The 57,205-nt window shown below is 64.3% G+C and carries 55 protein-coding genes and 1 tRNA gene (2 of these 56 cut by a window edge); 24 read left to right on the top strand and 32 right to left on the bottom strand.

The window, feature by feature from the left end; translation table 11 throughout:
- From IPI56_01750 to IPI56_01735, 4 genes are all read left to right on the top strand, one after another.
- A protein-coding gene (locus tag IPI56_01750) for a HEAT repeat domain-containing protein (protein ID MBK7544466.1) crosses the window boundary here: on the top strand, positions 1–815 show its 3' portion. 244 nt of this gene lie to the left of the window's left edge; only the last 815 of its 1,059 coding nucleotides appear in the window; its start codon lies beyond the left edge, outside the window; it ends in the stop codon at positions 813–815.
- Complete coding sequence (locus IPI56_01745; protein MBK7544465.1) at positions 812–3,019, top strand: glycosyltransferase; 2,208 nt, start codon at positions 812–814, stop codon at positions 3,017–3,019. The genes IPI56_01750 and IPI56_01745 overlap by 4 nt, the downstream gene beginning before the upstream one ends.
- Positions 3,020–3,132: 113 nt before the next feature.
- Positions 3,133–5,607 carry a VCBS repeat-containing protein gene (locus IPI56_01740; GenBank protein MBK7544464.1) on the top strand — a complete coding sequence of 825 codons (2,475 nt, stop codon included), beginning with the start codon at positions 3,133–3,135 and terminating at the stop codon, positions 5,605–5,607.
- 91 nt (positions 5,608–5,698) lie between these two features.
- The gene (locus tag IPI56_01735; GenBank protein MBK7544463.1) at positions 5,699–10,120 is read left to right on the top strand and encodes a VCBS repeat-containing protein; all 4,422 of its coding nucleotides are present in this window, start codon (positions 5,699–5,701) and stop codon (positions 10,118–10,120) included.
- Between the two features lie 181 nt (positions 10,121–10,301).
- Here IPI56_01735 and IPI56_01730 read toward each other — a convergent pair whose 3' ends face one another.
- Positions 10,302–10,652: a cytochrome c gene (locus tag IPI56_01730; GenBank protein ID MBK7544462.1), complete on the bottom strand. Its 351-nt coding sequence runs from the start codon at positions 10,650–10,652 to the stop codon at positions 10,302–10,304.
- A gap of 215 nt (positions 10,653–10,867) precedes the next feature.
- Here IPI56_01730 and IPI56_01725 point away from each other — a divergent pair, with 215 nt between their 5' ends.
- The 4 genes from IPI56_01725 to IPI56_01710 all read left to right on the top strand — a co-directional run bounded on the left by IPI56_01725 (position 10,868) and on the right by IPI56_01710 (position 15,256).
- Positions 10,868–12,394 (top strand): hypothetical protein, encoded by a 1,527-nt coding sequence (locus IPI56_01725; protein ID MBK7544461.1) that lies wholly within the window; start codon positions 10,868–10,870, stop codon positions 12,392–12,394.
- 56 nt (positions 12,395–12,450) lie between these two features.
- Positions 12,451–13,773, top strand: coding sequence for a nodulation protein NfeD (locus IPI56_01720; GenBank protein ID MBK7544460.1), 1,323 nt, complete (start codon positions 12,451–12,453; stop codon positions 13,771–13,773).
- 10 nt (positions 13,774–13,783) lie between these two features.
- The gene (locus IPI56_01715; GenBank protein MBK7544459.1) at positions 13,784–14,578 is read left to right on the top strand and encodes a slipin family protein; all 795 of its coding nucleotides are present in this window, start codon (positions 13,784–13,786) and stop codon (positions 14,576–14,578) included.
- 117 nt (positions 14,579–14,695) lie between these two features.
- Complete coding sequence (locus IPI56_01710) at positions 14,696–15,256, top strand: response regulator (protein MBK7544458.1); 561 nt, start codon at positions 14,696–14,698, stop codon at positions 15,254–15,256.
- A gap of 22 nt (positions 15,257–15,278) precedes the next feature.
- Here IPI56_01710 and thiI read toward each other — a convergent pair whose 3' ends face one another.
- From thiI to IPI56_01670, 8 genes are read right to left on the bottom strand one after another with little or no spacing between them, the layout of a single operon-like run.
- Positions 15,279–16,499, bottom strand: a complete 1,221-nt coding sequence (gene thiI, locus IPI56_01705; GenBank protein MBK7544457.1) for a tRNA 4-thiouridine(8) synthase ThiI — start codon at positions 16,497–16,499, stop codon at positions 15,279–15,281.
- Positions 16,496–17,344: a hypothetical protein gene (locus IPI56_01700; protein ID MBK7544456.1), complete on the bottom strand. Its 849-nt coding sequence runs from the start codon at positions 17,342–17,344 to the stop codon at positions 16,496–16,498. The genes thiI and IPI56_01700 overlap by 4 nt, the downstream gene beginning before the upstream one ends.
- A complete protein-coding gene (locus IPI56_01695) occupies positions 17,344–18,129 on the bottom strand; it encodes a hypothetical protein (GenBank protein MBK7544455.1) in 786 nt (261 codons plus the stop codon). Before IPI56_01695 ends, IPI56_01700 begins: the two co-directional genes overlap by 1 nt.
- Positions 18,126–19,226 carry a glycosyltransferase gene (locus IPI56_01690; protein MBK7544454.1) on the bottom strand — a complete coding sequence of 367 codons (1,101 nt, stop codon included), beginning with the start codon at positions 19,224–19,226 and terminating at the stop codon, positions 18,126–18,128. The genes IPI56_01695 and IPI56_01690 overlap by 4 nt, the downstream gene beginning before the upstream one ends.
- A gap of 1 nt (position 19,227) precedes the next feature.
- On the bottom strand, positions 19,228–20,358 hold the full coding sequence (locus IPI56_01685) for a hypothetical protein (protein MBK7544453.1): 1,131 nt from the start codon (positions 20,356–20,358) through the stop codon (positions 19,228–19,230).
- Positions 20,355–21,236, bottom strand: coding sequence for a ParB/RepB/Spo0J family partition protein (locus IPI56_01680; GenBank protein MBK7544452.1), 882 nt, complete (start codon positions 21,234–21,236; stop codon positions 20,355–20,357). Before IPI56_01680 ends, IPI56_01685 begins: the two co-directional genes overlap by 4 nt.
- A gap of 4 nt (positions 21,237–21,240) precedes the next feature.
- Positions 21,241–22,056 (bottom strand): ParA family protein, encoded by an 816-nt coding sequence (locus IPI56_01675; GenBank protein ID MBK7544451.1) that lies wholly within the window; start codon positions 22,054–22,056, stop codon positions 21,241–21,243.
- Between the two features lie 9 nt (positions 22,057–22,065).
- Complete coding sequence (locus IPI56_01670; protein MBK7544450.1) at positions 22,066–22,365, bottom strand: hypothetical protein; 300 nt, start codon at positions 22,363–22,365, stop codon at positions 22,066–22,068.
- Between IPI56_01670 and IPI56_01665 the strand changes: the two genes are divergently transcribed.
- Positions 22,364–23,875: a hypothetical protein gene (locus tag IPI56_01665; protein MBK7544449.1), complete on the top strand. Its 1,512-nt coding sequence runs from the start codon at positions 22,364–22,366 to the stop codon at positions 23,873–23,875. The two genes, IPI56_01670 and IPI56_01665, sit on opposite strands and share 2 nt — an antisense overlap.
- A 6-nt stretch (positions 23,876–23,881) precedes the next feature.
- Here the strand turns inward: IPI56_01665 and IPI56_01660 are convergent, their stop codons facing one another.
- From IPI56_01660 to IPI56_01640, 5 genes are all read right to left on the bottom strand, one after another.
- Positions 23,882–24,616: an energy transducer TonB gene (locus IPI56_01660; GenBank protein ID MBK7544448.1), complete on the bottom strand. Its 735-nt coding sequence runs from the start codon at positions 24,614–24,616 to the stop codon at positions 23,882–23,884.
- A gap of 15 nt (positions 24,617–24,631) precedes the next feature.
- A complete protein-coding gene (locus IPI56_01655; protein MBK7544447.1) occupies positions 24,632–25,048 on the bottom strand; it encodes a biopolymer transporter ExbD in 417 nt (138 codons plus the stop codon).
- The gene (locus IPI56_01650) at positions 25,048–25,665 is read right to left on the bottom strand and encodes a MotA/TolQ/ExbB proton channel family protein (protein ID MBK7544446.1); all 618 of its coding nucleotides are present in this window, start codon (positions 25,663–25,665) and stop codon (positions 25,048–25,050) included. The genes IPI56_01655 and IPI56_01650 overlap by 1 nt, the downstream gene beginning before the upstream one ends.
- Positions 25,665–27,281: a HEAT repeat domain-containing protein gene (locus tag IPI56_01645; protein MBK7544445.1), complete on the bottom strand. Its 1,617-nt coding sequence runs from the start codon at positions 27,279–27,281 to the stop codon at positions 25,665–25,667. Before IPI56_01645 ends, IPI56_01650 begins: the two co-directional genes overlap by 1 nt.
- A gap of 14 nt (positions 27,282–27,295) precedes the next feature.
- Positions 27,296–27,368 (bottom strand) — tRNA-Thr (locus tag IPI56_01640).
- Between IPI56_01640 and IPI56_01635 the strand changes: the two genes are divergently transcribed.
- The 3 genes from IPI56_01635 to IPI56_01625 are packed head-to-tail and all read left to right on the top strand — an operon-like array spanning position 27,342 to position 29,413.
- Positions 27,342–27,779: a hypothetical protein gene (locus IPI56_01635; GenBank protein MBK7544444.1), complete on the top strand. Its 438-nt coding sequence runs from the start codon at positions 27,342–27,344 to the stop codon at positions 27,777–27,779. The two genes, IPI56_01640 and IPI56_01635, sit on opposite strands and share 27 nt — an antisense overlap.
- A 9-nt stretch (positions 27,780–27,788) precedes the next feature.
- Positions 27,789–28,277 carry a 5-(carboxyamino)imidazole ribonucleotide mutase gene (gene purE / locus IPI56_01630; protein MBK7544443.1) on the top strand — a complete coding sequence of 163 codons (489 nt, stop codon included), beginning with the start codon at positions 27,789–27,791 and terminating at the stop codon, positions 28,275–28,277.
- Positions 28,274–29,413 (top strand): 5-(carboxyamino)imidazole ribonucleotide synthase, encoded by a 1,140-nt coding sequence (locus IPI56_01625; protein MBK7544442.1) that lies wholly within the window; start codon positions 28,274–28,276, stop codon positions 29,411–29,413. Before purE ends, IPI56_01625 begins: the two co-directional genes overlap by 4 nt.
- 3 nt (positions 29,414–29,416) lie before the next feature.
- On the opposite strand, the gene IPI56_01620 is transcribed toward IPI56_01625, so the two are convergent.
- The gene (locus IPI56_01620; protein MBK7544441.1) at positions 29,417–33,883 is read right to left on the bottom strand and encodes a hypothetical protein; all 4,467 of its coding nucleotides are present in this window, start codon (positions 33,881–33,883) and stop codon (positions 29,417–29,419) included.
- Positions 33,884–34,145: 262 nt separating this feature from the next.
- Here IPI56_01620 and IPI56_01615 point away from each other — a divergent pair, with 262 nt between their 5' ends.
- Entirely contained in the window at positions 34,146–34,343 is a 198-nt protein-coding gene (locus tag IPI56_01615; protein MBK7544440.1) for a cold-shock protein, read from the top strand.
- Positions 34,344–34,410: 67 nt separating this feature from the next.
- Here the strand turns inward: IPI56_01615 and IPI56_01610 are convergent, their stop codons facing one another.
- From IPI56_01610 to IPI56_01555, 12 genes are read right to left on the bottom strand one after another with little or no spacing between them, the layout of a single operon-like run.
- On the bottom strand, positions 34,411–35,643 hold the full coding sequence (locus IPI56_01610) for a DUF1015 domain-containing protein (GenBank protein ID MBK7544439.1): 1,233 nt from the start codon (positions 35,641–35,643) through the stop codon (positions 34,411–34,413).
- Between the two features lie 19 nt (positions 35,644–35,662).
- A complete protein-coding gene (gene ala / locus IPI56_01605; GenBank protein MBK7544438.1) occupies positions 35,663–36,658 on the bottom strand; it encodes an alanine dehydrogenase in 996 nt (331 codons plus the stop codon).
- The gene (hemL, locus tag IPI56_01600) at positions 36,658–37,935 is read right to left on the bottom strand and encodes a glutamate-1-semialdehyde 2,1-aminomutase (protein ID MBK7544437.1); all 1,278 of its coding nucleotides are present in this window, start codon (positions 37,933–37,935) and stop codon (positions 36,658–36,660) included. The genes ala and hemL overlap by 1 nt, the downstream gene beginning before the upstream one ends.
- Complete coding sequence (locus IPI56_01595) at positions 37,932–38,786, bottom strand: MBL fold metallo-hydrolase (protein MBK7544436.1); 855 nt, start codon at positions 38,784–38,786, stop codon at positions 37,932–37,934. Before IPI56_01595 ends, hemL begins: the two co-directional genes overlap by 4 nt.
- Entirely contained in the window at positions 38,783–39,766 is a 984-nt protein-coding gene (gene hemB, locus IPI56_01590; protein ID MBK7544435.1) for a porphobilinogen synthase, read from the bottom strand. The genes IPI56_01595 and hemB overlap by 4 nt, the downstream gene beginning before the upstream one ends.
- Before the next feature lie 4 nt (positions 39,767–39,770).
- Positions 39,771–40,553 carry an inositol monophosphatase gene (locus tag IPI56_01585; protein ID MBK7544434.1) on the bottom strand — a complete coding sequence of 261 codons (783 nt, stop codon included), beginning with the start codon at positions 40,551–40,553 and terminating at the stop codon, positions 39,771–39,773.
- Positions 40,554–40,564: 11 nt separating this feature from the next.
- The gene (gene cobA, locus IPI56_01580; protein ID MBK7544433.1) at positions 40,565–42,109 is read right to left on the bottom strand and encodes a uroporphyrinogen-III C-methyltransferase; all 1,545 of its coding nucleotides are present in this window, start codon (positions 42,107–42,109) and stop codon (positions 40,565–40,567) included.
- Entirely contained in the window at positions 42,106–43,041 is a 936-nt protein-coding gene (locus tag IPI56_01575; GenBank protein ID MBK7544432.1) for a magnesium transporter CorA family protein, read from the bottom strand. The genes cobA and IPI56_01575 overlap by 4 nt, the downstream gene beginning before the upstream one ends.
- An 8-nt stretch (positions 43,042–43,049) precedes the next feature.
- Entirely contained in the window at positions 43,050–43,970 is a 921-nt protein-coding gene (hemC, locus tag IPI56_01570; protein MBK7544431.1) for a hydroxymethylbilane synthase, read from the bottom strand.
- Entirely contained in the window at positions 43,967–45,049 is a 1,083-nt protein-coding gene (locus tag IPI56_01565; protein ID MBK7544430.1) for a glutamyl-tRNA reductase, read from the bottom strand. Before IPI56_01565 ends, hemC begins: the two co-directional genes overlap by 4 nt.
- Positions 45,046–45,960: a cytochrome c biogenesis protein CcsA gene (gene ccsA, locus IPI56_01560; protein ID MBK7544429.1), complete on the bottom strand. Its 915-nt coding sequence runs from the start codon at positions 45,958–45,960 to the stop codon at positions 45,046–45,048. The genes IPI56_01565 and ccsA overlap by 4 nt, the downstream gene beginning before the upstream one ends.
- Positions 45,947–46,591 (bottom strand): bifunctional precorrin-2 dehydrogenase/sirohydrochlorin ferrochelatase, encoded by a 645-nt coding sequence (locus tag IPI56_01555; GenBank protein ID MBK7544428.1) that lies wholly within the window; start codon positions 46,589–46,591, stop codon positions 45,947–45,949. Before IPI56_01555 ends, ccsA begins: the two co-directional genes overlap by 14 nt.
- Before the next feature lie 54 nt (positions 46,592–46,645).
- On the opposite strand from IPI56_01555, the gene IPI56_01550 reads away from it, so the two are divergent.
- Together IPI56_01550 and IPI56_01545 are read left to right on the top strand one after the other, a co-directional pair.
- Positions 46,646–47,065 (top strand): MazG family protein, encoded by a 420-nt coding sequence (locus tag IPI56_01550; protein MBK7544427.1) that lies wholly within the window; start codon positions 46,646–46,648, stop codon positions 47,063–47,065.
- Positions 47,029–47,769: an HAD-IA family hydrolase gene (locus IPI56_01545; GenBank protein ID MBK7544426.1), complete on the top strand. Its 741-nt coding sequence runs from the start codon at positions 47,029–47,031 to the stop codon at positions 47,767–47,769. The genes IPI56_01550 and IPI56_01545 overlap by 37 nt, the downstream gene beginning before the upstream one ends.
- On the opposite strand, the gene IPI56_01540 is transcribed toward IPI56_01545, so the two are convergent.
- A complete protein-coding gene (locus IPI56_01540; protein ID MBK7544425.1) occupies positions 47,728–48,399 on the bottom strand; it encodes a lipoate--protein ligase family protein in 672 nt (223 codons plus the stop codon). The two genes, IPI56_01545 and IPI56_01540, sit on opposite strands and share 42 nt — an antisense overlap.
- A 177-nt stretch (positions 48,400–48,576) precedes the next feature.
- Here IPI56_01540 and IPI56_01535 point away from each other — a divergent pair, with 177 nt between their 5' ends.
- The 9 genes from IPI56_01535 (at position 48,577) to IPI56_01495 (ending at position 53,861) form a co-directional block, all read left to right on the top strand.
- Positions 48,577–48,888 (top strand): hypothetical protein, encoded by a 312-nt coding sequence (locus IPI56_01535; protein MBK7544424.1) that lies wholly within the window; start codon positions 48,577–48,579, stop codon positions 48,886–48,888.
- Positions 48,889–48,955: 67 nt separating this feature from the next.
- Complete coding sequence (locus IPI56_01530) at positions 48,956–49,291, top strand: hypothetical protein (protein ID MBK7544423.1); 336 nt, start codon at positions 48,956–48,958, stop codon at positions 49,289–49,291.
- 699 nt (positions 49,292–49,990) lie between these two features.
- Complete coding sequence (locus IPI56_01525; protein ID MBK7544422.1) at positions 49,991–50,536, top strand: hypothetical protein; 546 nt, start codon at positions 49,991–49,993, stop codon at positions 50,534–50,536.
- A gap of 371 nt (positions 50,537–50,907) precedes the next feature.
- Entirely contained in the window at positions 50,908–51,618 is a 711-nt protein-coding gene (locus tag IPI56_01520; protein MBK7544421.1) for a HEAT repeat domain-containing protein, read from the top strand.
- A gap of 508 nt (positions 51,619–52,126) precedes the next feature.
- The gene (locus IPI56_01515) at positions 52,127–52,486 is read left to right on the top strand and encodes a hypothetical protein (protein ID MBK7544420.1); all 360 of its coding nucleotides are present in this window, start codon (positions 52,127–52,129) and stop codon (positions 52,484–52,486) included.
- A 57-nt stretch (positions 52,487–52,543) separates the two neighbouring features.
- Entirely contained in the window at positions 52,544–52,909 is a 366-nt protein-coding gene (locus tag IPI56_01510; protein MBK7544419.1) for a cupin domain-containing protein, read from the top strand.
- 9 nt (positions 52,910–52,918) lie between these two features.
- Positions 52,919–53,239, top strand: coding sequence for a hypothetical protein (locus IPI56_01505; protein ID MBK7544418.1), 321 nt, complete (start codon positions 52,919–52,921; stop codon positions 53,237–53,239).
- 9 nt (positions 53,240–53,248) lie between these two features.
- Positions 53,249–53,476: a hypothetical protein gene (locus IPI56_01500; protein MBK7544417.1), complete on the top strand. Its 228-nt coding sequence runs from the start codon at positions 53,249–53,251 to the stop codon at positions 53,474–53,476.
- A 4-nt stretch (positions 53,477–53,480) separates the two neighbouring features.
- Positions 53,481–53,861 (top strand): sulfite exporter TauE/SafE family protein, encoded by a 381-nt coding sequence (locus IPI56_01495; protein ID MBK7544416.1) that lies wholly within the window; start codon positions 53,481–53,483, stop codon positions 53,859–53,861.
- On the opposite strand, the gene gcvPB is transcribed toward IPI56_01495, so the two are convergent.
- The 4 genes in view from gcvPB to gcvT are tightly spaced (at most 9 nt apart) and all read right to left on the bottom strand, a layout consistent with a single transcriptional unit that may run on beyond the window.
- Positions 53,840–55,306, bottom strand: coding sequence for an aminomethyl-transferring glycine dehydrogenase subunit GcvPB (gene gcvPB, locus IPI56_01490; protein ID MBK7544415.1), 1,467 nt, complete (start codon positions 55,304–55,306; stop codon positions 53,840–53,842). The genes IPI56_01495 and gcvPB overlap by 22 nt on opposite strands.
- A complete protein-coding gene (gene gcvPA, locus IPI56_01485) occupies positions 55,303–56,631 on the bottom strand; it encodes an aminomethyl-transferring glycine dehydrogenase subunit GcvPA (GenBank protein ID MBK7544414.1) in 1,329 nt (442 codons plus the stop codon). Before gcvPA ends, gcvPB begins: the two co-directional genes overlap by 4 nt.
- Positions 56,632–56,635: 4 nt before the next feature.
- On the bottom strand, positions 56,636–57,013 hold the full coding sequence (gene gcvH, locus IPI56_01480) for a glycine cleavage system protein GcvH (protein MBK7544413.1): 378 nt from the start codon (positions 57,011–57,013) through the stop codon (positions 56,636–56,638).
- 9 nt (positions 57,014–57,022) lie between these two features.
- Positions 57,023–57,205: the 3' end of a glycine cleavage system aminomethyltransferase GcvT gene (gene gcvT, locus IPI56_01475; GenBank protein ID MBK7544412.1), read on the bottom strand. 936 nt of this gene lie beyond the right edge of the window; only the last 183 of its 1,119 coding nucleotides appear in the window; its start codon lies beyond the right edge, outside the window; the stop codon is at positions 57,023–57,025.

The raw sequence follows: 57,205 nt of genomic DNA, 5'->3' as shown, positions 1-57,205 counted from the left end.
CCTCGGCCTTTTCCCACTTCCTCCTCCAATTCGCCCGAAGATTGCGCGGGCCCGAACGCCGGGTTCTGACCACCCTGGCGGCGCCGTTCCTGGGCGCCGTGGCCGAGCGTCTCCCGGACCCCGACCCGGAAAAAAGGGCGCGCGCGGTCTACACGTTGGGCCTCCTGGCCCCCGTCCGCTTCAACGAACCGATCCGCGCGGCGCTGGACGACCCTTCGTCTTCCGTGGCCGTGACCGCCGCCTTTGTCCTTTTGACCCATCGCTCGGCGGACGACGCGCGCACGGTGCTCCAACGCCTGGACCGGTTCGGGACGTGGGACACCGGCTTGTTGTCTTTTCTTCTGGGGCAGGTGGGCGCGGGGATCGCCGGGGACTTGCGCCAAATTCTCGAGGACCGCGGGCGCGGCCTCCGCGCTCGCCAAATTGCGGCGCAATCGTTGGTGCGTCTGCAGGACCCCTTGGCCGGGGACTGCGCCGCGCGTGTTTTGTCGAATGAAACCGATCCGGAAATCCTGAGCGCCGTCCTTGCGATTTTGAAGAACCTGGGACGACCCGAGCATTTGGAATCGATCCGCGCCGCCTGCGCGGCGCCGTCTTTTTTCGTCCGCGCGGCCGCTTTGACCGCCCTGGGGCGGGTGGGCGGCCCCGGCGAGGAAGCGTTTCTGCGGGACTTTTTCGACACACCGAACGTGTGGGTCGCGTCCCACGCCGCGGACGCCCTGAAACGCATCGGGGCGCTCACTTTCCTGCGGGCGGTGGCGTCTTCCCCCCACCCGCGCGCGGTTTTGGCGCGGCAGATCCTGGAGTCCACGTGACGTTCCTCGACGGGTTCAATGCGTTCGCGCTGTTGTATTTCGTCCTGCTCAACGGGTCGCAGCTGCTCACGGCCGGATTTTCCATCGCGGCCCTTCGGCGTCACGCCTCCCGGTCACGACTCCTGCATGTCCTCGACGACTACGTCGCCCGGGGCGGCGCCCCCGCCATCACGCTCCTCGTTCCCGCTCACAACGAAGAACCCACCTGCGTGGAAGCGGTCAAATCGTTGCTGACGCTGGAGTACGGCGATTACGAAATCCTCGTGATCAACGACGGGTCCACCGACGACACCCTGGGCGAATTGGCCCGGGCTTTCGATCTCGTTCCCGCGAACCGGTTTCCCCTCGCCACGTTGCCGACCGCGCGCGTGCGCGCCACGTTGCGCAGCGCCCGCCATCCCCGGTTGTGGGTTTTGGACAAGGAAAACGGCGGCAAGGCCGACGCCCTGAACGCCGGGCTCAACCATTGCCGGACGCCGCTTTTTTGCGCCATGGACGCGGATTGCGTCCTGGAACGCGACGCGCTCAAGCGCATCGTCCGCCCCTTCATCGAAAACGACACCACGGTCGCCGCCGGGGGGTTGGTGCGCATCGCCAACGGCTGCGTGTTCAAGGGGGGGGTTCTGACGGACGTCCGCATGCCCGACCGCTGGCTGGCCCGGTTCCAGGTGTTGGAGTATTTGCGTGCCTTTTTGACGGGCCGAATGGGCTGGGACGCGATGTCCGCCCTGCTGATCATCTCGGGGGCTTTCGGGTTATTCCGTCGGTCGGTGGTGATCGAGGCCGGCGGCTTCGCCCGGGACACGGTCGGCGAGGACATGGAGCTGATCGTCCGGCTGCACCGTTTTTGCCGGGAGAAAAAACGTCTTTACCGCATCACCTTCGTGCCGGATCCCGTCGCCTGGACGGAATGCCCGGAAAGACTGTCGGGGCTGGCGCGACAGCGCGACCGCTGGCAACGCGGGCTGGTGGATTCGCTCCTGCGGCACATCCGCATGCTGGGGAATCCCGGCTACGGCGCGCCCGGCCTCATCGCCTTCCCCTATTATTTTTTTCTGGAAATGCTGGGGCCTGTTGTGGAGCTGTTCGGCTACGTGGCTTTTGTGGCGGCCCTGATCGGTGGCCGGGTGTCCGCCGCCTATGTGGCGGCCTTCGCGCTCCTGGCCTTCGGGTTCGGGATGGCCCTTTCGATCGCCGCCGTGTCGCTGGAGGAACAGTCTTTTCATCGTTTCCGCCGAACCCGGGATTACATGCACCTCTTCGTCCTCGCTTTTTTGGAGAATTTCGGGTACCGGCAACTGGTGACGTACTGGCGCCTTCACGGTTTGTTGACGTCCCTGTTCCGGGTCAAGGGGTGGGGCGCGATGAAACGACTCGGGGTCCTCCATCGCCCCGCCAAAATCGCCGCGGGACTGACCCTCCTTTCGTTGTTTCTGGCGGGCGCCCCCGCGCGGGGGGCGTATTGGCAATTTTCCAACAGCTACGAGCGGCAGAGCTACGGGCCGCCGCGCAACGCCTGGTACACCACCACCTGGGTGATGGAGCGCAAAGTCCGACGGGGCAGTCTCACCGTCGAAGGATTGCGCTACCGTCGGTTCGGCCGCACCGACCGGGGCGGCGCCGCCGAGGGCTATCTGGCCCTCTGGCCCAAGGCCTACGCCAACGCCCGGTTCCAAGCCGTGGTCAAGGCCGAGGTGGTCCCCCGGGTCGAAGGGCACGGGGAGATATTCCAATCCTTTGGCAAGCAGTGGGAGGCTTCCTTCCGCTACCGGCACATGGATTTCCGCCTGGACGACGTGGACATTTACGCGGTTTCCCTGGCCAAATACGCGGGCCGTTGGTATGCCCGAACGCGTTTCAGCTGGATCCCGCAAACCACGGGCGCCGGCTACGCCCGGGAAATCGCCCTGCGCCGGTACGGGGCGCGGACCGATGATTTTTTCGAATTGACGCTGAGCCGCTCCAGCAGCAACGCCGTGAACACCGTCGCCGTCGGCGTCACGGGGGACCAAACCACCTCCCTGGCCGCCCGCGCGCAAAAATTCTGGAACCCTCGGTTCGGAACGGCCCTCATTTATCTGGTGGAGGACGAAATCGGCCTGCCGCCGCGGCGCGGGTTGTCGGGAACGCTTTTTTGGCGCTGGGGCACCGCGGAGCACGTCGTGCCCTTAACAACGAAAGAATCGGCGCCCCCCCCGGATTGATTCGCTTGTCCATTGACAGACCGCTTTTCCCCGTTTATCCTGAATAAAAGAACAACCGGGACCCGCCGGGTCCGGACAGGCCGAATGACCCATCGGTTCGATGAGGAGCCCGCATGCGTTCCTTTTTTCGTTCACTTTTCCCGGGACGACGCTGGTTTATCCTGGGGGGCCTGGCACTCCTTTTCGAGGCCTCCCCCCGGCTCCAAGCCCTCCCTTACAACGCCCTCCAAATTGAAGTGGAGCCCGTGACCGCCACCGATCGACTGACACAAGGCGGCGCCGCCTGGGGCGATATGGACGGGGACGGGGATTTGGATTTGGTCCTCAGCGGGCAAGATTCCGCCGGGAACCGTCAATTGCGGGTCTACACCAACGGGGGTGCGCCGGGCTACGCCATCAACGCCACGCAAACCGAAGTCTTTGGACTCAACAACGGCCTTCAGTCGGGGGAAGTGGCCCTGGGCGACCTCAACGGCGACGGGCGCTTGGACATTGTCGTCACGGGCAATCGCGGGGGGGCGGCGACCCGGCAGATCCTGGTGGCCCGCAACAACGGCGGGCTTTCCTTCAGTTCGATCCCCGTGGACGCCGGGTCGGGGCTGGACGGCGGGGAACCCGCCCTCGGCGATTTCGACAACGACGGGGACCTGGACTTGGCCGTCAGCGGACTCGACCCGGCGGGCGCGCGGCAATTTCGGGTGTACCGAAACAACGGCGACGCGACCTTCGACCCCACCCAAATCGAAGTGCCCGGCGCCGCCGGGAACGGTTACGCCACCCGGAGCGGCGTGGCCTGGGGGGACTACAACAACGACGGGTTCCTCGATTTGCTTGTGGCCGGGCTCTCCGCCGGGGGGCGACGCTTGCACCTTTTCACCAACAACGGAAACGGCGGTTTTGCCGGACCGTTGGACGTGACGGCCGGCGTGGGCGGGATGTCCGACGCCGACGTCGCTTTCGGGGATTTAAACAACGACGGCCTTTTGGACGTGGTCGCCATGGGCAACAGCGGCACCAACGCCCAATTGCGCGCCTACCGAAACAACGGCGGGCCCGGATTCACCTTCACCGCGTTCGAAGCGCCCGGCGCGGCCAACCTTGGAATTCGAAACGGCGCCCTGGCCATCGGCGACTCCAACAACGACGGGGTGCCGGACTTCGCGGTGGTGGGCACCCGGCCCGCCACGGGGAACGAGGAGGTCTGGCTCTACCGGAACAACGGCGGTTTCGCCTTTACCCAATTCAACGTGGAAAGCGCCAACAATTTGGGATTGCAGAACGGCGGCTTGGCTTGGGCCGATTACAACGCCGACGGAAGTCCCGACCTTTTGATCTCCGGGTCGGACAGCGCGAACGCCCGGCAAATGCGGGTTTATCGCAACACCATCAGCACCGCCGCGGCGCCGGGCGCGCCGCCCACGCTCGCGGGGTCTTTCGCTTTCTCCCCCACCGGGTATTCCTCGGCCACCTTCAAATGGGACCCCGCCGCGGACGTCGCCCCGGGAGCGACCCCGGCCGTTACCTTGACGTACGACCTCGAGGTTTCCACGTCGTCCGATTTCTCCCGGGCCACGATCCCCGCCATGCGCATGACCACACCGCGGACGGGCAATTACCTCCGCCCCCCCCGCCTTTACGACGGGAACACCCGGCACGGCGTGATCTTGCGTTCCACCCAACCGTGGGCCGGGAACAACGCCCACCCGGGACTGCGGACCGACACCACCTACTATTTCCGCGTCCGCACGATGGACGCGGGGCTTCTCCCCAGCGCGCCCAGCGCCAATCAAACCCTCTGGACGGGCGTGGCGCCCGGAACGTCCACGCTCGCCGCCGTTGCCGGGGCGGCCCCCGGGGACATCAACCTATCCTGGTCCGCCCCCGGGGACGATAATTTTTACAACCCGTTGGTGGGCGCGTTCCGCGTCCAGTATTCCACGGACGCCGCCACCCCCTGGAGCACCGCCACCACCCCCGCCGGGGCCACCACCGTCGGCATCGCCACCAACACCCCCGTCGGGAGCGCCCAATCCGCCGTCATCAACGTGCCCACCAACGACACGTATTATTTCGTCCTTTGGAGCCGGGACGACGTGGGGGAATGGTCCGTGGTGTCGGCCACCGCCGGCTCCGCCCCCGCCCCTTATATCCGTTCCGTGACCGTCACCGCGGGCGACCCCTACGCTTTCGGCAACTTGATCGTGGGAAGCAGTTCCCACTCCGCCACCGGCGTGACCGTCTTGAACGACGGGAACGTGACCAGCACCTACTCCCTTTGGGTCGCGACGACCACAGCGGGAAGCCCTTGGTCCATCGGCACCTCTTTGCCGACCGGCCCCAACGTGGCCGTCCTTTCCGCGGGCTTCCATCCGTCCCGGCCGGCGGCCGCGGCCTTCGGCGCGGAGGACGTCGTCACCGGCGCCGCCGCCCTGGCCACCGGGGCGATCTTCACCATCAACGGAAGTGAAACCGGCGTCGCCGTTCCGGCCGGACAAAACCGCTCCCTCTGGTTCCGCCTCGACATGCCCACCGTTTCCGACACCGAAAACCAACAGACCCTCACCGTCACCCTCACCGCCAATCCGTAACCCCAACCCCAAAACCAGCCCCCCCCATCGGCGGGGGCCCCCCCATAATGGGTGTTGAAAAAATCCCCAACTAAGCTATGCTTAAAGCCGGATGACAGACACCCCCCCCCTTCCCATCGCCCGCGGCGGTGCGTTCCGTCGCGTCTTGTTCCTCGCCGGGGCCGGCTTTTTCTTGGCGCGCGGGGCTTTCGCTCTTCCTTACAACGCCGTTGAATTGAATTTTGAAAACACCGCCGCGGACCGGCTGACGGAAGGGGGGACCGCCTGGGGGGACATGGACAACGACGGCGATTTGGACCTCGTCGTCAGCGGCAACGATTCGGGCGGCAACCGCCGCCTCAGCGTTTACACCGTCGGGGCGGCGCCCACGTACACCATCGCCAACAACCCCACGAACGTTCTGGGGGCCGGCAGCACGGGTCTGGAGGACGGGGGCCTCGCCCTGGGCGACCTGGACGGGGACGGGGATTTGGACATCGTCCTGTGCGGCAATCGGGGGGCCGCGGCCACACGCCACATCCTCGTGGCCCGCAACAACGGGGCGCTCGCGTTTACGCAAATCGATATCGACGGAGGAGCGGGCGGCGGGTTGGACCTGGGGAAACCCGCCCTGGGGGATTTCGACAACGACGGCGACCTGGATCTTTTGGTCAGCGGCCAGGATTCCGCCGGGGCCCGTCAACTGCGCGTCTACCGGAACAACGGAAACGCCACCTTCGACCCGACTCAGGTGGAAGTCGCCGGCGCCGGAAACGGGTACGCCGCCCGCAGTTCCGTGGCTTGGGGCGACCCCGACAACGACGGGGATCTGGACGTGTTGGTGTCCGGACAAAACGGGGCGGGCCGACAGGTTCACATTTACACCAACAACGGCAACGGCGGTTTTACCGGCCCCCTCGACGTGACCGGGGGCGTGGGCGGGTTCCAAGACGGTGACGTGGCGTTCGGGGACCTGAACGCCGACGGATGGCTGGACGTCGTTGCCATGGGGTTTGACAACGCGAACGCCCAATTGCGCGCTTACCGCAACAACGGGAACAACACCTTTACCGCCTTCAACATACCGGGCGCGGCCAACCTCGGGGTCCGTAACGGCGCGTTGGCGGTGGGCGATTCCGACGCGGACGGGGATTTGGATATCGCCGTCGTCGGCCTGCGGCCGGCCACCGGCAACGTGGAGATCTGGGTCTACCGCAACAACGGCGGGTTCGGCTTCACGCAATTCAACGTGGAGAGCGCCGTCAACCTGGGGCTCCAAAACGGCGACCTGGCCTGGGCGGATTACAACAACACAACGGGGATCGACCTTTTCATCACGGGCGTCGACAACGCCGCCGTCCGCCGCATGCGGGTGTATCAAAACAACATCACCACCGGAACGGCCCCCGGCGCGCCCGCCGTTCTTTCTTCGACCTTCAGTTTCAGTCTCACCGGATCCTCCACGGCCACGTTCAAATGGGCCCCCGCCGCCGACCTCGGGGCGAACCCGACCCCCCCCGGCCTGTTGGACTACGACATCGAAATTTCAACCCTCGCGGCCTTCACACCCGACACCGTGGCCCCCCACAGCCGGGCGACGCCCCGCCGGGGGAACTACGATCGGCCCCCGTTGATTTTCGATGGGAACACCCGCCACGGCGTGCTGTTGAAGTCGACCGCGCCCTGGGCCCCCGCCCTGGCCCACCCGGGCCTTCGCACCGACACGACCTACTATTTCCGGGTCCGGACCGTCGACGCGGGCCTTTTGGAGAGCGCGCCCAGCGCTTCGTCGACCCTGTGGACGGGCGTCGCCCCCGCCGCGTCGGCCATCAGCGCCGCCCCGGGCGCCGGGGGCGGCAACGTGACCGTGTCCTGGACTTCCGTCGGCGACGACCTCACCGCCGGGACCCTGACGGGCAGCTACATCATCCAATACGCCACCAACCCCGCCACGGTTTGGAACCCCGCGTCGACGCCGGCCGGGGCCTACACCCTGACCACCGCGACGTCCATCGCCCCCGGGGTGGCCGTCAGCACCGGCATCGCGGTCCCCGACAACGGCACGTGGTATTTCGTTTTGTGGACCGTCGACGACGTCGGCCTGACGTCCCCGATTTCCAACACGGCGAGCGCGGTTCCCCCCCCCCTGTATTTTTCCCCCACGCAATCGGAGATCGACGGGGCGGCCGGCGGCCTCCAGGCGGGCGGTGTGTCTTGGGGGGATTTCGACAACGACGGGGACTTGGATATTTTGGCCAGCGGCTTGGGGGGCGGCGCGTGTCAATTGCGGGTGTATCGAAACAACGGGGACGGGTCTTTCGACGCCAATCAAATCGAGATTGACGGGGCCGGCGGCGGCCTTTGCGACGGCGGCGTCGATTGGGGGGATTTCGACGGGGACGGTGATTTGGATGTCCTCGCGTCGGGGGCGTTGACCAGCGGCGCGGCGGCTTCGGCCCAATTGCGGGTGTATCGCAACAACGGCAACGGCACCTTCAATCCCGGCCAAATCGAGATTGACGGCCTGAACGGCGGGTTGACCCAAGGGGACGTGAATTGGGGGGACCTGGACAACGACGGGGACTTGGACATCTTGGCCGGGGGCATCGACGCCGCTTCCGCGCGGCAAATTCGCGTCTACCGCAACAACGGCAACGGGACCTTCGACACCGCCCAAATCGAAGTCGACGGGGCCGGCGGCGGCTTGCGCGACGGGATCGTGGACTGGGGGGATTTCGACGGGGACGGAGACCAGGACATCCTTGTTCAAGGGTGGACCGGAGCCGGGACGGACAGCCGCATCCATGTTTACCGGAACAACGGCAACGGGACCATCGATCCCAACGAAATCAACGTGGATCCCGGCCAGGGCATCGACGGCTACAACGGGAAACATTGCGCCCACTGGGGGGATTTCGACGCCGACGGCGATCTCGACATTGTGGTCCAAGGGGTGCCCGGAACGACCACCGCCAGCCGGGAATTGCGCGTTTACCGAAACAACGGGAACGGCACTTTCAACGCGACCCAAATCGAAGTCAACGGGGCCGGCGGCGGGCATTCGCGGGGCGGGGCCCAATGGGGCGACATCGACAACGACGGCGATTTGGACATCTTCGTCCACGGGTTAACGGGCGCGACCGCGGGCGGGGTGGCTGAAATACGAGCCTACATCAACACGGGGGGAGGGGCCTTCACCCGCGTTGAAGTGGAACCCACCGCGGCGGAGGATCTTTACCTGGGTTCCCTGGACGTGGGGGATTACGACGCCGACGGCGACCTGGATTTCGTGGTGACGGGACGGGACACCGCTGGGAACAACCAGCTCCGCGTCTACAGGAACCTTTCAACGGTGGCCAACGTGGCCCCCAACCCGCCCACGGTCCTTAAAACCGCCTTCGTCTTTTCCCCCACCGCCGCCTCCACGGGAACCTTCATGTGGAACGAGGGAACGGACAACGCCCCGGGAGCGACCCCCGAACCGGGGCTAAGCTATTATTTACAGATAGCCACCGTTCCCACGATGGTCCCCGCCGTCTCCGAGGGGGCCTTTGACCCGCCCAAAACCTACGACGGCGGCACGAAATACGGCGCGATCCTCACTTCCACCGAACCCTGGCGTTCGCCATCGGCGAATTTCGGGCTTCAAACCGACACCACATATTATTTCCGCGTCAAAACCGTCGACGCGGGCGGCCTGGAAAGCGCTTACACGGCGTTGTCCGTGGCCACGTCGACGTTGTGGACGGGGGTGGGGCCTTCGTCGTCCACGCTGTCCGCGGCCGCGGGCGGCGGGCCCGGCGAAATCAACCTGTCCTGGACCGCCCCCGGCGACGACTTCGTTTACAACAACCTCGTCGGCCAGTACCGAATCCAATATTCCACAATCGCCGCCACCGTCTGGAGCACCGCCACCACCCCCTCCGGCGCCACCACCGTCACCATCGCCACCACCGCCGTCGTGGGAACCGCCCAATCGACCACCGTGACCGTCCCCACCAACGACACGTATTTCATCGTTCTCTGGAGCGTCGACGACGTCGGCGAATGGTCCCTCATTTCCAACACCGCCAGCGCCGTCCCCGCGCTCCTCAACCGCTCCGTCTCCGTCACCGCCGGCTCGCCCTACCTCTTCGGGCTTTTGGCCGTGGGCTCCAGTTCCCACACCGCCACCGCCGTCACCGTTCTCAACGACGGCAACGTCACCAGCACCTACTCCCTCTCCGTGGCCACTTCGACCCCGGGCTCCCCCTGGGCCATCGGCGCCGCCCTGCCGACCGCGGCCAACATCGCGGTCCTTTCGGCGGGCTTCCACCCCGCCCGTCCGGCGCTGGGCGGGTTCGCCGCCGAGGACGTCGTCACCGGCTCCCCCGCCTTCGCCTCCGGCGCCGTCTTCTCCATCGACGGTTCCCAAACCGGTTCGGCCGTTTCCCCAGGCCAGAACCGCTTTCTCTGGTTCCGACTCGACATGCCCGCCGCCTCCGACACCGAGGCAACACAAGACCTCACCGTCACCCTCACCGCCAATCCGTAACCCCCCCCGGACACAACGCAGCCCGGGGGAAACAAAAAAACCCCGATGCCGCGATCCGTTCCAAAGGGGATCGACGGACAACGGGGGGAACTGGAGAAAAGTTTTTTCCGGTGGTTGTGAAGACCGAACGCCGACGCGAACCGTCAACGCGGCGGAGCGGTGAAAAACGATCCGGGGAGGATCATTCGTCGGCCAGGGAGGGGCCTCCTGAATCGGACGCGCTCAAGGACCGAACGTGCGCGATGATCGCCGTGATTTGTTCGTCTTTTAAACGTCCCCGGTAAGCCGGCATCATCCCCTTGACCGCGCCGAATTGGATGATTTTCTTCATGTCGGCATCGTCCCGGAGCTGGGTGTCCGCGTCGGCGATATCAATCCCCGGACCGTAAACTTTTTTCAGCGCGGGGTTGCCTTTCCCCGCCGGTCCGTGGCAGGCCTGGCATTTCGCCTGGTAAAGTTTTTGTCCTTCCTCGGCGCACACGCCGCCGATCAAGCCGACCACCGCCATCCCCGCGATGATTAATATTTTCACTCGCGCGCCTCCGTTCCGAAAGTGTCGGTAACTATTTAGCTCCGACTGTATCTTATATAAGCGACAAACACCGGTTTGACAAGGGGCAGTCGAAACCCGCCCGGTTGAGGACCCTGTTGACAAACAACCGGATTGGACGCATATTAATCGCGACAACGCAGCGCGGGATCGGCTGAACAATCCCGGCCGCCCGATACACATCAACGGGGAGTCCTATGAAAAAATATTGGATGTTGTTGGTGGTTTTAACGGGGGGGATCGCTCCGACGGCAACGCGGGGAGCGTCGCTTCTGGATTCCTTCCACCTGCGGCCTTACGGGTCCTTTGAGTTCCGAGGCGAACGCGCGGCCAACGAACAGGATTTTGATTCCGCCCTCGCGGACGACCGCCAACAAACCCTCACGCGAACCCGTCTTGGGTTGGACGCCACCCTCGCCAAGGAAATCGCCGGGCGCGTGGAATTCGTGCGCGCCCCCCGCATCGGTTCCGCACTGAACTCCAACGCCCAATTCGGCAAACCCCCCACGGACGTCAACGCCGAACTGTCCAATTTTTTCATCACGAACGCCTATTTCGACATCACCGGGTTCGGGGGAATCGATTTAATTCGCCTCGGCCGCCAATACGCGGGCCGTCCGGGCGACTTGCTCGTGTACTACGGACCGGTCAACGACAACGTCATGTCCGTCCGATCCCTGCAGGGGGTCACCGTCAAGGAGAATCTCGGCCGCGTGCAGGCGCAGCTTGTTTTCGCCAAGGGCGTGGAGCAGGACAGCATCCCCCAACCGGGGATCGGCGGCGACGGATCCACGGAGGCCGACGAAGGAACCAACGCCGGGGACGTCAATCTCTTCTACGCCCTCCTCAACTCCGATCAACAGTTCAAGCAATCCGTCTTTAAGACGGAGTTGGAGCTCGGCCTTTACCGGGGCATCGACAAAAACGCGGCTCGTAGCGACGACGCCAACGTCATCGACATCATCGACACCCGGGCGAAATTCTTTGTCCCCATGCCCTGGGGAACCGACGTGCTGGCCCTCTCGGCGGAGTTCGCGCTGAACGCCGGCCAAAACCGGGAAACCCTCTACGACATTAACGGCGTTGCCATCAGCACCTCCACCGGGGTTTCCCGGCGCTACCGGGGAACCGCGTCGTTGGTGAAGGCCAGTTACGATTGGCGGGCCGTCCTCCAAGCCCACACCCTGTACGCGATCGCCTCCGGGGACGGGGACCCGCAAGACAACGACATCGACGGGTTTCGCGATTTTTCCACTTTGGGTCTGTCCAACGGCGGCGCCAACGGGGGGCTCCCGGGATCGGATTTCCGCTACGGGAAGATCTACCACGACAACGCCAACCTGGGCATCGGCCCGGGATTGGACACCTCCACCATCGGCGATTTTGGTCTGCGCCTTTTTAACATCGGCGTTCATTACACGCCGCCCCTTTGGGGGAATCGATTGACCTTTAAAGGCGACTACTTCGAAGCCCGCGCCGAGAAGACACCCAACGACGGTTTGGGCAGCCGCATTATGGACGAAATCGATTTGGAATTGAGGTTCGCCAATTCCGAGAACGCCATTGTTGAGATCGGCTGGGCCTGGCTGAAACCCCATCAGCGGTTGAACGCGATCCGATCGGCGGCCTTGGCCCGTCCGGTGACCGCCTCGGACCCCATCCGCATGACGTACATCAATTTCATTCTCAAATTCGGCTTGGCGCCGGATCTCGTTTCGTATTAACGGGTTCCCTCCCGTCGGCTCCCGGGCACGGGCCCCGCAATTGCTATAATCCCCAAGTGCTTCGAAAGCTAATCTTTGCGCTCCTTTGGGGAAGTCTCCCCGTCTTCGCGGAACCGCCGGCGGCGAAACCCCTGTTCGTGATGACCGTCAACGGGGTGATCGACCCCGTGGTTAAAAACTATGTTTTGGATGGCCTCGAACAGGCCCGGGAACTCTCCGCCCAGGCGGTCTTGATTCGGCTGGACACGCCGGGGGGCCTCCTGGACGCCACCCGGGACATTGTTCAAGGCATCGTCAACGCCCCCCTCCCCGTCATCGTTTACGTCGCCCCCTCGGGGGCGCGCGCCGCCTCGGCCGGGGTGTTCATCACCATGGCGGCCGACGTTGCGGCCATGGCGCCTTTGACCCACCTGGGCGCGGCGCACCCGGTCCAACTGGGGGGCGGGACCCCCGGGGTTCCTCAAAAGTCCAAAAACGATAACGCGGACGGGAAAAAAGACGGCAACGCGTCGGCCCTGGAGGAAAAAATGGTCTCCGACGCCGCGGCCTACGCGCGCGCCCTGGCCTCCGCCAAGGGGCGGAACGCCGACTGGGTCGAACGGGCCGTTCGCGAAAGCGTTTCCCAAACGTCGGACGAAGCCCTCAAAAACAAAGTCATCGATTTGGTGGTCGCCGATGAGGCCGCGCTGTTCGCCGCGTTGAAAACGCGGGAGATCAAAAAAAACGGGGCGGCCTGGACCCTCGATCTCGCCGTCGCCCCCCGCGTCAATTTCGCCATGAATCTCGTCCGCCGTTGGCTGCACACCCTGGCCCACCCCAATTTGGCCTACATACTTCTCGTTTTGGGTTTTTACGCCCTGGTCTACGAGTTTTCAACGCCCGGCATCGGGCTGGGCGCCATCGCCGGCGTCATCTGTTTGACGTTGGCGTTCTTCGCCCTCCAAGTCCTTCCCCTCAATTTCGCGGGCCTGACGCTCCTGATCGCCGGTTTGATAATGATGGCCGTTGACGTCATCGTGTCGTCCCACGGCCTGCTCATTTTCGGCGGGCTCATTTCCTTCGCGCTCGGCTCGTTCATGCTTTTCGACCGGGGCCCCTCGGGCGCCCGGGTGTCGTTGGAATTGATCGTCGCCGCCCTGGCCGTTTCGGGCGGCTTCTTCGGTTTTCTCCTCAAAAAGATATTCGACATCCGCAAGGCGCGGCCCGTGAGCGGCGCGGAGAGCCTCGTCGGACAAACCGCCGAGGTGCGCGAAGAGGGGCTCGTTTTTCTCAACGGCGCCCTTTGGACGGCCGAGGGGGCCGAGGGCCTCCCCCGGGGAGCGAACGTCACCGTTTTGCAGGTTTTGGGGACGCGGTTGAAAGTTCAAAAAATCGGTTAGGGAGGCTCGCATGTTCGGCTTGGGATTTGGAACCGTCGTTTTTCTTCTGATCGTGGTTTTGGTTTTTATCGCGAACACCGCCAAGGTTTTGAACGAATACGAACGGTGCGTAATTTTCCGTCTGGGGAAAACGACCCGCGCCCTCGTGAACATCGGGGGGAACGGCAACGGCCCCGGCCTGGTGATCTTGGTGCCTTTCATCGACAAACTGATCCGCGTCAATCTGCAAACCATCACCATGGACGTCCCCGTCCAGGAAGTCATCACCAAAGACAACGTCCCCTGCAAAGTGAACGCGGTCTGTTATTTCAAGGTGATCGATCCACAGCGGGCGGTGATCGAAGTCCAGAATTACATCATGGCGACCAGCCAGATCGCCCAGACCTCCCTCCGGAGCGTGCTCGGGCAGGTCGACTTCGATGAAGTCCTCTCCCACCGGGAGAAAATCAATTCCAAATTGCAGCAAATCATCGACCAGCAAACCGACCCCTGGGGCATCAAAGTGTCGATCGTGGAAGTGAAGGACGTTCAGGTGCCCGAACAAATGCAGCGCGCCATGGCGCACCAGGCCGAAGCGGAACGGGACCGCCGGGCGAAAATCATCGCCGCCGAGGGCGAGTTTCAAGCGGCCCAAAAGCTTTCCGAAGCGGCCCGGATCATCGCGTCCGAACCGGCCGCCCTGCAACTGCGTTTCCTCCAAACCGCCAAGGAAATCAGCTCCGATCGAACCTCCACCTTTTTCTTCCCGCTGCCGGTCGAGTTGATCAAGTTCCTCGGGAACTTGGCCGACAAAACGAAAAACTGAACGGGTCCGGCGCCCACGCGACGCCGCCCCCTTGAATTAATCCGCCTTCCCATCTAACCTTAGGGAGCGCGGGGCCGCGCCGGATTCCCTCCGGCGCCAAACCGCCCAGGGGTCGGAATGACGCCACCGTTCGTGCTCATCGTCGAAGACAACGCCGTCACGCAGTCCGCGCTCACGCGCGACTTGGGCGCGCTTGATTTCCGGACACACGTTGTTCCGTCGGCGGAGGACGCCTGGGACCACCTGAACAAGGCCCCCCCCCCGGACATCATTGTTTTGGATTACCATCTGCCCGGCGAGGACGGGCCGAGTTTGTACCGGAAAGTCAGCCTGGACCCCCGCTTTGGGAATGTCGCCGTCATTCCCTTCACGGCCTTGGCCGACATGAAAAACGATTCCCACCAAGACATATTGACCCTGCGGAGGGGAACGGAGATGAACGGCGGGGGCCAGCTCTTGGGCATCGTCTCCAAAGGCGGCAGCGAGGAAGTGAACGCGGTTCCGGGGGCCCTTCTCTTGGCGCTGGCGAACGCGTTGCGGACCCTCAATGTCCGGTGCCCGCCGAAGTTGATGGCGGCCATTCGGGACTATTTGAAACAGTTCACCGATGACGCGAGCAACGATCCCATGTCGGGGTGGGCGTACTTCTTGCACCTGGACAACCACGGACCGGAGTGATACGGCCGGGCGGTCCCGCCCGTTAAATCACCGGGGCGGCGCTCCCCGAGCGCGCCGGGGGGAGGGCCGTCAGAGCCCGCCCGTCCCAAACTTCCGCCTGAGCCAGCGACTCCTCAATCAATCGATCCATCCTCAGCTCCGACTCCAACCGACGGACCACGGGGGTGGCCACCTTGGTTTTGGGTTTCTTGGCCATTAAAGAACAGCAGTCCTTGTAGGCTTCGATGGACGGCGCGTAGGTGCCGATTTTCTGCGCGACCTCGATGATGGCCTCCTTGTCCATGGCGATGAGGGGCTGGAACACGGGCAAAGGCAACTCCGTTTGGACGGCCGTCAAGTTTTCGAGGGTTTGGCTGGCGACCTGCCCGAGGCTGTCGCCGGTGACGAGCGCCTTGAGCCCCAACCGGCGGGCCAGCACCGCCCCGGCCCGGAACATGAACCGGCGGAAGAACACCGTCTCGTATTCCGTGGGGACGGCCAACGACGCGGCGATCTGGTACCGGTCGTGCGGCACCAGGTACAACTTGCCGGGGGCGCCGAAGGCGTTGAGCGTTTCGACGAGCCGGGGGATCTTCGTCCCCAAGACCTCCCGGGAGGACCGGTGGGGGTGGAAATGGAGATGGTGGACCACCGCGCCGCGCTTCATCATGAGCCAGGCCGCCACCGGCGAGTCGATGCCCCCGGAAAAAAGACACAGCACGCCCCCCGCCGACCCCCGGGGCATGCCCCGCAAACCCTGGACCCGGTCCGACAGGACAGCGATTTCCCGCGTCAACACCTCCACGTGGACGGACAGGTCCGGCCGGGTGAGATCCACCTTCAGCCCCGTTTTGTCCACCACCGCCTGGCCCAGACGGCGGGCGATGGCGTCGGAGAGGGCGGGGTAATTTTTGGCCGACCGCCGGGGAAAAATTTTGAATGTTTTCGTCTCGGGGGCGGTACCGACGAGCTCCAACACCGCCGTTTCGACGGCGTCCCAGGCGGGGTCCCCCGCGGACCAGCGCACCAACCGTCCGAACCCGTACCAAGCAATGCCGAAAATGGGTTTCAAGGCCTCGGCCACGCGGTCCCGCGGCACGTCGGGCGCCAGGTCGGCCAGCACCCGCGCGCTCTCGATGCGGACCTTGAGCGCGTCGGGACCCAACCGCCGCCGCACGTCGTCGGCCAGTTTGTTTTCGAACATCCGCCGGTTGCGGCCCTTCGTCCCCAGCTCGGAATAATGAATGACGACGGTTTCGTTCACGGGCGGGGATCGAACCGCACGGTCACGCGGACGTACAGGCCGCCGTACACGGTGGACTGCCGGTTGTAAGTGATGACGGCGCCGTCGGTGCCGGGCACGGACAGGCGGCGGTTGCCCTGCCCCAGGGTGAACCACCATTGGTGCAGGCCGCCGATTTCCACGGCCGTGGACGGGGTCGGCCGCCAGCCCAGGCCGGCTTCGGCTTGGAAAATCTGCCCGGCCGAGGCGTCGGTTTTGGCGTCGAAAAACTGAATGTAATAGTGGGCGGCCCCGCGCCAGCGAACGTACAGCCGCTCGCCGTGCACGCCGGAGAGGCCGAACCCGACGCCCTCGGCGGATATTTCGTTCACGTCGTCCAGGGTCCCGGCGGACACGAGCGGGCCGGTGGACCCCCGCAACACCTCGAACTCTTTCCGTTTAAAGATCTCCCGCACCACCGAAAAACCGAGTTCCGCGGTGAGGGGCCCCTCGGCCAGCGGGTGGTAACGGGTGGCGAAAAAATTGGTGAACCCGACGTTCAACAGGTCGCGCTGGTAAAGCCCCCCCGTTCCCGGCCGGACGTCGGGCAGGGACTCGCGGGCGAATGCCCCGCCGCCGAAAACCCCGGTGTGCCAAAGGGACAGCCCCCAATACCCCCGGTCCGCGGGCGCCTGCCGCCACTCCAAAACATAAAGCGGCGCGTCTTGGCTCTCCGTCCGGTTGGTGTACCCCTGGGGAAGGATTTTCCCCTCCCCGCGCCAACGGACGGTGCCCGCGGGCACGAGCGTCAGGGAGACGGAGGGGCCCGTTTCCGCGGCCAGCGGAAGGGCGAGGCCGATGGCGAAGGCGAGGACGGCGGCGCGCATCAGTATCTCCACCCCACCGCGACGAAGGGTCCGAAAAGGTCGGTTTTGTTGATCGGCAAGGACACCGTCGCTCCCGTGGTCGGCAGGGAGCGGCCGCCCGGGACCAGAACTTCGTAAAGCTGTCGCGCGTAGCCGGTGGACACCCGCCAGCGCGGGGTGGCGAACCCGCCCTCCCATCGGAAGGCGTAGGTGTACCCCCGCCGGTCGATGGGGCCGCCTTCGGCGCGCAGACGGTTGCGGGTCCAAAAGGAATGGCCGATCAAAATTTCCCCGTCCCAAAAAAGCCCCCTGTCCTCGGGCACGCGGCCCGCGTGAAACCCCAGATGGCCGCCGAGCGCCTGGAGGGTTTCGCGGGCCGTTTCGGGTTCCGGGAGGCCGAACACGATGTTTTTGCGTTTGAACACCTGGCGCGAACCGTTCACGCCGAAAACGACCTCGACGGGGGAGGCGCGGAGCGGACGACGCAGATCGACCCAAAGGGATTGCACCGCGAGGGAGGTTTGCCCGTACTGCTGAATCGCGGACCGGTTGCCGATTTCCCCGGCGAAGGTCGCGCGGTTGGCCCACGCTTGGGCCTGGCACGCCCAGCCGGGCGCCAACGTCCGACGCCAGCGCAGCCCCCCCACGGGGTTCCAGGGTTTCACTTTGAGCTCCCAACCGCTGGGCGATTCACGGAAGCCGGAACCTTCGTATTCCACGAACCCCTGGGGCAAGAGCTGGAGGGACCACTCGTCGGCCCGGGCCCCGGCGGCGCCCAGGAGAAAAAACAGGAGCGCGCGTTTCACGCGGTCAACAACCGTTCGTAGAGGGCGAGGGTTTTGTCGACCATGCTTTCGAGGGAATAATTTTCACGCACCTCGCGCTGGGCCGCCTCGGCCATGGATTGGGACGCCGACCGGTCGGAAAGCTGACGGCGGATCGCCGCGGAGAGCGCGGCGGCGTCGCCCGGGGGCACGAGAAGGCCTGTTTTCCCGTCGCGGACGAGCTCGCCGTTGCCGCCGACCTCGGTGGCCACGACGGGAACGCCCATGCACATGGATTCCCGCAACACCCCGGAAAATCCCTCCCCCGCCAGGGAGGAGACCACGCTCACGGCCAAGATCGAGAGGATCTCCGGCATGTCGGTGCGGAACCCCGCCAGCGTCACCCGGTCGCCCAGGCCCAACCCCGCGACGCGCCGGCGGGCGTCCTCCCCGTCGGTGTCCTTGCCGACCAGCAAAAAGTGCGCGGGGGAACCGGCCGTGACCGCCGCCCGGGCGGCTTCAAGAAAAACCGCCTGGCCCTTCCACCAGCTGTAATGCGTGAGGTTGCCGACCACGGGCGCGCCCGCGGGAATCCGCAGCGCCGCGCGCAGGGCCTCCGCCGGGGGGCGGGGGGTGAACTTCGCGGTGTCGACACCGCTGTGGATGACGACCACCTTTTCGGGGGGCACGCCGCCCGCGATCAACACGCGGCGAATGTCCTCCGACACGGCGATGTAGGTGCGAATGCGCGACGAACGGTACTTGAGCTGGCTGAAGGGGTTCCATTTTTTGAGCTTGAAAGAGACGCGCCGCGAAACCACGAGGCGCGGAATGGAGACGAAAAGCCCCGCCAAAAGGGCGATGGCGTGCGCCCGGGGGTGGTGGGCGTGGACGACGTCCGGGCGGAAGCGCCGCACCGTTTCGGCCAGCCGACGGGCGGCCAAGAGGTCGTAATCCTCCCGCAGGGGACACACGGTCAAATCAACCGGGGTGCCGGCCGCGTGGCGCAGCAGTTCGGCCTCGGGCGGGCAGAAGAGCGCCGCCGCTTGGCCCCGGGCCATCAGCGTCCGGCACAAATTCCACAACTGCACGGTCCCGCCCGACCAGCTCCGGCTCTCCGTGACGTGGAGGACGCGCACGTTATTTTCCCCCCTTGAAAACGGCCGGAGGACTGGCGCCGACCGACTCCCACTGGTCTTTGGCCGCCACCCGGGCCTGGAAGGGCCCCTTCGGCAACTGGTCGCGGGTCAAAGTGAACACGTAGGGAGCGCCGTGGGCCGGGCGGCCGACCCGTCGCCAGACCCGACCGTCCGGGGACACTTCGGCCCAGGCGGATTCCACGTCGACGCCGCTCACCGCCGCGTCCAACGTCAAACTCCCGTTGGCGGCGAGCCGGTCCGGCGCGCGCCGCAGGGTCACCGCGGGGGCCTCGCTTCGATCCATCACCAGTTTGATGGCCACGGCGGGTTCCCGCACGCCCACCGGAGTGCGGGTGGCCTCGGAGGAAATCAACGGGGGCTGGCCCGACACCTGGGTGTTGAGCCAGGCGTTGGGCCGGTTGTCGGAGGCGGCGCCGGCCAACACCGGCGACCGGCCCGCCCCCTTGAGTCGTTCATCGGGCGAAAACAAAACCACGTAATTGGGCGAACTCATCGACACTTCCGTGACGGGAATTTCCGTCCAAACCCAGCGGGCCTCCCCCACCCCGTCGAGCGGATAAGTCGGGTTCCCCGCCAGGGGAAGGTCTTCGGCCCGGGCCAACAACCGGCGTCGGTTGACGGGCCAGGACGGTTGCGACGCCACGGCCACGTGGATCTCTCCCGTCACCGGTTCTTGGTCCCAGCCCGGTCGGCCGGGCAGGGCGGTGGTTTTGGCCGCGCCCAATTTGGCCCCCACGAAGGCCCGCGTCCAGAACGCGCCGGGCGCGGGCGGCAGCTTAATGACCCAGCAGGTGTGGTACCCCACGTTCCACCCGGCGTCAAAACCGCCGTTGGCGAAAAAACGGTAATCGGCCAAACTCGCCCGGGCGGAGAGCAGGAAAGGGGCGTCCGTCGGCGACGGGGCCACCGGCGCGGGCGGTTCCGGCGGCGGCGCCGTCGGCGCGGGGGCGGGTTTCGCGACCGGGGGTTTGGGTTTGGCCGGCGGGGCCGGGGTTTTCACGGGCGGCGCGGGGGGCCTGCCGAGGGAAAATTTGGGGGCCGGCCGGGGGGCCGGCGCGGCGCAGGCCCAGGCCAGAAGGCACAGGCCGGCGGCGCCGAAGCGGCCGGTCATGACGCGGGCGGGCGGTTTTTAAGTCGCGCCACCAGGGAGTCGAGATCGTCCAGGGAGTAGAATTCGAGGCGAACCCACCCCTTGTTTTTGGCGCGGGCGTCGATCACGACACGGCGGCTGAGCGTGCGTTGCAAATCTTCCTCGAGATGCCGGACGTCGGCGTTCTTGCGGCGGGGGGTTTTAACCCGCCCGGTACGGGCGGCGCTCGCCCAATCCAGCACCAGTTTTTCCACGTCGCGGACCGTGAGTTTTTCCTGGACGACCCGTTTGCCGAGTTCCTCCTGTTGGGTCCGGTCGGCGAGCCCCAGGAGCGCCCGGGCGTGGCCCTCGGTGATCAGGCCCTCCAAGAGGGCGTTCCGCAGCATTTGCGGCAGTTCCAAAAGGCGAAGGCGGTTCGCCAGGGCCGACCGGCTCTTGCCGAGCCGTCGTGCCAGCTCTTCCTGGGTCAACCCGACCTCGTCCATGAGCTTGCGCATGGACTCGGCCTCTTCCAGGGGGTTCAAATCCTCGCGCTGGATGTTCTCGATGAGAGACAATTCGTGCCGTTCGCGATCGGTCAGTTGGCGCACCACGCAGGGCACGTCCACCAAACCGGCCATGCGGGCGGCGCGCAGGCGGCGCTCGCCGGCCACGAGCTCGTATTCACCGGGCACGGCCGAGGTCGTCACGAGGAGCGGCTGGGCCAAACCGTGCACTTTGATGGACTCCGCCAGTTCCGCCAGCGAATCGGGGGTGAAGCGCGTCCGGGGTTGGTGGCGGTTGGGACGCACTTTGTCCACGGGAATTTTAATGACCGCCTGGCCGTCGGCGGCGGGGCCGCCCCCCGACCCGGGTTTCAACAGGGCCTCCAAACCTCGTCCCAGCGCTTTGCGTTCCATAATTTTAGTCCGCGGCCGCCACGGCGGCCGGCTCCTCCGTCGGTAGTGCGGGGAGTTCCCCGCGTCGTTCCAAAAATTCCTTGGCCAGGGTGAGGTAGGCCGAGGCCCCGGACGAATGCCTGTCGTAGACCAGCGCCGGCTTTCCGTGGCTGGGCGCCTCGGCGAGCCGCACGTTGCGGGGGATGGCCGTCCCGTAAAGTTTGGTGCCGAAAAACTTCTTGATCTCGCCGTACACTTGCTGGGTCAAATTGGACCGTCCATCGAACATGGTCACGAGCACGCCCTCCAGCTCGAGCCGCGGGTTGAGTCCCGCGCGCACCCGGTCGATGGTGTTGACGAGCATCGACAAACCCTCCAGCGCGTAGTACTCACAGGGCATGGGGATCAGAACCGCGTCGGCCGACACCAGGGAGTTGATCGTCAACAGGTTCAGGGCCGGCGGGCAGTCGATGAATATGTATTTGTAGACCTTGTGGAACTGACGGAGCGCGTTTTGCAGGCGTGTTTCCCTCTGGTCCGCGTTCACGAGCTCCACCTCGGCCCCGTAGAGGTCCATGTGGGAAGGCACCACGTCCAGCCACTCCAAGCCGCTCTCTTTGATGACGCTTTCCAGGGGCGCGTTGTCGAGGAGCACGTGGTAGATGTGCCGGTCGAGACCCTCCCGGGCGATACCCAGGCCGGAGGTCATGTTGGCCTGGGGGTCCATGTCGATCAAAAGAGTCTCCTGGCCCAAATGGGCGAGGGAGGCCGCGAGGTTGATGGCGGTGGTGGTTTTTCCCACCCCGCCCTTTTGGTTCGCGATGGCGATGACACGGGCCATATTGAAGTCCTAATCGAGATCCATGTCCCGCACGGGCCGCGGGGCGTCCGGATCTTCTTTGGCTTTTTGAAGCAAATCGTTGAACGATTTCTTGAGGCGGTCGGCCTTGGATTTTTCGGTTTCCAGGGACTGGGCGAAAAGCCCCGCCCGCCGCTCCGGGTCTTTTTTAACCACCGCCACGCCCTCGTCCAGGGAGGCCACCGGTTTGGGCGGCGTCGCCGCCTTGTGGGACACCACGGCCCGGGCCTCGGGGCTGACGGTCAATTGGGCTTTGCAGCAGGGGCAATGGACGTCAAAGGCGGCCGACATGAGGTGGGTATTATACCACACCCACGTCCGGCCCATCCGGGGATTGCCTTTCGATCAACCTTTAGCGACAATGCTGTCCATGTCGCTTCTTTTTGAAAAAATTGTGCGCTGGCAAAGCGCGCGCGTCGCCCGCGGGCTGCGCGCGGCCGATCCCCGACGTCTGGCCGCCGAGAGCGCGGCGGGCGCTCTATGGGCTTTTCAACAGGCGGCCCGGCGGGTCCCGGCTTACCGCGCTTTGCTCGCCGAGCGGGGGGTGAACCCCCGGGACGTCGCGGGACCGGCGGATTTCTTGACGCGCGTGCCCGTGGTCGACAAAGAAACGTTGTTCCGAAAAAACGACCTCCGCGCCCTGCTCGTTGACGGCGCGATCAACGACGTCCGATCTTTCTTTTCAAGTTCGGGGTCCACCGGGGTGTTTTCTTTCGGGGCGGAATCCTGGCGGGACGCCGACCGGGCCGCCTGGGAAGTGGAATTCATCCTGGACGACGCCTTCGGCGCCCTTTCCAAACGCACCCTGCTTGTCAACGCCTTGGGCCCCGGCATCCACATCCCCACACGGACCCTTCCCACCATCGAAACCGGCTCGCGGCTCGACATCGCCTGGGAATTGATCAAAAAACTGAGGGGCGAGTTCGAGCGGTTCATCATCGTCGGAGAACAACTCCTGTTGAAAAAGCTCGTTGAGGACGGGGCCGCCGCCGGCGTCCCCTGGAAAGACCTCGTCGTCCACATCGTTTCGGGGGCGGAATACATCGCCGAAAACTTTCGCGGTTATATGGGATCCCTTCTGGGCCACGACCCCGACGACCGGGCTCGCGGAAGCGTCAACATCAGCTTTGGTTTATCGGAAATCGCCAACAGCATCGCCAAGGAAACGCCGGAAACCCAAACCCTGCGTCGGCTCGCGATGTCCGACACCGGTGTCCGTCAAAAACTTTACGGGCAGGGGACGCGGCTCTGCGGGGCCCTCCTCCAATACGATCCCCGCGCCTATTTCATCGAAACATCCGCGCCGGGCCCGCGGCGGGGCGAAATGATCCTGACCGCCTTGGACCGGCGCCGAAAAATCCCCCTCATCCGCTACAACACCCGGGACATCGTCGACCTCCTGCCCCACGATCGGCTGGCGGAATTGCTATCGGACATCGGCCGACCGGATCTCCTTCCCCCCTTCAAACTCCCTTTTCTCATCGTTTGGGGAAAGAACAAAGGGCTCGACGCGGGCGATGGGCGGACGGTCTACCCCGAGGAAATCAAAGAAGCCCTTTACGCGGATCCGACGGTGGCGAGCCGCACGACGGGGTATTTTTTCCTGGAGCGGTCAAGGGAAGGGGTTCGTTTGCTTCTTCAACTCCGCCCCGGGTCAACCGCCGATGGGGAATTGGAAGAAAAATTGAAGGCCCAATTGTCGGTCTTCACAGCGGTCGCGATCGAGATTCGGTTCTTGGACCACGGGCAATTTCCCCATTTTCCAAATCAAAGTTTCGACCGAAAAGCGGCCTACTTTTAACCGCCCTCAATCCTCCAACTGAAAATCAATGGTTTGAACGAATTTCACCGACACGGCGCGGTCGCCGCGGCGCGCCGGGGAAAACCGGGCGGAGGCGATCACTTTCTGGGCGGCCTCGTCAAAGAGAAACCCCGCGGACCGCGCCACGCCCGCCCCGGCCACGCGGCCGTCGCGGTTCAAATGCACGTGCACCGTCACCGAGCCCTCCCGCCCCGCGCGGCGCTCGGCCTCGGGATAAAACCGCCGGATGTTCTTCACCAACTCGTCGCGGTTCAAAAGACGCGGCCGCTCGGTCAGGAAAACCCAGTCCACTTCCCCCTCGCCGCCCGTGCCCAGGCCGCCCAAGCCGCGGCTTTCGCCCTCGACCGTGCCCGTCCCTTCCGCCGTTGATGTGGATTTGGACAAGGGGTTTCCCTCCAACGGGGTTTCCGCCCCCTTCGTCCCGGGCGCGGGCAGGGTCCATTCGCGGCCCTTGGGGGCCACGCCGCCGCCTTCCTGGAAAGGCCCCGGGGTGGGCTTGACCACCATCGGCCTCCCCGTGCCGGGGTGGGGGGACCGGAAAGTTTGGGTGGGATCCGAGGTGAGGCGATAGGGGCGGGTGAGGTCCACGTCGATGCGGTCGGGGGTCGCCCAAACGGGGTCAAAGGCGCTCATCCCCCGGCGACCCAGGGACAAAAAGAGAATGCCGTGGACCAGCACGGAAACGGACAGACCCCACTGGAACGGCGTCAGACGGGTCATTTCCCCCCTCTCTTTTTAACGGGCGCGGGTCGGTTTGGAAGCGACTTCCAGCGCCACCTTTTTGACACCGGCGCCGCGAATTGTGTCCAACAATTCCATCACCGCTTCGTAGGGGAGGCCCGCGTCCGCGGCCACCGCCAGGTTCAGTTCCGGTTCCAACTGCCGACGGCTTTTTAACTCGGCCGCCAGGGCCACGAGCGTAAAGGCTGTTTTTTCCAAAAGCAGGGTCCGGTCGGCGGCGTAGGAGACGCGCAGGGCCGCGGTGGCCCGCTCGCCCGTGGCCGCCCTGGGCACGTTGATCGCGACGGCCCGCCGGGCGATGAGCGGGGCCGTGGCCATGAAGATGATGAGCAACACCAAAACCACGTCCACCAGGGGGGTCACGTTGATGCCGGTGATGAGCCCGTTGGTGTCGTCGGTGGAAGCGCCCATTATTTTTTTTCTTTCAGCGCCGCCATAAGAAGGCGGGACAGGGCGTCGGTCTCCGCAAGGTATTCCCCCGCGCGTTTCAAGAAATAGTTGTAAGCCATCACCGCCGGAATCGCCACCAGGAGCCCCACCGCCGTGGCCACGAGCGCCTCGGACAGGCCCGCCATCACCACCTCCGGGCCGGCGCCCGCGTTCCCCGCCAGATCGGCGAAGGCGCGGATGACGCCCAAGACCGTGCCGAAAAGCCCCACGAAGGGCGCGTTGTTGCCCAGGGTGCCCAGGACCCACAAGCGCCGTTCCAATCGGTATCTCCCGTCGATACGTGCGGCGGCCAGGCGTTCCTCCACCGCGGCGGGACCCACGGCCGGCCGCGCCAAGCCGGCGGACAAAACGGAGGCGGCCACGGTCGTCGACCCCCCCGCCAAATCGGCGGCGCGGCGCAGGTCGCCGTCGTTCAAGGCGGCCCGCAGGTCGACCCGAACCCCGTCGAAGGCGCGCCGCTCCCGCCTGAGAACGATCGCCCGCTCGACGATCACCGCCAAAGTCAGGACCGACGCCAGCATCAAAAGCCAAATCACCCACCCGCCGCCGGAGTGGACCAACAACCCCAGGACACCCATTAGAGAGACATCCTCAACACCGCCAGACAATTTTCGGCCGTCACCGCGTCCTCCGTTTCCCGTTCCAAGTTGATCAAAATCCTCTCGAAATCGGCGTCGTCACCCAACTGCCCCAGGTAATAAGTGGCGAGGAAACGCACCACGAAATCCTCGTGGTTGAGGTAGCGGCGCAACAGGTCCACGCCCTGGGGGTCGCCCCATCGACCCAGGGCCTGGGCGGCGAATATCCGGACCACGAGGGATTCGTCCGACTGGGCGGCGTCGGCCAAAACCCCTTTCACCAAGGGGTTTTTCTGGGCGGCCAAGCCCTCCACCGCCCCGAACCGGGTTTGAATGTTGTTGGTCGGGATCAAGGCGTCCCGGAACACGCCCACGTCCATGCGCGAGGGGTCGTGCCCAAGGGCCACCAGCGCGAAGGCCTTGATGCCGCTGTCGGGGGAAGATTTGTAAATCGTCTCTAACCGGGAGATGAGCGTGTAATTGCGCGTGCCCGCCAAGCCCATAGTCAACAGATAACGGATATCGGTGTATCGAATGTTAAGAGCAAAACCGGAGGGGATTGTTAATTTGACGATCTCTTGAAGCGTGGGATCATCGTAGACCAAGACCTCGGGGCGGTCCGTGGCGATTTTTTCAAGCAGTCCGGCCAATCGCACGTCGATGCGCGGGTCCACCTGATGGCGGCCAGACACCCGCAGGCGCGGCGCGGTGACAATCAGGGGTTCCATCTCGAACAGGTCGAGAACACGCGGTTCCTCCCGTCGGGCGGGTCGGGCGGGGGCCGGGTCCGGCGGGACGGGGGCCTTCTTGGCGAAAAGTTTGAGACCGCTTAGGCACAATTCGGCCATGACGAAGGGGTTGTCCCCTTCCCGGTCGAGGCGCGCGAGAACGGCGTCCAGGTCTTCGGGGCCCCCCATATCGCCCAACGTGAGGGCGGCCAGGGCCCGCGTGACCCGGTTGGAATCCGCGAGGGCCGCGCGAACCATCTCTTTTCCCGCGTTGTCTCCCAGGGCCCAGGCGGCCCGGGCCGACCAGAGGCGGATCAGCGGGGACCAGTTGCGCCGGGCGGCGTCCAGGAGGAGCGGCAAGGCCTCCGGCTGGGCCCAGACCCGCAGGGCCTCCACGGCCGCGAATTGAATGGACACGTCCCGGTCCAAAAGGGCTTCCTTGAAATATTTTAGATGATCGGGGTTCTTTTTCGTCGCCAGGACCAACAACCCCTCCGCCCGGGCCTGCGTGCCCGATTGGAAGCGCGCCGCCTCCAGGAGGCGCCCTTGTATCTGAGGGTCTTGGGCGAGAGCCAGCGCTTGCGTCACGGGCACACCCAGATTCCACAGACGGATTTTTAGTCGGTAGCCCTCGGGCGTCCGCATATTGCCCAATTCGCTCAACGCGCTGTACTCTTGCCGGGAAGTGTCCGGCTTGTAGAATTGGTCGATGGTGAACGTGTTCTCGCGGCGGCGATCGAGCAACGCGACCAATTTGGGCGCGGCGACGGCCTCGGCCCGCGCCCGCATGCGGGCGCGGTCCTCGGCCGCGTTGGTGGGCAAAGGTTCCAGACCCGCGCAGGCGGTCAGAAAAACCGCAAGAAGCGCGGAACTTGTTTTGGGGGTCATCATCATATGTAGTAAGCCGAGGATGGGGGTCGAACCCACGCGCTCCCGCTTACAAGGCGGGTGCTCTACCAACTGAGCTACCTCGGCAATTTTTTATTTGCATCGGCCTCGCCGCTTATGGTTTCCGGGCTAACGCCCTCCAACCACTTCCTCGCTTCCCTTAGCTCGGTCGCAAGGCGGGTGCTCTACCAACTGAGCTACCTCGGCAATTTTTTATTTGCATCGGCCTCGCCGCTTATGGTTTCCGGGCTAACGCCCTCCAACCACTTCCTCGCTTCCCTTAGCTCGGTCGCAAGGCGGGTGCTCTACCAACTGAGCTACCTCGGCAATTTTTTATTTGCATCGGCCTCGCCGCTTATGGTTTCCGGGCTAACGCCCTCCAACCACTTCCTCGCTTCCCTTAGCTCGGTCGCAAGGCGGGTGCTCTACCAACTGAGCTACCTCGGCAAAACGATCATTTCCATTATATACCATCCGGCACGGCGCGGGATTTTCTAAAATGGCCCCATGGCCAAACCGCTCGTCGCCGTCATCATGGGGTCCACCTCCGATTGGGACACCATGCAACACGCCGTCCAGGTTCTTAAGGATTTCGACGTGCCCCACGAAAAACACGTGGTGTCGGCCCACCGCACACCCGTCAAGATGGCCCGTTTCGCCGCGGCGGCCGAAGGCCGGGGGGTGCGGGTCATCATCGCCGGGGCCGGCGGCGCCGCCCATCTGCCGGGCATGACCGCCGCCCACACGGCCCTGCCCGTTCTAGGCGTCCCCGTGGAAAGCCGCGCGCTCAAAGGGCTGGACTCTCTTTTGTCCATCGCCCAAATGCCGGCGGGCGTGCCCGTCGGGTGCCTCGCCATCGGCAAGGCCGGGGCGACCAACGCGGGCCTTTTGGCGGTGGGCATTCTCGCGCTGGCCAACCCCGCTTTACAAAAGAAACTTCACGCCTTCCGTTCCCGTCAAACACGGACGGTTCTAAAAGCCGTCCTGCCAAAATGACCGTCGTTCCGCCCGGCTCGGCGGTCGGCGTGCTGGGGTCCGGCCAGTTGGGCCGGATGTTCGCGCTGGCGGCCCGCCGGCTCGGCTACCGTGTCCACACATTTTCTCCCGAGTCCGACACCCCCACCGGCCAAGTGGCCGACGTGGAAATCACGGCTTCTTACAACGACCTGGACGCCGTCCGGGAGTTCGCCCGGGGGGTGAAGGTCGTGACTTTCGAGTTCGAGAACGTCCCCGCGGCCTGCGTGACCGCCGCCGAAGAGGGCGCTCCCGTGCGGCCCAACGCCCAGGCCCTGCACATTTCCCAACACCGTCTGCGCGAAAAACAATTTTTGTCCCAAAAGGGTTTCCCCGTCGCCGCCTTCCGCCACGTGCGGAACCCGGCGGAATTGACGGACGCCCTGACCGCGTTGGGCACTCCCGCCGTGCTCAAAACCGCCGGCTTCGGTTACGATGGGAAAGGCCAACGGGTCATCCGCAAACCGGAAGAGGCCGCCGACGCTTTCGCCGCCCTGGGCGGCCGGGAAGCGGTGCTGGAATCGTTCATTGATTTTTCCTGCGAGCTGTCGGTGGTGGCGGCGCGTTCCGTGAACGGCGCCGTGACCGACTGGGGCGCCATTGAGAACGCCCACGCCAACCACATCCTCGACCTCTCGGTGTCGCCGGCGGTGACCCCCACGGCGCGGCAATCGGCGGAGGCCGTCAAAATCGCCCACGAGGTGTTGCGGGCCCTGGACGTGGTGGGGGTGATGTGCGTGGAATTCTTTTTGGCCAAGAACGGACGGCTGATCATCAACGAACTCGCCCCGCGCCCCCACAATTCGGGGCACCTGACCATCGACGCGTCGGTGACGAACCAATTTGAACAGCAGCTGCGGGCGGTCTGCGGACTGCCGCTGGGGGCGACGGACTTTTTCGCGCCGGCCGCCATGGCGAACCTGTTGGGGGATTTGTGGGCCAAGGGCGAACCGGTCTGGCAACGGGGCCTGGTTCTGCCCGACGTGAAACTGCACCTCTACGGCAAGGCCGAGGCCCGTCCCGGTCGCAAGATGGGCCACCTCACCGCCCTGGCGCGGACCGCCGCCGAGGCCCGCGATTTGGCCCTCACCGCCCGCCGGGCGTTGTCCCCACTCTAAAGCTTAAGCGCTTTGATCGATCATTTCCGCCGCGCGCAACAGCGTGGAAAAATCCACCGGCGCGAGCGGCCGCGCCGCCAAACTTTCGATTAAGACCCGCAGGGCGACCGCCACCGCTTCCGGCAAATTGTCCAAAAGGGCGTCGCGGGGAATCAGCGGCGCGAACCCCGCCGTGCACGACAGCAGCACCGCGGCTTCCCCCGCGGGCCCCCAACGCTCCACCACCCCGGCCAACGCGGCCAACCCCAGGGCCCCCGTCTCGGCGACCGTTTCGGCGACCACCACGCCGGGGGTTTTGTCCAGAACCCAATCGCGCAACCGGTCCGCCGCTCGCCGGTTGTCCGGCGCCACGACCAGCCGCACATCCCGCGCGCCCGCGCCGCGGGCCCGCGCGACCGCACGGGCCGTCGTTTCCAATTCCCCGCGCAGCCGGTCGTCCATGTCTTTTTCCGCCACCAGAGCGACCAGCACCAACGGTTTTTCCGGGGCGTTCCGTTCCGGCGCGCGCCCCAGAAGGAAACCCGTCAAGAGGGCCAAGGCGGGGGTCGCGGTTTCGCTTCGCAGCGGCCCGGCCAAACCGACCGAACGGAACGGGGTGTCGATGTCGGCGGCTATGGCGTCAAACCGCGTGAGCCGATCAACGGTGTCCAAACCCAAGGGGACCACCGGGGGCAAAAGATCGCGCGTCCAATCGGTGACGGTTGCCTCCCCCCCGTCCTTCAAGGAAGCGGAACGGCCCGCCCGACGCCCCCATCCATCGAAACCCCCATGAACAGCCAAAACCACCGTCCACAGCGCCGCCAGGGCCGCGCCCCCGGGGGAAAGGGCCAGCCTCCCCCAACCAAAATCCCCCGCGCTCCACACCGTGAGTGTCACCGTCAGGGCGTAAATCAATGCCATGATCGCGGTTTTTTTAATATCCGTTTCCGGGTCGGTGACGGGCGACTTCAACGCCAACAGGCGGAGGGCCCGGGGCGTGTGGACGAAGGCGAACAGCGCGCCGTACAACGCCCCCGTGAGGGGCGCGGTGACCCCGACAACGGAAGGAGCCACGGGCAGGGCGGACGCCGCGGCAACGGCCGCCAGGGCGCCTCCGGTGCCCAGCAGGGGAGCGACCGCCTTGTAGAACCCGCCCGCGCGGATCGCCGGCACCCCGAAGCGGACCCCCGCCGCTTCCGCCAGGGCCACCCCCAACAGGCTCGTCGCGCGCCCGGGGGCAAGCCGGCGCCGCGCGGTGTCGAGATGCTCGGGCCGCACGGCCGGTGCCCGTTGAAATTCACGACGGTATTCCTCCTCCAGGCGGGAAAGGAAAAGGGGGAAATTGAGTCGGGGAAGGGCGCGGAAAAAATCCGCCTCGACGGGGTCCCCTTCGGGCAAACCCAACGAACGACCCACCAAGCGCAGTATTTTTTTGGCCTCGGCGGGCGTCAGCCCCGACATCCCGCCGGACAGCCCGCGAAAGGCCGTGCGCACCACGCCGAAGACCGCCAAGGGTGTCACCAAAATTTCGTTGATGTAGGCGATCGTCTCGCCGTCCGCGGGCAGGGCCCGTTCGTGGGCCAATTCGTGCGCGCGCACCGCGCGCGTGAATTCCCGCATGAGCTTGGCTTTCACCTCGAGGAAATCGGGGTGGTCCGCCGTCAACCACCGGCGGGTTTCCGCGTATTCGCGCAGTTCGATTTGCCAATCGGGCGAAAGGTTCGACCGCAGGGCGCCCGGGGTGTCGACAAAGGGTTTCCCAAGACGGCGGAACTCTTCGGCGAATTGGGCGCGCAAAGCGAAAAAACGGACGTGCCGCAGGAAAAACGCCGTCGGGTCGGTCCCCAGCACCCGGCGAAGCTCCTCAAGCAGGGAAGGCCCCCGCTCGCGAAGGAGGGAATCGAATTGGGGCCAAAAACTCACCATCACGGTGTGCTCCACGGCCTCCTCGCGCACGACGATCACTCCTTCGTGGGTGGAATACCCGTCCTCGCCCGCGGGGATTGTTCCGTCCCCCCGCACGAGATAGCCCACGTGGGGTTTCCCGTCCAAGGCGAACTCGTCGATTTCCAAAATCCGGGATGAAGACAACACCAGCGCCGGAGCGCCGGACGGGCCGCGTTGCCATTCGATTTCCGCCAGGAACCCTTCGGGGAGGAGTTCGGCGTTCAACGCGTCGCGGGCGTTCCGGGGATCCGCCGTTTCCGGGTCGGGGTTCTCCGCGAGGCGGACCAAGCCTTCCACGGTTTTAACGAACCCGGGCGAAAACGACGCCGCCCGCGCCAACAGTTCGCCGCGGGCGTTTTCCCGTCCGGGCCCCGCCGGACGCGGGGCGTAATTCTTCCACGCCGCGAAAAAGGCTTCCGCCGCGCGCGCGGCGTCGCCGCCCCGATAGGGACGCGCCCTGTCCCGGGCCAATTCCAGCCAAAATCCGGGCAGGACGGCCCGGGCCTTTTCGCTCGCGCCCTGGCCGATCAACGCCAGAGCCCCCAAAACGAACCGACGGCGGCCCGCGGGGGGCCCGGGCGGGGTTTGGGGCGGGCCCGGCGGCTTCAACCATCGGCCCATTCGCCGGGCCAACCGATGCAGCGCGCGGCGCGCCCGAAACCCGCGGGACCCTTTCAACGCCACACGCAATAGGGCCGTTTTGTTTTTGGCGTAGACGACGATTTCGTGACGTCCGCTCCGGTTCGCGAGGGTGAAGACCACGCGCCGGTCGGCCCCCTCGACATCAAACCCCGGAATGGATTCCACGCGAGCGTCGGTGATGCGCAAATTCTTCGCCCCCGTTGACCGGAAAAACGCCTCCAACAAAGCGCGTTCCCCCTCCGTCAGGGGGAACGGGTCCCGCGCCAATCGGCCGGCCGCGGCCACGGCCCAGGGGCCTTCCGTGCGCAGCGGCTCGGCCACAGGCGGGGCGAGGAACAGTTTTTCGCCCTGCATCAATCTTTCCAGGGGTGTTTTTTCCTGGGCGAAAACGCTCAAATAGGCCGATCCCCGCGCGGTTTCGGCCCGGGATATTTTGGGCGTCCATTGGATCACGGTCGCGCCCGCTTCCGACAACCGTCGGGCCAGGCCGTCGCCGTGGTACCCCCCGGTCACGATCACCACCGGTTCCCCCGCCGGCACGCCGCGGGCCAAGGCCAGGGCCCGGTCGGCCATTGTCGCGTCCCGCGCGTCGGCCGCTTCGTAAAATTCCTCCAAAGGGCGCAGAGCGGTCGGGCGGACGGGGTCCGCCCGCCACGCCCGCCACTCCGAGGGCGTGAGGGCGAAATCGACCAATTTGGAGGCCAGCCGCAGGCGTCGCGTTTCCGCCGCCCATTGTTTTTCTCCGAGGGAGAGGGCCCAGCGACGCACGACGCGGTCTTCCCACTCGGTCAAGTCCCCGAGAAGCCGCTCGACAGAAATCCGGTCGGCGAGCCGAACGTATCCCACATAGGCGCTGAAGGCGGGGTAATCCTCGAGCGGAGCGCCCGCCCGCCGACAGAGGGTCCGAAGGTGAAAATAAAATTCCCCCGCGGGGGCGGCGCCCGACCGGTGGGCCCACGCGCGACGGCGCAAATCCTCCACTTCGGGAAATGTCAACCGAGGGAGCAGGCGTCGAACCAGCGCGTCGCGTTCGCGTTCCACCCGGGGGAAATCCAAACGGTTCTCCGCCGCCCAGGCCCGACGAAACAAACGAACACTTTCGGGGAAGTCACCGTCCGGCAGAAGACCCGCGAGGGTTTCGGTGAAGGCCCCCAGGCCCAGTTCGCCCCGTTCACGGGCTTCGACGGCGTCGTCCCACGCGCGCAGGGCCGGGTTCACCCGGGTTTTGGCCCGGCTCCTGTTGCGGTGCGCTTCCGCCAAAGCCCTGCGGGCGGTGGCGACCGTTGCGCGGGCGGCCCGGTACGCCGCCACGTTGCGGTGGTAGGCCGCTTTGTCTTCCAAACCATAAAATTTTCCCCGCCCCGTCAGCCCCGCGAACACGGGCCCGGACACGCGCCCGGTGCGAAAAAGGGAGTCCGCCGCGGTTTGAACCGCCGCCCGGTCCGAATGGCGTTGGTAAGCCGTCACCGGCAACTCCCCCCACCCGCCTTCCAATCCCACCACCCGCGCGAGCCCCCCGGCGGTCAACGCCTCGACGGCGCGGGCCAGATTGGCCTGGGCGTCCGTGTTGCGGTGGACGTCTTGAAGATGGACAAAGAGCGGGCCCCCCGAGGGACGCGCCGGCTCCGCCAGGCGGCGCACGGTGCCGAAGGCCGGGTCCAACGCCGCCAGGACACGGGCGCGGGACGTTCCGGGGGCGGGGGCGACGCCGAGGCCCGCGGTCGCCCCCGGAACGAAGGGCGAAACGCCGGGCCATTCCAAAGGCGGTGATACCCCCGCCGGAACACCGGTGTTTTTGCAATGGCCCGCCGACGCCCGAAATCGGGCGCCCCCCCCTTCCGCCGAAAGGCTTTGGGCCGCGTACAACGACGCCACAATCACGCGCAACACCCGATTATTCATTGAGGAAAATTATAAACCCAGCGCGACGGGGAACCCATTAAGACAATGTAAACATATTGTAACAGCGACGCGCGCGTCTCTTGTAAAAAGGGGGATCGGCTGTTATACTGATTGAGTAAGTTGGATTCAAGGTACTGATGCCGCAACCGCAACACATCGTGAAAACCGCACGGGGTTAATCCCCGAGCGGTTTTTTTTGTTTTGCGTTCCATCAAGGGGCCGGTGTCCAAATAACGCTTACACAGGACGGTGACGCGATTCAATGAAGGGTACAGTGAAATGGTTTAACGCCTCCAAAGGCTATGGTTTCATCACCCCGGAAACCGGAGAAGACGTGTTCGTTCACTTCTCCGCCATCCAGGCCGAGGGCTACAAATCCCTCGAAGAGGGCCAGGCCGTGGAGTTCGATGTGGTGAAAGGGCCGAAAGGTCTTCAAGCCGCCAACGTCCGCCTGCCGTAAGCCGGACCCCTTGAAAAGCAAAACCCCCGCGCGGGTTCTCCGCGCGGGGGTTCGCTTTTTAAAAAAGTTACAGCGCGCCCTGCAGGGACATACTGAGCATGCCCGACGGCATCTTGGGGTAGAAATAGGTGCTTTTGGGCGGCATCACCAAACCCGCGGTGGAGACCTCCAGCACCTCGGCCACGGTGTTGGGGGCGAGGAAAAAAGCCCATCCCTTGGTCGCGCCCGCGCGGCGGGCGGCCTCCTTGGGGTCCCGGGTGAAGAAAAAATCTTCTTTGCCCAACCCCTTTAGCGCCCCCGCGTGCAAAATCGTGGCGGCCAATTTTTGATGGGGCGTGCCTTTGAGCTCCGACGGAATTTTATTGAAGGCGTAGCGATAATACCGCCCCTCGCGAAAAACCCCCACGGCCAGGGCGCCCGCCGGCTCCCGCCCGTCGATCAACTTCTTTAAGGCGCCCAGCCCCGGGAGCGGCGTCAAGGTCCCCCATTTCTCCAGATTCACGAATTTTCGTTTTTCCCAGGGCACCGCGCGGTGGGTCGGCAAAACCTCCAACCCCCGGTCGTCCGATGAGGAAAAATAAGCCATCACCCGGCCCGCCCCGGGGAAAAGGGCCCGGCCCTTCTTCTTGGCCCAGGCCGCGTAATTGAGCGACGTTTCGTAGCGGTGGTGACCGTCGGCGATCGCGCAGGGGGACTTTTTGAAGAGGGCCGTCAACCGGCGCGTGCGGGGCCCTTCCGGCCATTTCCAAAGACTGTGCGTCACGCCCGCTTCATCGGTGAACCGCAACCAAGGGCGGCCCGCCATGCCCTCGTTTACCGTCCGCGCGATGGCCCCCGAACGGTCTTGGGCCAAAAGCTGTATGGGGCTGGTTTGGACGCGGGCGGCCTTGAACAAATTCAACCGGTCCACTTTGTGGGTGGGAAGGGTTTTTTCGTGGGGGAAGACCCCGCGCCCCCAGGGCGCGGTTTTGAGCGAGGCGAAAAAACCGCGCCGCTTCAAAAGACGGCCGTCCACCTGGGACCGAAACCGCGCCTCGTAACCGTAAAGACAGGGGCGCTCGTCCCGCTCCAGCACCCCTTGTTCCACCCATTCGCTCCAAAGGCGGGCGGCGTCGCCGTACCGGGTCGCGGCGTCCCCCGCGGGCAGTTCGACGCGGACAAAATTGCCGGGGTCTTTTTTGACCAGGGCGGCGCGCCCTTCGGGAGAAATCACGTCGTAGGGCGGGCACACCAGGGATTGGATGTTCTTTTGGTGCTTCGCGCCGTACACAAAGGCGCGAAAGGGCTGGATATCGGGCATGGGGATCTCTTTTCTTGGATTAGAGAGGGACTTTCGTCCCTCTCTGAAGTTGAACAGCGCGCTGGTAAACGCAGGCGGCCACGGCCACGTCTTGGATGGCCAGGCCGGTGGAATCAAAAACGGTGATGTCCCGCTCGGTCACCCGCCCGGGCTTCTTGCCGATCACCACTTCGCCGAGGGAGGCGGCGATGTGCCGCGGCGAAATCGCCCCGGTGGTCAACGGCACGTTGATCTCCCCCGAGTGCATGGCCTGTTCGGGGCTGTCGACGATGATGCGGGCCTTTTGCAGCACGCCGGCGTCCAGTTCCTGCTTGCCCGGGGCGTCGGCGCCGATGGCGTTGATGTGCGTGCCGTCCTTGATCCACTCCGGGCGCACCACCACGCGGCGGCCGGGGGTGGTGGTGACCACGATGTCGGCGTCGCAGGCCTCGGGGATTCCCACGGGACGGAGCAACGGCCCCCCGGGGCGGTGGTGGCGGCGACAAAAAGCGGCGCTTTCCTCTTCGGTCGCGGCGGCGACCCGCACTTCCGTCAACGGGAAAAGGCTCGACAGGGCCTCCCATTGCGCGCCGGCCTGGCGTCCCGCGCCCACAAGCCCCAGGACCTTCGAATCTCGACGGGCCAAATGCTTGGCGGCCACCCCGCCGGCGGCGCCGGTGCGCACGTCGGTGAGCCGCCCGGCGGCCATCACCGCCAAGGGGGCCCCGGTCTCCGGGTCATTTAAAATGTAGATGGCTTGGACCGTCGGCAGACCGCGCCGGGGGTTGTCCGGGTGCGAGTTGACCACCTTGACGCCCGCGTAGGGCCGCCCGTCGGCGCAGGCGGTTTTGGGCAGGTAGGCGGGCATGGCCCGCAGGTCGCCGTTGTATTCCTTAAACTCCAGGTACAACTTGGGCGGCATTTGGGCCTCGCCCCGGGCCAATTGGGCGAAGGCCGCCTCCACCATGGGCAACGCGCTTTCGACCGACAGGAGGTCGGCCACGTCTTTTTCGGACAGCCAGAGAACGTCGGCCATCAGACCTCGTGGAAGGCGGCGTCCGCGGCGGCGAGGGTTTTCTCGATGTCCGAGGGGGAATGGGCCGCGGACACGAAAGCCGCCTCGAACTGGGACGGCGGGAAATAGACCCCGCGCTTGAGCAGCGCGTGGAAGAATTTGCCGTAGGCGCGCGTGTCCGCCTTTTCAGCGGACACGAGATCGGACACCGGGCCCCGGGTGAAGAACAGCGTGAACATCGACCCGAAAGCGTTGACGGTGATGTCCCGCCGGTGGCGGCGGGCGATGGCCCGCAGGCCGTAGGTGAGCGAGTCCGTGCGGTCCTGAAGCACTTTGTAAGGGGGTTCGCGCTTAAGGAGCGCCAGCGTCGCCGCCCCGGCCGCCATGGCCACGGGGTTGCCCGACAACGTGCCCGCCTGGTAGACGGGCCCGAGCGGGGCCAGCTTTTCCATGATTTTCCGCGCCCCGCCCAGGGCGCCCACCGGCAAGCCGCCGCCGATGATCTTGCCGAAAGTCGTGAGGTCGGCCCGGAGCCCCAGGGCCCGCTGGGCCCCGCCGGGCCCCACGCGAAATCCCGTCATCACTTCGTCGACGATGAGAAGCGCGCCGTTTTTGCGCGGCACGCGGTCCAGGGTCTCCAAAAATTCCGCCGAGGGCGCGACGACCCCCATGTTTCCCACCACGGGCTCGACGATCACCGCCGCGATCTTGGGCCCGAACCGTTTGAAAGCTTTTTGCAGGGCCGCCGCGTCGTTGTAGGGCAACACCAGGGTGAGCCGCGCCAGTTCTTCCGGAACGCCCTGGGAGGTCGGCGTGCCCAGCGTGAGGGCGCCGCTTCCCGCGGCCACAAGCAGGCTGTCGCCGTGGCCGTGGTAACAGCCGGCGAATTTCACAACCAGTTTGCGGCCCGTAAAGCCCCGCGCCAGGCGCAGGGCCGACATGCAGGCCTCGGTGCCGGAGCTCGTGAAGCGGATCAATTCGACCGAAGGCACCGCGTCGCGCACGAGCCAGGCCAGATCCAATTCCGCCGGGCAGGGCGCGCCGAAGGAGGAGCCCCGCTCCAGCGCCCGCTCGGCGGCCTTCACCACCGTCGGGTGCGCGTGGCCCAAAATCATCGGCCCCCAGGAGCCCACGTAATCGACAAACCGACGGCCGTCCACGTCGAACAGGTGGGCGCCCCGGGCGCGCTCAAAGAAAATCGGGGTCCCGCCCACGGCCTTGAACGCCCGCACCGGCGAGTTGACTCCGCCGACAAAGGTGCGCTGCGCCAATTTGAAAAACTCCTCGGATCGCGTCATGGGGCCTCCTTTTTGACCGTCCCCGGGGGGGCCGGCACGTACACCGCGGTGTCCGACGTCAGGTCGTCGCGGCGGACGCGGAACGTGTCCCCGTCGAGCCAGCGAACGTTCGGGGCGTCCCGCAGAAACACATGGATCGGCTCGAACTCAAAAAAACGAACGCGCGCCGTGCCGTAATGCATGGGCACAACGGCCCGGGGGGCGATTTCTTTTATCAAGGCCCAGGCGCCGGCCGCGTCGACGGTGGTTTTTCCCCCCACCGGAACAAAAAGCACGTCGACCCCGGCCAGGGCCGCCCGTTGATCGGGCCGCAGGGACGCTTGGCCGATGTCCCCCAGATGGGCGAACCGGAGCCCGCCCATGCCCCAAACGTACACCGCGGTGAATCCGTGCCGACGCCCGCCCTGGTCGTCGTGGTCGGCCGACACGCCCACCACTTCCACCCCCGCGGCCGTGTGGGTCCCCGTGGTCCGCACGACGGCGTAGGGCCATCGGGGCGGCGCCGGTCGGCGCGGCGAACCGCGCCCCGGGCCGTTGGAATCCTCGGTGTCGGGCTCCCGGGTCGGCGGCTTCAACAACGGTTCCGGGGCCGCCCCGGGAAAATTGGCGTGGTCGAAATGCGCGTGGGTCACCAACAGCGCGTCCGGCCGCGGAGTCGGGGCCGGGTAATCGACGCTGTCGTCAAAGGGGTCGATCAGGATCGTCCGTCCCGCGCTGTCCGTCAAAGAAAAACAGGAATGGCCCCACCAGCGGACCAGGACGCCCGCGGCGGGGTCGCCCGGCGGTTTCACAAACAAGCGCGGCGCGCACCCGGCCAGCAAGGCCAGCGCCAGGAATCGCGCACTCTTCAAACGAGCCGGCGCGCCATCTCCCGCGCGTGGTACGTCAAAATCACGTCCGCCCCGGCCCGTTTGATGGACAGGAGGATTTCTTCCATCACGCGGTCGCCGTCGATCCAGCCTTTTAGGGCGGCCGCCTTGACCAGGGCGTACTCGCCGGAGACGTTGTAGGCCGCCACCGGCACGTCGAAGCGGTCGCGCACGCGGCGAACGATGTCCAAATAGGACAACGCGGGTTTCACCATCACCATGTCGGCGCCCTCTTTGACGTCGAGGGCCACCTCCCGCAGGGCTTCGCGGGCGTTGGCGGCGTCCATCTGGTGCGAGCGGCGGTCGCCGAAGGCCGGGGTCGATTGGGCCGCGTCACGGAAAGGCCCGTAGAAAGCCGAGGCGTACTTGGCCGCGTAGGCGAGGATGGCCGTGCCCGCGTGTCCGCCCTCGTCCAGCGCGCGGCGGATCGCGCCCACGGCGCCGTCCATCATGCCCGAGGGGGCGACCCAGTCGGCCCCCGCGGCCGCCTGCGTTTGGGCGATGCGCCCCAGCAAATCCAACGTCGCGTCGTTGTCGATGACGGCCGCGCGGCCCGCGCCCGTCAACACACCGCAATGGCCGTGGTCGGTGTATTCGCACAAACAGAGGTCGGTGACGACCACCAGGTCGGGGCAGGCGTCCTTGATCGCCCGAACGGCCCTTTGCACGATCCCGTCGGGACTGGCGGCGTCGGTTCCGGCGGCGTCTTTCACGGCCGGCACGCCGAAGAGGATCACGGCGGGCACGCCCAGACGCCGCAACTCCCGGGCTTCCTTCACGGCGATATCGACGGATATTTGGGCAACGCCCGGCATGGACCGCACGGGGCGGCGTTCGCCCTTGCCGGGACGGACAAACAGGGGTTGAACGAAATCGGCCGGGGTCAGGTGGGTTTCCCGGACCAGGCGGCGCGCGCCGTCGGAGGCGCGCAATCGTCGGGGACGGACTTGGGGGAACGGCATGGCGCTATTTTACTTTATCCGACAATAGCCGACGCATGGCGTCGTGAAGCCGCCCGTTGGAGGCGAGGGTTTGGGACGTGTCCGCGAGCGTGTAGGGCGCGCCCCGAAAATTCGTCACCCGGCCGCCGGCCTCTTGCACGAGAAGGAGGCCCGCCGCCGCGTCCCAGGGTTGCAAATTGAATTCCCAATAGCCGTCAAACCGCCCGGCGGCCACGTGGGCCAGGTCCAGGGCCGCCGCCCCCAGGCGGCGCAGGCCCTGGGTCCGCTTCATGAACCTCTCGACGAACGACAGGTAGTAGGCCGCTTTTTTGTACCGGTCGTAGGGAAAGCCGGTGACGAGGAGCGCGTCGATGAGTTTCGCCGTGCGCGACACCCGGAGCCGCCGCCCGTTGAGGTGCGCGCCCTTCCCCCGCGCGGCGGTGAACAGCTCCCGTCGGTAGGGGTCCAACACCCCGCCCAGGATCACCCGACCGTCCTTTTCCAGACCGATCGACACGCAGGAAATCGGCAGGCCGTGGGCGAAGTTGACCGTGCCGTCCAGGGGGTCCACCACCCAACGGTAGGGGGAGCGCGACGGACGGGCGCCCGATTCCTCCATCAAAAATCCGTGGTCGGGGAAGACCCCCGCGATGACGCGGCGGATGGCGCGCTCCGCCGCTTTGTCGACGGACGTCACGATGTTGACCACGCCTTTGTGCGCGACGGTGAACCGGCGTCCCGCGCCCCGGCGCACCACACGGCCGCCGGCCGCGAGGGCCCGGCGCAAAACGCGCGCGAGGCGGTCCATGGGGACCGAGGTCATCGCTGGGCCCAGGCCTTTTCCAGGGCGTCCACCATGGACTCCACGGTGGCGCCCCGCGCTTCCACGAGGCCCCGGCCCGCCCCGTGGGCGCGCAGGGTTTTCGAAGTGAGGGGCCCGATGGACAGGGCCCGCGTCCCTTTGAATATTTTTCGCCGCGCCGCCGGCGAAATCGCCCCCAGCACCGCCTCGACGGTGGAGGACGAGGTGAAAGCCGCCGCGTCGAAACGCCCCGACAACAGATCCCGCCGCACGGGCCGGGGCGGGGCCAGGGGGGTCGTGCGGTACACGGGCCAGAGGGTCACGGTCGCCCCGGCCTTTTCCAAAAAGCGGATCAAGACGTCGCGGCCCGATTCGGCCCGGGGGAAAAGGAACTTTTTTCCGCGCAGGGGCTTTTTCAAGATGCGCGCGAGCCCCTCGGCGTTGTACTCTCCCGCGACGCCCGTCACGGGGATCCCCGCCGCCGCCATCGCGTCGGCGGTTTTGGGGCCCACGGCGTAAGCCCGGGCGCGCGGGGGCCAGCCCGCGGGCAGATGGGGGCGGGCGTGGCGGACGGCGTTGACGCTCGTGAACAGCGCGCCGTCGAAATCGAAAGCCCGCAGGGCTTTGCGTACAGCGAACGAGGGCTTCAAGGGGTCGATGCGGATGGCCGGGCACTCCACCACACGGGCGCCCCGCTCTTCCAACAGGGACGTCAACGGGCCGGCCTGTTCGGCCGGTCGCGCCACGAGAATCTTTTTGCCAACGAGCGGCCGGCGCGAAAACCAATCCAGCTTGGGGCCCAGGCCCGCCACCCGGCCGAACACCAAGAGCCCCGGGGGCGACAGCCGCGCGCGCCGCAGGGCCGCGCCGAATTCCGCCAAGGGGGCCCGGACCGTCTTTTGTTCCGGCAACGTGCCCGAGGCCACGGCCAGGGAGGGCGTGTCCGGCGCCCAACCGGCGCGAAGCAGATCGGCGGCGATGGTCGCGGCGTTTTTCAAACCCATCAAGACCACCAGGGTCCCGTCGCGCGGCAGGGCCTTCCAATCCACGGCGGGTCGCGCGGGCCGGGAGGCGGACTCCCTCCAATACCGGTTGGGCGCTTGGCCGTGGCCGGTCACGACGGTGACGGTGGAGGTGAAGTCCCGGTGGGTCAGGGGCACCCCGGCGTGGGCCGGGACGGCCGTCACGGAGGACACCCCGGGCACGATTTCAAAGGGAACGCCCGCCGCGGCCAGGGCCTCGGCCTCTTCCCCCCCGCGGCCGAAGAGGCAGGGGTCCCCGCCTTTCAAGCGCACGACGTTTTTCCCCGCGCGCGCCAGACGCACCAAAAGACGATTGATGGCGGGTTGGCCCATGAGCGCGCGGCCGTGGCCGCGCTTGCCCGCGTCCACGACACGGACGCCGGGTCGGCCATGGCGCAACAGCGCGCGGTCGACCAAGGCGTCCAACACCACGACATCGGCCCGGGTCAACAGCGCCGCGCCGCGCAAGGTCAAAAGGTCCGGCCGTCCGGGCCCCCCGCCCACCAGCGACACCCTGCCGACGGACGGACGTTGAGTCATTTGTGTTTTTTGTGGAGGGTTTTAATGAAGTAGTTCCACCACATCAACACCCCGACGCCCGAAATGACCGCCAGCGCCACGATGAACCAAAAAGCCAATTCGTGTTTCTCGAGCGGTATGGTGACGTTCATGGAAAAAACGCTGACGATGAGCGTGGGGATCATGATGACGATGGTCATGAGGTTCAAGGTCTTCATCAAAATATTCAAGTTGTTGCTCACGATCGAGGCCCGCGCGTCCATCAGGCTGGCCAAGATGTTGGAATAGATTTCCGATTGGCGGTAACACTGCGTGTTTTCAATGATGACGTCTTCCAGAAATTCCACGAGGTGGGGCGAAAAGTTCAGCCGACCGGCGCTGTTTTTGAGGCGCGTCAACACGGCGTCGTTCCCGGCGATGGCGTTCAAATAATAAACGAGGGATTTCTCCAGGCTGAACAAATTGAGCAGGTGTTTGTTTTCCATGGAGGAGTTGATTTTCTTCTCGATGTCGTCGGCGATCATGTTGATCACCTTCAAGTGCTCGAGGAAATGGCCGATGGCCCGGTTGAGCACCCGCAAAAGCACGTCGGACACCGAATCGATGGCGTTGAAGCCCTTGCCGCTCAACAGGGGGACGTCGTCCACCGTCACGATGACCAACCGCTTTTCAAACAGGAACAGGCCGAGGGAGCCGATTTTAAAAAGGAACTTGTCCTTTTCCGAGTAATTCTTGGGCCGGTTGAAAATCATCGCCGTGTGGTCGGGTTCGTACTCGAGGCGGGCGGGTTCGTCGGGGTCGAGCGCGGAGTGCAGGGTGTGCTCGTCGATCTTCAGTTCCGCCAGCAGGGATTTTTGCTCCTCTTCCGTGGGCGCGGTGATGAGCCACACCGGGCTCTCGGGCCCGCCCCCCTCTTGAAGTTTTCGGTCCACAATCGAGAAATATCGTTTCATAGTCGATCCTATTTGGCCAACGTTTCAATAATCGCCAGGGCGCCCCGTTCAATCAATTCCCGGGCCAGTTCCGCCCCCAGGGCGCCGGCCCGCGCCGGGTCGCCCTCCCGGCGGCCGCGCACCGATTCGCGCCCGTCCACCGAAATCACCAGGCCGTCCAACACCAGGCGGCCGTTCTCCTCGCGGGCGTGGGCGCCGTAGGGCACACGACAGCCGCCCCCCAGCCCCGCCAAGAACGAACGCTCGGCCCGCGCCGCGCGCTCGGCGGCGGGGTCGTTCAACCGCGCCACCCAGGGGAGCGCCCGCTCGTCGTCGCGCCGGGTTTCGATGGTCACAAAGCCCTGCCCCGGGGCCGGCAACATGATGTCGAGGGGAATCACCTCCGACACTTCCTCCGCGCGGCCCAGGCGCCGCACGCCCGCGTAGGCCACCACGGCGGCGTCCACGTCGCCCCGCGAGACCTTGGCGAGGCGGGTGTCGAGGTTGCCGCGCAGGTCTTCCACGCGCAGACCCTTTTTGGCCGCGCGGATTTGCGCCTGCCGCCGCAGGGAACTCGTGCCCACCACGGCCCCGCGCGGCAACTCCAACAGTTGCTCGCCGAAGCGCGAGACCAGGCAATCGCGCGGGTCCTCGCGCTCCAAAACCGCCGACAGCGCCAAGCCGGGAGCCAAATCCGTGGGCACGTCCTTCAGCGAATGAACGGCCAAATCCACGCGCCCGTCCAACAACGCCTCCTCGATCTCCTTGATGAACACGCCCTTGCCGCCGATGGCGCCGAGGGCGCTTTCGGACATTTTGTCGCCGGTGGTCTTGATGATCAGCAAATCCACCGCCACTTCCGGCGAAAGGGCCTCGAGCCGGGCTTTGACGTGGTTCGATTGGGCCAGTGCCAGAGCGCTGCCCCGGGTGCCGATGCGCAGGCGCGTCATCCGTTGGCCTCCATTTCGGCGGTCGCCATGTCGCGGTCGCCGTGACGCAGGGCCGCGCGGACGCCGGCCCGCCAGGATTCGTACCAGGGCGCGAATTCCCCGGCCTTGACGTCGGCCAAACTCCCCGCCCGAAGGATTTCCGTTTCCCGGCGGCCGCGGCTCTCGGCCACCAGGCCCTCCAAATCGTCGACGTTGTACAGGTACACGTTGTCCAGGGCGTCCACGGCGGGGTCGACGTCGCGGGGCACCGCGATGTCGATGAAAAAGAGCGACCGGCCCCGCCGCTCGTGGAGGGCCGCGGCCACCTGCGGCTCGCGGAAAATGAATTCGGGCGAGCCCGTCGAGCACAGCACGATGTCGGCGCGGGCGAGCTCCTTGCTTAAGTCGGCGAAGAGCGCCGCGCGGGCCCCGATGGCCTGGGCCAGGGCCGCGGCTTTTTCCGCCGTGCGGTTGGCGACAACGAGTTCCGCCACCTTTTGGCTTTTGAGCGCCCGCAGGGCCAGTTCGGCCATGGCGCCCGCGCCCACCACCAACGCCCGGCAAGCGGCGAGGTCGCCGAATATCCTCTCGGCGAGCGACACGGCCAGGCTGGGCACCGACGTCGGCCCTTCGGAAATTTTGGTTTGGGTGCGCACGGCCTTGCCCACGTACATCGCCCGCTGGAACAGCACATTCGTCAGCTTGCCCGTGGCGCCGGCCTGTTTCGCCAAATCGTAGGCGCGCCTCACCTGGCCCAATATCTCCGCTTCGCCGATCACCAGCGAGTCGAGCCCGGCGGCGACGCGGAACAGGTGCCGCACGGCCGCGTCATCGTCGTGCTGGTAAAAGGTTTCGGCCAGGCGGGGGTCGCTGTGCCACTGGGCCACTTCGCCGCGCAACCGGACGGCGTCGTCGGCTTCGGTCACGGCGTACACCTCGACCCGGTTGCAGGTCGAGAGGACCACCGCCTCCTCCACCGCCGCGCGGGCGCGCAAACGTTCCACGAGGGCCGGCAGGCGGTCGTCGGGCACGGCCAACCGTTCGCGCCATTCCACCGGCGCGGTGCGGTGCGACACCCCCACCAGGCGCAGGCGTTTCATCCGAGCTTTCCCGTGACGAAACCGTGGAATTTGGAAAAGAAATTGGCCGCGGTGTAGCTGAACAGCACCAGCCCGAACCCCGCCAGCGACAGGTACGCCGTGCGGCGGCCTCGCCAGCCCAGGCCGTAGCGGACCGCCAAATAAAAGCCGTACACGGCCCATATGGCGACGGACCACAGCACCTTCGCGTCCCAGGCCCAGGTCGTGCCGTAGGCGAGCCGCGCCCAACGCAGGCCCAGCAGCAGACCCACCGTCAACGCCGGGAAGGCCGCCGCCACCAGCCGCGCGATGATGCGGTCCATTTCTTCCAAAGGGGGCAACCGGTACGACAGCGCGTTGGGGCGCTTGGATTTGATCTGCCGCTCGCCGATGACGAAGGCCAACCCGATGCCGAAGGCGTTGGCGAAAGCGGCGTAGCTGAAGAAAATAAGAGGCACATGCACAAAGGCGCCGAAGGTCACCGGCAGGTCGGGCAGGCGGCGGGTGGCGTTCAGGATATTGAGCAAATCTTCGACCGAAGCGAAGGGGCATCGCGGGCTCGCCAAAAACGCCTGGGCGAGCCCCACGCCCATCAAGACCACCGCCCAGGGCAAAACGAACGCCCCGAGAATCGCCAACCGCGCCCGGGTTTGCACGGCCAGGAACACCCCGACGATAAGCAGGGAGAACAGCGACAGGCTTTCGAACCAATTGCTCCAGAACCCGAAGGCCACGTGACCCGGCCGGTGCGCCTCGACCCACAGGCCCAGCCCCAGGCTGACGGTGTGGACGGCGGCCGAAGCGATCAGGATTCGGTGCCCCCGCCCGCTGTGGCGGTCGTCACGGCTCCGAACGTAAACGAGGTACAAAATCGTCGCCGCCAGGTAGCCGATGAAAGCGAAATCGAACAACAGCGCTTCAAGCTTTTGCACGCACGCTCCGATCCAACAATGCCGCCGCCCGCCGTCGAAACGCCGCCGCGGCGCGGGGGCCCTCTTTTTTAAATCGCGACACCCAGCGGTCGTTGACCAACCCGGCCAACGCCGCCCGCCGTTCCGCCATGGGCACGGCGAGCAGCCGGGGCCGCAGTTTCTTCAATTCGTTCACCAGGCGCCCCACTTCGGGGCCGAACCGCCGCCGCAACGCGGCACCCAAATATTTCGCCACGGCCGGGCTGGCCCCGCCCGTGGACACCGCGAAGGTCACGGGCCCGCGCCGCGTCACCGACGGCACGATAAAATCGCACAACGGGGGGCGGTCCACCACGTTGACCCAAATCCGCCGCTGTCGGCACAGGGCCGCCACGCGGGCGTGCAGGGCTTCGTCGTCCGTCGCGGCCACCACCAGCCAAGGCTGCCCCGCCAAATCCCCGGGGCGGAACCCGCGCCGCACCACCCGCACCCCGCGCAAGCGCGCAAAATCGGGCTTGACCCGTGGCGCCACCACCGTCACCCGCGCGCCCAATTCCACAAACGCCCGGGTTTTGTGCAGGGCCAGCACGCCGCCCCCGATCACCAAGCAATCTTTGTGGGAGAGATCCAGAAAGGCGGGGTAAAAGGCCATGAAGGTGCCGTCCGGAAATTCTACCAAAAGGCAAACTGATAAAATGGGGCCCTTATGAAAAAGAACTATGGCTTTAAAGACCTGGTGGCGCTGATGGCCCGCCTGCGGGGCCCCGGGGGCTGCCCCTGGGACCGCAAACAGACCCACAAAAGTCTGCTCAAATACCTGCGGGAGGAATCCCGCGAAGTGGCCGACGCCATTAATAAGGGCGACCCCGACGATGTTTGCGAAGAACTGGGGGACCTGCTGCTCCAAATCCTTTTCCACGCCCAGATCGCGGCTGAAAAACGCCGTTTCACCCTGGCCGACGTGGTGGATGGCCTGGCCAAAAAACTGGTCCGCCGCCACCCCCATGTCTTCGGCGGCCTGAAGCTCAAGACCGCCGCCGACGTCGTGGCGAACTGGGACGACATCAAGAAAAAGGAAAAAGAATTGCGATGGAAAGAAAAACAGGCCGCCCGACGGCGCGCGTAAGGCCGCCGTCGTCTTATCGGGCGGTCTTTTTCGACGCCGGCAACACCCTGCTCCGGGCGTACCCCTCGGTGGGACACATCTACACCCGCGTGGCGCGCAAACACGGCGTGCGCCCCCGGGTCAAAGAGGTGGAGGCCAGCTTCCTGGAAGCCTGGAAAACCCGCCACGGGGTGGAGTATTTGAAAAGCGACCGGGCCGAAAAAGCCTGGTGGCAAAAAATGGTCCAGCGCGTCATGGGGCGCCACTTCCCAGCGGCCATCAAGTTCCGGCGGTATTTCGAGGATCTCTACAGCCAGTTCGCCCACCCCGCCCATTGGCGCTACTTTGACGACGCTCTGCCCACCCTGCGCGCCCTGCGGGAGAAGGGGTACCGCGTGGGCGTGGTGTCCAACTGGGACACCCGGCTGGTCACCTTGGCCGAGCGGATGGGGCTGACGAAAGAAGTGGAGTTTTTGCTGGTGTCGTCGATTGAGGGGATGGTCAAGCCCGACCGGCGGCTGTTCCAAAAGGCGCTCAAACACGCCGACGTGCGCCCCCACGAGGCCGTGCACGTGGGCGACAGCCTGCACGAGGACTACCACGGCGCCGTCAACGCGGGCCTCGCGGCGCTCCTGCTCGACCGTCACGACGCCGCCCCGAAGGGCGTGCGCGCGGTCAAGTCATTAACGGAAGTTTTGGACTTCGTCGTCCCGAAACAGAAATAACCGGCCCAGGGCGGCCACCGCCCGGCGCAACACACGGTTCGGGTCCGCTCTCAGGGTGGCGGTTTGAATGTCCCCTTGATAGAGCCGCCCCCCGGCGGCCACGCGCAGGGCCCCGCCGATCACTTTTTTCCCCTCCCACATGACGTCGGCCTCCACGGGCTCCACAAAACATTGTCCCGGCAGGCGCTGGGGCGTGGGCTGATAGAGGGACACGGCGTAGCCCTCGGCAATTAAACCTTCGGCCAGAGCTTCATGAACGACTCGATAGACGTTTTTGATGCAGGTGGGAAACCCCGCCGCTCCCCGCCGCCAGGCGATGGATAAACTCAAATCGTTGTCGTGCAACACCATCCCCCCGCCCGTGGGACGGCGGACCAGAACTTTCACCCCCACCGACGCGGCAAAAACGCGGGCGTCGTCTTCTTTCTGCGTTCGGCCAAAACTGACAGTGGGTTCCTTCCAACGGAAGAATCGGACCACCGGCGCCGTCGCATGGGGCGCGGCGTCTAACAGAGCTTGGTCCTTGGCCATGCTCTCCGCCCCGGGCAGAGGCCCGTCCATCATCAACCGAGCCGGGGTGGGCGTTTTAAAGCCAAGGGAGCAGGCCACAACGCTTTTTGGAGCAGGCATAAAACAAATTTTATCCTTTCCCTATACCGAAACCCACCGAAAAAACGCGTCGTTTTTGGGGATACTTTTAATATCTTGCGAAATCCCCGGGATGGGGTAAAATTAGACTGTCCGACTTAAATCTACGAGACTGATCATCAATGTATAAATGCAAGGCAAGGGGCAGAGGCATGCTAATTGAATAATTCCGATTATCTGAAGCGCCAAGACGCCGTGGGTCATCTCAAGGTTATGGAATTGCTCAGGAAGTGGGACCCCATTGGCGTGATAAGCGAAGCCAATCAAGATGAGTACGACATGTACTCCTATAATATTGTGAGAATGCTCGACTCAGGTATAACTGCCATCGAACTAGCTGAACACCTCAGCAAAATACAGTTGGAACGTATGGGACTAAAACCAAAGGGCGCACGGGATTTATCTATTGCGGAAGAACTCGTTGATTTTTGGAAAAATGGAAATCCACTTAACTCGACGTTCTCATCTTAACTCGACGTTCTCATCGAATGACCACACAGCCGTTCGCCGCTGCATTTTAACATTGGGTTGCTAATAAATGCCCATTTACGTCTATAAAGATTCACTCTCAGACGCGGAGCGCGAATTCGTTGAGGTTCAACTTAAACGATTGGCCTCGCTGTCTTTTCAGGAACTATGCGCAATTCCGGAAAGCTTAGGAATATCTGTCCCAGAGGATTTGGCCCCTTTCACGGCACATATTATTCGCGAGCCCATTCGAGAGGGTTTAGTTCGGGTCATAGTTCAGGGTTTCCGCAAAAATAAAAAATTTTTCTTCATCCAATTCGCGGCGGTTGAAGCCGGGGGATTCTCAAAAGACCAGTTGGGAACATTCAAAGAGTTAGAGCCACAAGATCTCTATGGCTATACGTAATGCACCAAAAAGTCGTTGCGGTCGACACCCACCGCCCGCTTGTCGGACACTGTCCGCAGCTGAATCCATGCGTTAGACCGGGAGAATTGATGACCATTCGGGACAAAATCGCGGCGGCGAAGTTCAAACTGGTGGCTCTGACTTATTCTGGTTTTGCCATTTTCGCTAGCGGAATGCTATTCGGGACAAAATTCAGGATCGCAAATATTATCGGTATATGTGGCTTTGCAATTGCCTTTATCTCCATTTTCTTGCTCCTATATCATCTTAGGTGTCTAAGATGTGGGGGCAATCTTGGGCTTATAGTTTCACAAAACCTCAACCCTTTTAAGGTTTCCCCGGCTATCAAGTTTTGTCCATATTGTGGAATTGAATTTGATTCACAACCGACCTAACAAGCTATTGCAGCCGACGGCGCACACAGCGCGCCGTAGCTGAACTCTATGATAGTCCCAATCGAGGAGTATATGGCCAGGAGCTTCCACGCAACGAAAAGAACTGCAATTCGAGCTTACAAAGATGGCGACCTTGCCCCAGTCAAGGAACTTGCCCTTAAGAGAGATGTAAAGCGGGAAACCAAATGGGTGACCAAGTTTTATAAAAGCAGCAAAAGCCACTCAACATCAAAACAAATAAAAAACTCAACACTGATATCCATGATCAAGCGGATAAAAAATAAGAAATCGGTTTAACCATTCGTTGCAGCGGACGCCGACAGCAGGTATGGAAGAGAAAAAATTAAAACCATTGTTCAGATCGGTTTTGATATTGGTCGCCATGCCAATTTGGTTGCCTTTGCTTGTGGCATTCACTGTTGTTGCTATTCCATTAATTCCCATCTTTATCACACTTCATAAGTTTAAAGGGTATCGGCTAAAAATCATGTTTGGGCAGAAGTGGGAAACCCATGGGAAACGAATCCTATTTGTCTATTCCGAAAGCCCAAATTGGAAACCCTATGTTGAAAAAACAATACTCCCAAAACTCGAGACTCATGTTGTCACTTTAAACTGGTCGCTTCGGAGTGAATGGAGAAAGACCATGCCGCTGGAAGCAAAAATCTTCCGTCATTGGGGCGGCGATAAAGAATTTAATCCAATTGCTATTGTATTGCCCAAGAAAGGCAAAGTTGCGGTCATCCGGTTTTGGCAAGCTTTTAAAGACGCGCGGCATGGAAAAGAGCAAACTCTAAGGAAAGCAGAGGCCGAACTCTATGGCCTATTGGAAAAAATTAATCAGGCCTAGCGATTTATTCCCGCGGCGGACCACAAATCGGTCCGCCGCGGAGGTCAGACGTTACTACTCGCACGAAACATTAAACAAGCAAAACAAAACTCTTCGCTGAATCTATTATTGAAGACTTGGTGGGTTAGTATGAAAAAGATACCTCTTAAACGCGAAGCCTTTACAGCCACGCGTATCCTACGGGGAAAAATTGTTCGGGAAGTGGTGCGTCACCGAAGGAGAGAGGTCGGCATCTTTTTCACTGATGGAAGCCGGTTATTTTTCGATCAAACATTAAACGGTCTTGAATTGTCTATTACAAATTGCCCGCGCACCCACCCCGTTAATCCAAAAGATAGGCGCAGCGGCCGGACATCAAAGGCGCGACACTAATGGATCAACGTCCGAAGACATGGCAAGGCACTGCAATTCCATACAGCGCTTCGCTCGAGGAATTGAAGGCCGCAATCGACGGATCCACCCCAGAGCGGTGGGCGGCTTTTCAGGCGTTACAATCTATGCCTGGACCGGACGCACTCGAAACTCTAGCGGGCTACGCATCTTCTTCGGACCCACATGTGAGACGGGCTGCGATCGAAAGCATCGGCTCTCACCCCGACGGCTCTCACGCCGAGCCCTTGGTTTGCAATGCATTGAGGGATCCCGAGCAATTCGTGCTTCGCGCTGCATGCAACGCCGCCGCAACACTCAGGCTTTCGGGTGCGCATGAATTAGTCCAATCGCTCCTAGCCTCTTCATCCCCCGCCACGCGATGCGCGGCTATCGCTGCCTTAAATACGCTCTGGCGAATATCTGATTACACTGCAGTCCTTCAGCTGTTCACCAATGACCCTTCCGAGAATGTTCGAAAGGGCGCTGCGTGGGCGTTGCGCACCCACCCCACCAGCGAAAACTGGCGTGAGCTTTTTATAATATGGCGAAATAGCGAGTCACCACGATATCGCATTTGGTCCTGCGAATTGGCCGCCGAATTTGGTCCCGGCGAGGTCGCGCCACACCTGGAAACATTAGCCAACGATAAGAATGGGCATGTCCGCGCGGCAGCTGCGAAAGCGCTTCGTCGTATCGGTCGGGAGTGCTAGCTTGGACCACTGTTGTCCATCCTCACCGGTAATGTTCTGGATAAATAACGAATCAGGGTACGTTCTTGGCTTATTAATGAATATCAACAAATCGGGCCTACGAAATTTCTCCAAGGCCCCCCTGAATACGGAAAGTTGAATGCTTTCTGTGTTTGAAAATTGAATAAACGAAAGAAGGAACTCAAATCCAAGATGGGCGTATTTATTCAACAGTATGCAAGGAAAAAGCAGAAGCGCCAGGAACCAAACGACCGAACATATGATCGAGATGTTGAACGACGGATTAAAAAGTTGAAGCCAATGGAATTTGATGAGTTGCTGTATGAATCAGACGAGTAAGCATATCTGCTCCGCCAACCAATCATTTCAGCCCGTTTTCATTACAAAGTTCTGCCATTTTATCGAAGGAGCGCAATATCAGTCTTTGCTTCAAATCTTAGGGTCTCGCACTAAGGCTACAATCGCGCCCTGTAGGAACCTTCTTCCATGCCGAAGGGGCTCTTGATCAATGCATCTTAAAGTCCTGAAAAACAAACCCTGGACGATTGGAATATTGACGGCTATCCACGCCTTCTTCAGCGTGGGGCTGATGGTGTTCACATTCACCGCGGGCATGGATCGGTTTGACACCGGCGCGTCCCCGACCCCGATTGAAAAATCGGCCGTGTTCGTTTCAAACGTTTTGTTCTGGCCGATCGTTTATCCTTTGACGCATTGGGCGCCTTTCTTCATCAGGAAAGTGTTTGGTGGATTGTTTGGATACCTTCCGATGGTTGTTAATAGCCTCCTCTGGGGCGCCGGCGGATGGTGGCTCCTGAAACAACGGTCCAATAAGAAACGATCCCTTGCGGCGGGAACAGACAACTAACGGAGGAGCGATTTATCGATTCCGTTTGAAGGACGTTCTTGTTACTATTGATTCGCGATGGCCAAATCAACGACCCTCTATTGGAATCCCCTGGACCCCGCGCAACGGTCCAAGTGGACCCCCGTCAAAGGCTTGGAAGGCATCGCCGAAGAGGTAACCCTCAGCATCGATGAGGGCACCGGCGAATACACCCGTCTGACGCGGTTCCTCCCCGGGGCGGACACCGCGCCCTTCGGCGGCAAGACCCACCGCTACCCGGAGGAAGTGTTCATCGTGAGCGGGCGGCTGTTCGACAAATCCTTCAACCGCTGGCTGGAACCCGGCGACTACGCCAGCCGGCCGCCGGGGGAGCTCCACGGCCCCTTTAAAACCGATGTGGGTTGCGTGGTGCTGGAAGTGTCCTTTCCCAACAAATCCTCCTAGGAGACACAGATGATCATCAAGAAATTCAACGCCATGTCCGTCGCGAAGGTGAGCGGCCTGTTGTACGCCCTGCTGGGGTTGTTGCTGGGGGCTTTTTTCGCTTTGATCTCCCTGGTGGGCAGCGGCACCGCCGCCATGGCCGCCAAGTCGGGCAAGCCCCTGATGGGACTGCTGTTCGGCGTGGGGGCGGTCGTGGCCTTGCCGCTCTTTTACGGCGGCTTGGGCTTTGTGATGGGTTATTTGTTCGCCGTGCTCTACAACTGGGTGGCCCAAATGGCCGGCGGCCTGCAGATCGAAGTGGAAGACAATCCCGCCACGGATTCCATCTAGGAGCCTCCCGTGAATAGAATCCTCGCTGTGATCGCCCTGGCGGCCTTGGCGGCCTGCAAAAAGGCCCCGCCGCCGCCCCCGCCCGTTTCGTCGGAACCCCCGCCGCCCCGCAACGCGGCCGTGGCCTACGCGCAAAGCTTGGCGGAAGACGTGCAAAAGGCCAAGCGCGTCGCCGCCGCGGCCAATAAGGTGATTACCAACTCGAACAACGAAACTCAAAAGTTGATTCAAGACTGACGACGTGGAGAACACGGGCGTTTTTGTCCTGATCGGCCTGGCGGCGGGAATCGTGTCGGGATTTTTCGGCGTGGGCGGCGGCGCCATCATTGTGCCGGCGCTGGTGTATTTCGCGGGGTTCGATCAACACCGGGCCACGGGCACCAGCCTGGCGGTGCTGTTGCTCCCGGTGGGGTTGGGCGCTGTTTTCGCCTACTACCGCAATGGCAACGTGGACGTGCGCGCGGCCGCGGTCATGGCCCTGTCGCTTTTCGCGGCGGCCTGGGCCAGCGGGTTTTTGGCCAACCGCGTGAGCGGGGCGGCCTTGAAACTGTCCTTCGGGGTGTTTATGACCCTGATGGGCCTGTATATCGTGGTTTCGAGTTACGGCAAGTTGGGAAAATAACGCAGGCGCGGTTCCCGGGCGGCCTTCACCTCGTCCAACCGGCGCACGGGCGTGGTGTGCGGCGCGCCCTTCACCTTCTCCGGATCGCGTTTGCTTTCCTCGATGATGGTCCTCAAAGTGTCCACAAAAACGTCCAGCGTTTCCTTGGTTTCGTTTTCCGTCGGCTCGATCATCATGGCCTCGGGCACGATGAGCGGGAAATAAATCGTCGGCGCGTAAAACCCGTAATCCAACAACCGTTTGGCGACGTCCAGGGTTTTCACCCCCGGGCCGAAGGCCCCTTCGCCGGAAACCACCACCTCGTGCATGCAGGGTCCCGCCGGCATTTTAGGGAACAGCGGCGTCAGCTTGGCCTTTAAATAGTTGGCGGCCAGGATGGCGTTCTCGCTCATTTCGCGGAACCCTTCCACCCCCTGCAGGCGCATGTAGGCGTAGGCGCGGATCAAAACACCCACATTCCCCTGGAACCCGTGGACCCGGCCGATGGTGTGGGGGCGGTCGAATTTCCGTCGGAAAACGCCGTCCTCCTTGGCCACCCGCGGCGACGGCAAAAAGGGTTCGAGCGCTTTTTTGACGCCCACCGGGCCCGCGCCCGGGCCGCCGCCCCCGTGGGGCGTGGCGAAGGTCTTGTGCAAATTGACGTGCAGCACGTCGACGCCCACGTCGCCGGGGCGCAGAAGGCCCACCAGGGCGTTCAAGTTGGCGCCGTCCATGTACAAGAGGGCGCCGGCGTCGTGCACCTTTTTAGCGATCTCCTTCACACGGGGCTCGAACATCCCGAGCGTGCTGGGCAGGGTCATCATCACCAGGCCGACCTCGGGGGTGAGCTTGGCCGTGAGGTCGTCGACGTCCACGTGGCCTTCGGGGGTGGACTTGACCGTCACCGCCGTGAGGCCCGCCACCGCCACGCTGGCCGGGTTGGTGCCGTGGGCCGAGTCGGGGATCAACACCACGGGGCGTTTTTGGCCCCGGTGTTCGTGGTAGGCCCGCGCCACCAAAATACCCGTCAATTCGCCCTGGGCCCCCGCCGACGGCTGAAGGGTGAAGGCGTCCATCCCGCACAATTCGCAAAGCCAGCGTTCCACCTCGAACAGGATTTCCAAGATCCCCTGGCTGAGTTCGTGGGGCCGCAGGGGGTGCAGGCCCGCGAAATCGGGGATCTGCACGACGCGGTCGTTCACCTTGGGGTTGTGTTTCATGGTGCAGGACCCCAGCGGGTAGAAATTCGTGTCGATGGAAAAGTTGAGGTGGGACAGCCGCGTGAAGTGGCGCACCACCTGGGGCTCCGACACTTCCGGAAGCGCCGCCGGGGTCCGCCGCAAGAGGGCGGGCGGCACCTGGCGGGCCACGTCCGTCGTCGGGACATCGCACGCGGGCCAGGGCAGGCCGGCGCGGCCGGGCACGCTTTTTTCAAAAATCAACGGTTCGATCACGGTCTCGCTCATCGGGCGGCCTCCGCCATCAGTTCGCCGAACTGGTCAATGTCGGCCTTGGTTTTGAGTTCGGTGACGCACACCAGCAGCTGGTCCTTTCGGTCGGGGTGGTAGTACCCCAGGGCGTGGCCGGCCAACACGCGTTTCACGGCCAACTTTTCAATGATCTTTTCGGGTGGGGCGGGACAGCGCACCGTGAACTCGTTGAAGAACGGATGATCGAAAACCGGCGCGAAACCCCGTTTCGCGAGGACCTCGCGGGCGTAGTGGGCCTTCTGGAAATTGAGCTCCGCCAGCTTTTGAAAACCGCTTTTGCCCACCAGCGACAGGTAAATCGTGGACGCCAGGGCGCACAGGGCCTGGTTCGTGCAGATGTTGGAGGTCGCCTTTTCCCGGCGGATGTGTTGTTCCCGGGCCTGGAGCGTGAGCACGAAGGCGCGGCGGCCGTCTTTGTCGACGGTTTGGCCCACCACGCGGCCCGGCATTTTGCGGATCAATTCGTTGCGGCAGGCGAAGAGCCCCAGGTAGGGGCCGCCGTAGGCCAGCGGCAGACCGAGGGGCTGGCCCTCGGCCACGGCGATGTCGGCACCGTAGTCTCCCGGCGGGGTCAACAGCCCCAGGGACACCGGATAGGCCGAGGCGATCAGGAGTCCCCCCGCCTTGTGGATCTGGTCGGACAGTTCGGCGACGTGGATCTCCAGGTTGCCGAAAAAGTTGGGGGTCTGCACGAGCAGGGCCGCCGTTTGCGGGCCCAGGTGTTTGGCCAGAACGGCGGGTTCCAGCACACCGGTCGGGGTGGGCACACGCACCACGCGCGCGCCCGAGTGGGCCAAATAGGTTTCGATCACCCGGCGGGTCTGGGGGTGCACCGTGTCCGGCACCAGCACCTCGGCGCGGCCCGTGTGCTTGGCGGCCACCAGGCACGCCTCGGCCGCGGCGCTCGCCCCGTCGTACATGGAGGCGTTGGCCACGTCCATCTTGAAGAGCTCGGCGACCAGGCTTTGGAACTCGAAAATGGATTGGAGCGTGCCCTGGCTGGCCTCGGCCTGGTAGGGCGTGTAGGCCGTGGCGAACTCGCCGCGCAGGGCCAGCGCCCACACCGCGGTCGGCACGAAATGCTCGTAGGCCCCCGCGCCCAAATAGGAATGGGCCAAGTGGTCCCGGGCGGCCAGCTCTTCCATGTGGCGCACAAGTTCCATCTCGCTCAGGGAGCCGGGCAGGCGCAGCGGCGGGCGCACGAGCTCCCGCGGGAGGCCGGCGATCAGCTCATCGAACGAGGCGACCCCGGCGGCCGCGAGCATGGCCTTTTTCTGGTCGGGGGTATGGGCGACGAACATAAAGTCAGTGCGCGCCGGTTTTGACGAAAGCGGCGTACTGCTCGGCGGTCATCAGCTTTTCGCGGTCGGCGGGCGACGTCATTTGGATTTTAAAAAGCCAGCCTTTTTCGTAAGGCGATTGATTGACGATCGCCGGGTTCTTGGCCGCCTCGTCGTTGACGGCCGCGACGGCGCCGGCCACGGGAGCGTAGATGTCGAAGGCGGCCTTGACCGACTCCACCACGGCGCAGGCCTCCGCGGCCTTCACGGCACGGCCCACCCTGGGCGGCTCGACGAAAACGACGTCCGTGATCTCGTGTTGGGCGTGATCGGAAATGCCGACGGTGCCGTCGGCGGCGATCCATTCGTGGCTTTTGGTGTAACGAAGCGTTTTCGGATCCATGGGGGCCTCTCAGTTCACGCCCGTGAGCGTGGTCTTTCGATAAAAGGGCAACGTCGCGATTTCGGCCGCGAGGGGCCGTTCGTAAATGCGGAGCGACAAAGCGTTTGTTTTTTCGGCCGCGGGCGGAAAGAGCACGTTGTCCACGTACCCCAGGCCGATCCCGCCCCCCAGGGACGGGGAGAAGGTGCCGCT

This window comes from Elusimicrobiota bacterium (genome assembly GCA_016706425.1).
Taxonomy (GTDB): domain Bacteria; phylum Elusimicrobiota; class Elusimicrobia; order FEN-1173; family FEN-1173; genus JADJJR01.
Note: the sequence above shows the minus strand (reverse complement) of the source record. Positions and strands in the feature narration are given on the sequence as shown.

Coding starts and splice junctions, on each gene's coding strand:
- IPI56_01740 (MBK7544464.1), top strand. CDS start 3,133: ATGCGTTCCTTTTTTCGTTCACTTTTCCCGGGACGACGCTGGTTTATC.
- IPI56_01735 (MBK7544463.1), top strand. CDS start 5,699: ATGACAGACACCCCCCCCCTTCCCATCGCCCGCGGCGGTGCGTTCCGT.
- IPI56_01725 (MBK7544461.1), top strand. CDS start 10,868: ATGAAAAAATATTGGATGTTGTTGGTGGTTTTAACGGGGGGGATCGCT.
- IPI56_01715 (MBK7544459.1), top strand. CDS start 13,784: ATGTTCGGCTTGGGATTTGGAACCGTCGTTTTTCTTCTGATCGTGGTT.
- IPI56_01710 (MBK7544458.1), top strand. CDS start 14,696: ATGACGCCACCGTTCGTGCTCATCGTCGAAGACAACGCCGTCACGCAG.
- IPI56_01700 (MBK7544456.1), bottom strand. CDS start 17,344: ATGCGCGCCGCCGTCCTCGCCTTCGCCATCGGCCTCGCCCTTCCGCTG.
- IPI56_01685 (MBK7544453.1), bottom strand. CDS start 20,358: ATGACCGGCCGCTTCGGCGCCGCCGGCCTGTGCCTTCTGGCCTGGGCC.
- IPI56_01680 (MBK7544452.1), bottom strand. CDS start 21,236: ATGGAACGCAAAGCGCTGGGACGAGGTTTGGAGGCCCTGTTGAAACCC.
- IPI56_01675 (MBK7544451.1), bottom strand. CDS start 22,056: ATGGCCCGTGTCATCGCCATCGCGAACCAAAAGGGCGGGGTGGGAAAA.
- IPI56_01665 (MBK7544449.1), top strand. CDS start 22,364: ATGAGGTGGGTATTATACCACACCCACGTCCGGCCCATCCGGGGATTG.
- IPI56_01670 (MBK7544450.1), bottom strand. CDS start 22,365: ATGTCGGCCGCCTTTGACGTCCATTGCCCCTGCTGCAAAGCCCAATTG.
- IPI56_01660 (MBK7544448.1), bottom strand. CDS start 24,616: ATGACCCGTCTGACGCCGTTCCAGTGGGGTCTGTCCGTTTCCGTGCTG.
- IPI56_01655 (MBK7544447.1), bottom strand. CDS start 25,048: ATGGGCGCTTCCACCGACGACACCAACGGGCTCATCACCGGCATCAAC.
- IPI56_01650 (MBK7544446.1), bottom strand. CDS start 25,665: ATGGGTGTCCTGGGGTTGTTGGTCCACTCCGGCGGCGGGTGGGTGATT.
- IPI56_01645 (MBK7544445.1), bottom strand. CDS start 27,281: ATGACCCCCAAAACAAGTTCCGCGCTTCTTGCGGTTTTTCTGACCGCC.
- purE (MBK7544443.1), top strand. CDS start 27,789: ATGGCCAAACCGCTCGTCGCCGTCATCATGGGGTCCACCTCCGATTGG.
- IPI56_01625 (MBK7544442.1), top strand. CDS start 28,274: ATGACCGTCGTTCCGCCCGGCTCGGCGGTCGGCGTGCTGGGGTCCGGC.
- IPI56_01620 (MBK7544441.1), bottom strand. CDS start 33,883: ATGAATAATCGGGTGTTGCGCGTGATTGTGGCGTCGTTGTACGCGGCC.
- IPI56_01615 (MBK7544440.1), top strand. CDS start 34,146: ATGAAGGGTACAGTGAAATGGTTTAACGCCTCCAAAGGCTATGGTTTC.
- IPI56_01610 (MBK7544439.1), bottom strand. CDS start 35,643: ATGCCCGATATCCAGCCCTTTCGCGCCTTTGTGTACGGCGCGAAGCAC.
- ala (MBK7544438.1), bottom strand. CDS start 36,658: ATGGCCGACGTTCTCTGGCTGTCCGAAAAAGACGTGGCCGACCTCCTG.
- hemL (MBK7544437.1), bottom strand. CDS start 37,935: ATGACGCGATCCGAGGAGTTTTTCAAATTGGCGCAGCGCACCTTTGTC.
- hemB (MBK7544435.1), bottom strand. CDS start 39,766: ATGCCGTTCCCCCAAGTCCGTCCCCGACGATTGCGCGCCTCCGACGGC.
- IPI56_01585 (MBK7544434.1), bottom strand. CDS start 40,553: ATGGACCGCCTCGCGCGCGTTTTGCGCCGGGCCCTCGCGGCCGGCGGC.
- cobA (MBK7544433.1), bottom strand. CDS start 42,109: ATGACTCAACGTCCGTCCGTCGGCAGGGTGTCGCTGGTGGGCGGGGGG.
- IPI56_01575 (MBK7544432.1), bottom strand. CDS start 43,041: ATGAAACGATATTTCTCGATTGTGGACCGAAAACTTCAAGAGGGGGGC.
- hemC (MBK7544431.1), bottom strand. CDS start 43,970: ATGACGCGCCTGCGCATCGGCACCCGGGGCAGCGCTCTGGCACTGGCC.
- IPI56_01565 (MBK7544430.1), bottom strand. CDS start 45,049: ATGAAACGCCTGCGCCTGGTGGGGGTGTCGCACCGCACCGCGCCGGTG.
- IPI56_01555 (MBK7544428.1), bottom strand. CDS start 46,591: ATGGCCTTTTACCCCGCCTTTCTGGATCTCTCCCACAAAGATTGCTTG.
- IPI56_01550 (MBK7544427.1), top strand. CDS start 46,646: ATGAAAAAGAACTATGGCTTTAAAGACCTGGTGGCGCTGATGGCCCGC.
- IPI56_01545 (MBK7544426.1), top strand. CDS start 47,029: ATGGAAAGAAAAACAGGCCGCCCGACGGCGCGCGTAAGGCCGCCGTCG.
- IPI56_01540 (MBK7544425.1), bottom strand. CDS start 48,399: ATGCCTGCTCCAAAAAGCGTTGTGGCCTGCTCCCTTGGCTTTAAAACG.
- IPI56_01530 (MBK7544423.1), top strand. CDS start 48,956: ATGCCCATTTACGTCTATAAAGATTCACTCTCAGACGCGGAGCGCGAA.
- IPI56_01520 (MBK7544421.1), top strand. CDS start 50,908: ATGGATCAACGTCCGAAGACATGGCAAGGCACTGCAATTCCATACAGC.
- IPI56_01515 (MBK7544420.1), top strand. CDS start 52,127: ATGCATCTTAAAGTCCTGAAAAACAAACCCTGGACGATTGGAATATTG.
- IPI56_01510 (MBK7544419.1), top strand. CDS start 52,544: ATGGCCAAATCAACGACCCTCTATTGGAATCCCCTGGACCCCGCGCAA.
- IPI56_01505 (MBK7544418.1), top strand. CDS start 52,919: ATGATCATCAAGAAATTCAACGCCATGTCCGTCGCGAAGGTGAGCGGC.
- gcvPB (MBK7544415.1), bottom strand. CDS start 55,306: ATGAGCGAGACCGTGATCGAACCGTTGATTTTTGAAAAAAGCGTGCCC.
- gcvPA (MBK7544414.1), bottom strand. CDS start 56,631: ATGTTCGTCGCCCATACCCCCGACCAGAAAAAGGCCATGCTCGCGGCC.
- gcvH (MBK7544413.1), bottom strand. CDS start 57,013: ATGGATCCGAAAACGCTTCGTTACACCAAAAGCCACGAATGGATCGCC.